The following is a 55,598-nucleotide window of genomic DNA, read 5'->3' on the forward strand; positions in this document are numbered from 1 at the left end:
GCCCCTCGCACGGCCACCCGGTCGGCCGAGGTCAGTCGGGCCACGGGGAGTCCAGGATGGTGCGGACGAAATCCCCGCGCTCGTAGTGTGCGAGCACATCGGCCTTGACGTTGCCGAACGTGGTCTGCGGCTTGGGCCGGACCCCGTCGGCGAAGGCCTCCAGGGTGCGCCTCCGGCGGCAGGTCCAGTCTCCGCGTCGCAGGATCGCCGCGCCATGGCTGTTCGGCCATCCACCCCACCGCCACATGGGCATCCGAAATGTTGACTGATGGGTGTTCTGCGAAGCTTGTGGCGTGACTAGTCGCCTCCGTCTGTCCGCCGCGCACTGGCCCGTCATCGTGCCGCCCCTGGCCGCCCTCGTCCTGGCCCTGACCTGGGGGCGGTCGCTGTCCGCCGGGGCGGTGGCCCTGGTGAGCTGCTGTCTGGCCGGTGCGGTGCTCTCCGCCGTGCACCACGCGGAGGTGATCGCGCACCGGGTCGGCGAACCGTTCGGATCGCTGGTCCTGGCCATCGCGGTGACCATCATCGAGGTGGCCCTTATCGTGACGCTGATGGCCGACGGCGGCGAGAAGAGCAGCACACTGGCCCGCGACACCGTCTTCGCCGCCGTCATGATCACCTGCAATGGCATCGTCGGCCTGTCCCTGCTGGTGGGCGCGCTCAGGCGCCGGGTGGCGGTCTTCAACGCCGAGGGCACCGGCGCGGCCTTCGCGACGGTGGCGACGCTGGCAGGGCTGAGCCTGGCCCTGCCGACGTTCACCACCAGTACCCCGGGGCCGCGGTTCTCCACGGCCCAGCTGGTCTTCGCAGCCCTCGCCGCGCTCCTCCTGTACGGGCTGTTCGTCGCGACCCAGACCATACGCCACCGCGACTACTTCCTCCCGGTGACCACCGCCGGCGAGGTCATCGACGGCGACGACCACGCCCATCCGCCCTCCACCCGGACCGCCCTGATCAGCCTCGGCCTGCTCGCCGTCGCCCTGATCTCGGTGGTCGGCCTGGCCAAGGGCGTCTCCCCGGCCATCGAGTCCGGGGTGGCCGCGGCCGGCCTGCCCGCCTCGGTCGTCGGCGTCGTCATCGCCCTGCTGGTCCTCCTGCCCGAGACGATCGCGGCCGTACGCGCCGCCCGCCGGGACCGCGTCCAGACCAGCCTCAACCTCGGCCTCGGCTCGGCCATGGCCAGCATCGGCCTGACCATCCCCGCGGTCGCGGTGGCCACGATCTGGCTGGAGGGCCCGCTCGTCCTCGGCCTCGGCGCCACCCACATGGTGCTGCTCGCCCTCACCGTCGCCGTCGGCACCCTGACCGTGATCCCGGGCCGCGCCACCCCGCTCCAGGGCGGCGTGCACCTCTCCCTCCTGGCGGCTTACATCGTGCTCGCGCTCAGCCCGTGAGCCGGGCCCGGCCGGTCGACGGTGGTGTCGGCGCGGAGCGTCAGCGTCCCTCGGTGGCGATGCGGGGAGCTCCCGTCACAGACATCACCAGCGAGTAGAGGGACGTGGTGGCCGTGATGAACAGACGGTTGTTCTTGGGCCCGCCGAAGGCGATGTTGGAGACCGTCTCGGGCACGACGAGCCGTCCGATCAGGGTGCCGTCCGGGGCGTAGCAATGGACTCCGTCGTCGCAGGCCGCGACCCAGAGGCGACCCGCGTCATCGAAGCGGATGTTGTCGAAGGCGCCGCCGCCCGGGCGGCATTCGGCGAAGACCTCGCCGTCGGAGAGGGTGCCGTCGTCGCGCACGTCGAAGACGCGAATCCGGTTGAGCCGCGTGTCGGAGACGTAGAGCTGCCGCTCGTCGGGCGAGAACACCAGGCCGTTCGGACCGCTGAAGCCGTCCGCGGCGATACGCACTTCACCCGTACCCGGGTCCACACGGTAGACATGACAAGCACCGATCTCGCTCTCGGCACGGTGTCCCTCGTAGTCACTGGTGATCCCGAAGTCCGGGTCGGAGAACCAGATCGAACCGTCGGAGCGCACGACCGCATCGTTCGGGCTGTTGAGCCGCCTGCCCTCGAAGCGGTCGGCGATGACGGTGACCTTGCCGTCGTGCCCGGTCCTGGTCACCCGTCGGTTGCCCTGCTCGCATGTGATCAACCGGCCCTGCCCGTCGAGGGTGTTGCCGTTGCTGTGACCGGCGGACGTACGGAAGACGCCGACCGTCCCGGTCATCTCGTCCCAGCGCAGCATCCGGTCGTTGGGGATGTCGCTCCAGATGACCTGCCGCCACGCCGGAAGGTAGAGCGGGCCCTCGGCCCACCGGCAGTCCCCGTACAGCCGCTCCAGGCGCATGTCGCCGTTGGCGCACCGCCCCGTACGGAACCGCTCGTCCAGGATCTCGTACAACCCGTTCACTACCTGACCGGACATTCGTCCCCCCGAGTGCTCAGAACTGAACCACATTCAGACTATTGGCGTCTTCGCCGAACACTATATGGTTCAGCCATGAAGAAGGTAGACGATGTCGATCTCGAACTGCTCGCCCTGCTCCAGCAGGACGCCGGCCGCTCCTACGCCACCCTCGGGAAAGCGGTCGGGCTCTCGGCCGGCGCCGCCCACGAGCGCGTGCGCAAGCTGCGGGAACGCGGGGTGATCCGACGTACGCAGGTGGACATCGATCCGGCGGCGGTGGGATGCGGCGTCCTGGCCTTCGTCATGGTCGAGTCGGTCACCTGGATGGGCGAATCCGCCGAAGCGTTCGCGGGCGTGCCCGAGATCCTGGAGGCGCACGTCATCGCCGGCACCGCATCCGTTCTCGTCAAGGTCCGGACCTCCACGACCGAGCAGCTCCAGGACGTGCTGCGGCGCCTGTACGCGATCGACGGGGTCAGCGGTACGCAGGCCACCGTCGTCCTGGAGACCTTCTTCGAACGGCCCGTGCTGCAGGTCCGGCCCAGCAGCTGACCGCGACCCCTCCGGAATCCGGGGTACCTCCAGGCGCCGATGAAGTGGCCCGTCACCCGTCCGTGGTGCCGCGATTCGCCACGGAGGCGGCAGGGCAGGAACCCTGACCCGTACCCGCGTTCCGCGCCTGCTCTTCGCCGGTTCCTTTGACCCGGGCGTGCCGGCAGGAGCATTATTCAACATATGACGAATAACCAGGGCTCCGAACGGAGCCAGGTGCCCCCTGACGCCGTCCCGGCCGTCCGGGCCCGGGGGCTGAGCGTCGTGCGCGGCTCCCGGACCGTGCTGGACGGGCTCGACTTCGACATCCCCCGCGGCCGGATCACCGGGCTCCTCGGGCCGTCCGGCTGCGGCAAGTCCACCCTCATGCGCTCCGTGGTCGGCACCCAGGCCAAGGTGACCGGCACGCTCGAAGTGCTCGGCCGACCGGCGGGGAGCGCCGGGCTCCGCTCACGGATCGGATACGTCACACAGGACCCGTCCGTCTACGACGACTTGACGGTCCGCCAGAATCTCGAGTACTTCGCCACGGTCCTTCTCCCCGGCCGCGCCGCCGCCCGGGACCGCCGCGACAACGTCACCCGCGCCATCGAGGACGTGGACCTCACCGGCCACGCCGACGCCCTCGCCGGGAACCTCTCCGGCGGGCAGCGCAGCCGTGTCTCCCTCGCGGTCGCCCTGCTCGGCACGCCCGAGCTCCTCGTCCTCGACGAGCCGACCGTCGGCCTGGACCCCGTCCTGCGCCGCGACCTGTGGGCCCTCTTCGGCCGCATCGCGGCGGAGCGCGGCGCGGCCCTCCTCGTCTCCTCCCACGTCATGGACGAGGCCGAGCGGTGCTCGCGGCTGCTGCTCATGCGGGAGGGGCGGATCCTCGCCGACGACTCGCCGGACGCGCTCCGGGCCCGTACGGGCTCCGCGACCGTCGAGGACGCCTTCCTCCGCCTCGTCGACGACGCCAGGGCCCATGCCGCCACGCGGTCCGACTCCCGTGAGGAAACCGCCTGATGAACGCCTCCCGCACCCTCGCCACCGCCACCCGCGTACTGCGGCAACTGCGGCACGACCCCCGCACCATCGCGCTGATGCTCGTCGTCCCGTGCGTGCTGATCGCCCTGCTGCGGTACGTCTTCGACGCCACCCCCAGGACCTTCGACGCGACCGGCGCCTCACTGCTCGGCATCTTCCCGCTGGTCACGATGTTCCTGGTGACCTCGATCGCCACCCTGCGCGAGCGCACCTCCGGCACGCTGGAGCGCCTGCTCGCCATGCCGCTGGGCAAGGGCGACCTCATCGGCGGCTACGCCCTCGCCTTCGGTCTCCTCGCCGTCCTGCAGTCCGCGCTCGCCACCGCCCTCTCGGTGTGGGTGCTCGGCCTCGACGTCACCGGGTCCCCCTGGCTGCTGCTCCTGGTCGCCCTGCTCGACGCGCTGCTCGGCACGGCCCTCGGCCTCTTCGTCTCGGCCTTCGCCGCCTCCGAGTTCCAGGCGGTGCAGTTCATGCCGGCCGTGATCGTGCCCCAGCTGCTGCTGTGCGGGCTCTTCGCCCCGCGCGACACGATGCAGCCGGCCCTGAAAGCGGTCTCCGACGTCCTGCCCATGTCCTACGCGGTCGACGGCATGAACCAGGTCCTCCGGCACACCTCCGTCACCGGCGACTTCGTCCGCGACGTCATCGTCGTCTGCGGCTGCGCCCTCCTCGTCCTCGCGCTCGGAGCCGCCACCCTCCGCCGCCGCACGGCCTGACCGGCGGGCCGGGTCACCGGTTGTGGAAGGTGCCGGGCACCGGCAGCGTGGCCCACCGGGAGACCGGCCAGGTCACGGTGAAGGCGCGGCCGATGACGTTCTTCACGGGCACGAAGCCGCCGCCCGGTTCCTGGACGTGGAAGCGCGAGTCCCGGGAGTCGTTGCGGTGGTCGCCCATCACCCACAGGTGGTCCTTGGGGACCTTGACCGTTCCCACCGCGCTGTCGTCGCACGGGGTGGACCCGGGATAGATGTACGGCTCGTCGAGCGCCTTGCCGTTGACCTTGACCGGCTCGCCGCGGTTGCACTCCACCGTGTCGCCGCCGACGGCGATGACCCGTTTGATCAGGTCCTGCTCCTCGCCGGACGGCATCAGCCCGATGAAGCTGAGGGCCTTCTGCACGGCGTTCGGGCGATGGATCGGGGTGCCGTCCATCCAGCCGCCCGGGTCACGGAAGACGACGACCTCGCCGCGCTCGGGCTCGGAGCCGAACCAGGGGGTCAGCTTGTCCACCAGAACCCGGTCACCCGGCTGCAAGGTGTTCTCCATGGATCCGGAGGGGATCGAGAACGCCTGCACCAGGAACGTCTTGACCAGCAGGGCGAGCACCAGCGCGCATCCGATGAGGATCGGGAGCTCCTTCCACAACGGACGCCTCGCACCCTCGCCCCGTCGGCGTCTGCGCCATCGGCGCCCCGTCGGTGCCGTCGCGGTGCCGTCGGCGGCGCCGGGGGCGTCCTGCGGAGATCGCCCGAGCGTCGCGGCTTCTCCGCCTCCGGCCCGCCCGTCCGGTGCGCTCTCCTTCTCGTCGGTCATCGCCGACTCCTCCCATGGTCGTGTCGAGTGCCTCGATCAGCACTCCCAGTCCATGAACGAACAGGAGTTCCCAACGGATCATGCACCGGAACGACGAAACGGCCCGGCCCAGTGGTCAGCGCGGCGACCTGGCGGCGTCGAAGAGCCGGTCGATGTCGTGGGCGGCCAGGGCCAGGCTGGCGCAGCAGACCACCATCAGCGCGGCGAACGCGAAGGCGAGGTTGCGGCGCAGGGGCGTGGGCGGCGCGAGCAGCGCCTGGACGCGCTGGGGCACGGGGCCGCCGACGGCGGCCATCGCGGCGGCCGGGACCCGTTTGGCGGCGAGCGCCGCGCGGGCGACGGCACGGGCCACCAGGCGCCGGTCGGCGACGGCTGCGCCAGCCTGCTCGTCGGCCCAGCGTTCCAGGGCGAACGCGCCCGCTCGGGCGAGGGGGCGCAGCAGCGGGTTCACCACGGAGGCGAGCTGCAGGGCGAGCAGGAACAGGTGGTGGCGGTGGCGCAGGTGGGTGCGTTCGTGGGCCAGCAGCGCGTTGCGTTCATCGGCGCTGAGGGCCCGCAGCATGCCGGAGGAGACCACGATCCTGCCGGGGGCGCCGGGCAGGGCGAAGGCCGTGGGGACGGGGTCGTCGATGACGGCCAGGTCCCCAGCGGTGGGCAGGTCCCTGCATTCGCGCCAGGCGTCGACCATGGCCCGTCCCCGGCGCCAGGCCGCCACCGTCAGGGCCACCGCGCAGGCGGGTACGGCCAGTGCGCAGGCGGCGGCCACGGGCCAGTCGACGGGGGTGTCGGCGGCCAGCAACTGCGGTGACCAGCGTCCTTCGGCGGCCACCTGCGGTATCTGCCCGACGAAGGTGAGGCCGATCATGGCCAGGGCCGTCACCCAGGCGCCCGCGGCGACGACGGCGGCCACGGTGAGCATCCAGGCGGCGGTGCGGGGTGGCAGCCTGCGGCCCGCCGCCGGTGCCGTCAGCGCGAGGGCCGCACTGACCAGCAGCGGCAGGCACAGAATGATCCACCTGATCCACACGTTCTAGCCCTCCGTGTGTCCGCGCAGCAGCTGCTCCAGCAGCTTCTCGTCCTCTTCGGGGAGTTCGGAGACGAAGCGGGCCAGCACCGCGGCCCGGTCCCCGCCGTTCTCCAGCAGGTCGCGCATCCCGGCCGCCGCATGCCCGGCCTCGTCGCGCACGGGGGCGTAGCGGTAGCCGCGCCCGGCGCGCTCGCGGGTCACGAGCCCCTTGTCGTGCAGCCGGGACAGGATCGTCAGCACGGTGGTGTAGGCCGGGTCGCCGGTCACGTGCTCGCGCACCGTGCCCGCGCCCACCGGCGCACCGGCCGCCCACAGGGCCGCCAGTACTTCGCTCTCCAGCTCGCCCGGCGCCCGCCGTCCCGCCGTCGGGCTTTCCTGCTCGCTCACGCTCCCCGCTCCTTCGTCGCCGGTCCGTCCTCGGCACCGGCACGGCCGTGGTCCCACCGGCCTTCAAACTACTACGTCGTGTAGATGGCGGGGACCGGTCAGCGCCCGTCGCGTGAGGGAACGCCGTGCTCGCGCAGCGGGCCGACCGCCAGGCCCCGTTCCCGGCAGGTGTCCAGGATCCGGGGGAGCGCGCCGAGAGTGCTGCGCCACGATCCGGTGGCGGACGTGCAGTCGGAGTCGTGCAGCAGGATGGTTCCGCCGCCGCGCAGGTCCCGCGTCACGGTGCGGTGGACGGTGGCGGGGGTGGCGCGGGCCCGCCAGTCCTCGCCCCAGGCGGTCCACAGGACGGGGGTCAGGCCCATGCGGCGGCAGGCCAGATGGGCACCGCCCGTCATGACGCCGTACGGCGGCCGGAACAGCGTGGGCGCCTGCCCGGTGATGTCGCTCACGAGGTCGAGCGTGCGGGCGAGGTCGTCGCGCGTGGCGCGGGGGCCGCGCAGCAGCAGCGGGCGGTGTTCCCAGCCGTGGAGGGCGATCTCGTGTCCGGCCGCGGTCATCTCCTTCACCAGGCCGGGCGAGCGGACCGCCATGGAGCCGAGCAGGAAGAAGGTCGCGTGGATCCCGCGGCGGCCGAGCAGGCGCAGGAAGTGCGGGGTGGACAGGTGGTCGGGGCCGTCGTCGAAGGTGAGCGCGACGTGGCCGGGGTGGCCCCGGCCCGCGAGGCGGGGCAGGAGGCGGTTGCGCAGCGGCCCGAAGGTGGACAGGACGGGTGCGGCGTGGGCGGCGGCGAGTGCGGGCAGCGCCACGGCACCGGCGCGCAGGGCGGTGCGGGCCGGCCCGGCGGGGATCATCGCCGGTCTCCGTCCAGGAGGCGGGTGAGTGCGGCGAAGTGTGCCGGGGAGTCGCTGTACGCCTCGGCGAGCGGGGCGCCGATGCCGAACGCGACCGTGGCGGCCACGGCCGCGGCCATGGCGGGGATGCCGAGCCTGAGCGGACGGCGGGCCGTGGTGCGTACCGGACGGCGGACCTCGGCGGCTCGGGGGAGGACGGCGGTGCGGCCCGCGGCCGCGGCGACGGCCCGCGCCGGACCGTCGCCCTGCCGGAACAACTCCAGCCCCTGGGCGCGCTGTTGGCGCCCGAGCGGCCCGTGGAGCAGGTCGGTGAGTACGGGCCGGAGGTCGGCGGGCTCGCGTATCCAGGCGGCGAGACCGGCTTCCTGGAGCGCGGCGGCGTTGGTCCGGCCGTGGCCCGGTATGCAGCGGTAGCTGGCGACGGGCAGACCGGCGGCGAACGCCTCCAGCGAGGTGAGGCCGCCCGCGTTCTGGACCAGGACATCGGCCGCGGACATCAGGGCGGGCATGTCCTCCACCCAGCCGTACACGTGCTCGACCCCGGCCTCGCGCAGTCGCTGGGCCAGCGCCTGGTTGTGTCCGCACACCACCACCGGCACGGCGGCGCCGCTCCCCCGGATCTCCGCGGCCACCTGCTCCACGGGGCCCACGCCCCATGATCCCGCGACGAGGAGGGCCAGCGCGGATTGCTCGGGCAGTCCGAACCGGGCCCGCGCCGCGCGCCGCTGGGGCCCGGTGGCGGGCGTGAAGCGCGCGGCGACCGTCGGGCCGGTCACCGTGACGGCCTTCGCGCCCTGCGCGTGGGCCTGTGCGGCGGGTACCGGGTGGGCGGCGAGGTGGATGTCGACACCGGGCGCGACCCACAGGGGGTGGACCGAGAAGTCGGTCAGGTACGTGATCGCCGGCACGGTCAGCCGGCCGCGCAGGCGCAGCGCGCCGAGCACCTGGCCGGCTCCGGGGTAGGTCGAGACGACCGCGCGGGTGCCGGGGGTGATCGTCCGCAGGGTGCGGCGCTCGGCACAGCGGAACAGAGCGCGCACCACGAGCCCGGGGCGCCCGGCGCGTTCGGTGGTGGCGTAGATCCGCTGGTAGCTCGCGGGGGCCGAGGTCAGCAGGCGGTGGTAGGCGGCGGACAGCAGCCTTCCCAGCCGGGCCGGGAGCAGGTCCAGGAAGTCGTGCCGGTCCACCTGGAATCCGTCGGACTCCAGGCGCCGGGCGAGCTCGGCCGCGGCGCCGTCGTGGCCCGCGCCCACGCTCGCGGAGATGATGACGACCCGCTGCGCGGCGGCGCCGGACCGCGTCGCGCCGGGCGGCGGACACGCGCGTCCGTCCGCCGAGTTGCCACTGTGGAGCACAGCCGATCAGCCTCCTGAAGGACAAAGAACGCGACGGGTGTTTCGCCTGCGGCCTGAGCGCCGGGGCGTGACGGGGTCCCGTCCGGCGAAGCCCGTGGCCGGAAGGGTGAGCCACCAGGAAGCTACTACATGATGTAGAAATACGGCGATGGCAACACGTTCACCACGGACGGGGATCGCGGGCGACAGGGAATCGATCGAGTTTCTACAACGTGTAGTAGTTTGACCGACGGCTCCGGCTCCCGTCACCCGACCCCCCGGCCCCCGGGAGCCGGAGCCGTCGCCCAACAGCCCATCCGCCCCGCAGAACCCGCCGCCCACAGGAGCACCCACCGTGACCACCCTCGCCCTCGGGCCGCAGTGGCTCGATCCGAACCACCTGATCTCGGTCTTCGGCCTGGTCGGCATCCTGGCGATCGTCTTCGCCGAATCCGGGCTGCTGATCGGCTTCTTCCTGCCCGGCGACTCGCTGCTGTTCACCACCGGACTGCTGGTCGCCGGGGGCAAGTACATCCACCAGCCGCTGTGGCTGGTGTGCCTGCTCGTGGTGGTGGCGGCCGTCCTCGGGGACCAGGCGGGCTATCTGTTCGGCCGCAAGGCGGGCCCCGCGCTCTTCCGCCGCCCCGACTCCCGCCTGTTCAAACAGGAGAACGTCGAGAAGGCCCACGAGTTCTTCGAGACCTACGGCCCGCGGTCGATCGTGCTGGCCCGGTTCGTGCCCATCGTCCGCACCTTCACCCCGATCGTGGCCGGCGTGAGCCGCATGAACTACAAGAGCTTCGCGCTCTACAACCTCATCGGCGGCGCGCTGTGGGGCGCCGGGGTCACCGTGCTCGGCTACTTCCTCGGGCAGGTCGCCTTCGTCGGGGCCCACATCGAGCTCATCCTGATCGGCATCGTCGCGCTCTCGGTGCTCCCGGTGGCGATCGAGGTACTGCGCGCCCGGCGCACCGCCCGCAAGAACGGCACGGCCCCGGCAGAACAGGACGGCCACGCATCCCGCTCCGGCCACCGGCGCCGCTGATCGCGCTTTGGCGCCCTCCACCCACCCAAGGGCCTCAGCGGACGGTGAGGACCATCCGGAACCGGGCGGCGCCGGAGAGCATCTTGTCGTACGCCTCGCCGGCCCGCTCCAGCGGCACGGTCTCGGTCATCGGGCGGATCCCGTGCCGCGCGCTGAACTCCATGGTGTCCTCGACGTCCTGCGCGGTGCCGGAGGGGTGGCCGCGGACGACCCTGGCCGCCATGAGCAGCTGGGCCGGGTTGATTCCGAGCGGTTCGGTGTCGGCGCCGATGACGATCAGCTCGCCGCGGGGCGAGAGCCCGTCCACGGTCGACGTGATGGCCTCGGAGCTGGCGGCGGTGGCCAGGACGGCCTTGGCCCCGCCGAGGGCCTGGAGCGCCTCGGCGACGGGGGTGTCCGCCGTGCTGTCGATGTAGTGGTGCGCGCCGAGCTCCCTCGCGAAGTCGGCCTTGCCGGCCCCGCGGGCGATGGCCACGGTCTCGAAGCCCATCGCGACGGCGTACCGCACCCCCAGGTGGCCGAGGCCGCCGATGCCGAGCACGGCGACCCGGTCGCCCGGCCGGGCGGAGCTGCGCCGCAGCCCGTTGTACGTGGTCACGCCCGCGCAGGCCATGGGCGCCGCGTCGGCCGCCGCCAGCGCGTCGGGGATCCGGGCAAGGGCGTTCACGGGCGCGATCACCGACTCGGCGTATCCACCGTCGTACGCCCATCCGGGTACCCGCAGGTTCTCGCACACGATGAAGTCGCCCTGCCTGCACGGCGTGCAGTGGCCACAGTGGCCGCCGAACCAGCCCACCGCCACCCGGTCGCCCACCTGCCAGCGGCCCGGCACCCCCTCGCCGAGCTCCTCGATGTGCCCGGCGATCTCGTGCCCGGGGACGAGCGGAAACCGTACGCCCGGCACCATGGCGTCGACGAAGAGGGCGTCGCTGTGGCAGATCCCGCAGGCGTCCACGGCCACCCGCACATGACCGGGGCCCGGTCTCGGCACCTCACGCTCGACGATCTCGAACGGATCACCGGCGGCAGCGACCTGCGCGACTCGATAGGTGCTCATCTGGATCTCTCCGGCGTGCGCGTACGGACGGCCCCCAGGAACCAGCAGACCAGCTCCGGGCCGATCGCGCGCGCCGGGCGGGGCGGGTGAGTGGCCGCTCGGAAGGTTGGACCGGTCGCGGTCCGCGGTCGTCACGCACCGGGGTCGAATCCATGCGTTCACCGAACATAAGGGGCGTTTCTTCCGGGCGACCGGGCTCGTTGGGCAAGGGCGAGCCCGGTTCCGCGACCGGCCTCGGCGGGCCGCGGGAAGGCTCGCAGGCGTCCGGAGCACTCCGCTCCGGAGCGGAGACGAGGAGAGTGTCGTGCGACGACTGAGCATCGCCCTGGCCGCGGCCGTGATCTGCGGAACGGGAGCACTGGCGGGGACGGCCCAGGCCGCCCCCGCACCGCACTCCCAGGCGCGCGTGCTCGGACCGCCCTTCCCGTACGCGGACTGCATCAAGGCCGCGAAGGACAACAAGGAGAGCCCCTCCTACGCCAAGTGGCACTGCGACCAGCTGGTGCAGAAGGGCTGGGTCAAGCGGCCGAAGGCCGAACCCACCCACCGGCCCAAGGCCGAACCCACCCACCGCCCGAAAACCGATCCCGCCCACCGCCCGAAGGCCAATGCCGCCCACCGACCGAAGGCCGATCCCACCCCCCACCGGCCGGAGCGGCCCCGGCGGTAGCCCGCCCGTGCCCTCGCACCCTTGCGCGTGCGAGGGCATCGCGCGTCCAGGGCCCCTTCACGAGCCTTGTCCGGCTTGATGACCATTTCATGAGCGTTCTGCAAACTCGGCCTCGGCGCGGGTCCGGGCTGCGATTCCGCTCATAGTGTGGGGAGCATGCTCTGCACCCCGGCCCACGAGCGATCTCGTGAGGAGATCAACACCGAGATCCGCGACTTCCTGGCGACTCGGCAGGACCACGCCCTGACCAGGAACGAACGCCGCGTGTACGAGCAGCTGCTGACCGAATGGCTCGCGGCACCCCAGCCGCGCCGCCCGCACCGCTCGATGACCTGAGCGCCCTGATTCACCGCGGCTGGATGCGGAAGTCGAACGCCGTGGTCCCGGGGTCGATGGCCGTCACCCCGCCGTCGACGGTCAGTGCCGCGCCGTTGACGAGGGAAGCGGCCGGGGAGAGCAGCCAGGTGATCGCCTCGGCGACCTCCTCCGGCCGGCCCGGCCGGCGTACGGGGCTGAGCCGGGTCGCCTCCTCGTACGCCGCCTCGGCGCCGCCCTCCCCCAGCCCCGCCTCCTCGGCGAACCGCGCCATCCGCCGGTCCGCCATCTCGCTGCGCACCCAGCCGGGGCACACGGTGTTGGCGCGCACCCCACGCGGCCCGTAGTCGACGGCGACCGACGTGCAGAGCTGGAGGAGAGCCGCCTTGGAGGCCGCGTACGCCCCGTTGGCCACTCCGTTGCGCAGCGCGGCGACCGAGGCGACGGCGACCACGGAGCCACGCGACTCCAACAGGTGCGGGAGCGCCGCGCGCAGCATCAGGAACGGGCCGGTGAGGTTGGTGCGCATGACCAGGTCCCAGTCCTCCGGCGACATGTCGCCGACCGCTCCGCCGCGCCCGACACCGGCGTTGAGAACGAGCCCGTCGAGCCGACCGTAGGCGGTCAGGGCCGCGTCGACGAGACCGCGGACGCCGTCCGGGTCGGTGGTGTCGGAAGGGTGCGCCAACGCGCCGGTCTCCTCGGCGATGCGCCGCAACGGTTCGGGCCGCCGCCCGGAGACCACCACCCGGTGTCCGGCCGTACGCAGGAGCCGGGCGGTGGCGGCACCGATGCCCGTCCCGCCGCCGGTCACGATGACAACTCTCTGATCCGCCATGGCCGTACCTCCGGTGAGTGACTGCGTGCAGGGTGTATCGATCGTACGTACCCGTACTGACCCGCCGTCAGAGCCAGCCGCGCCGTGCTGCCTGGACCCCGGCCTGGAAGCGGGTGGTGGCGCCCAGCCCGGCCAGGAGGACGGAGACTCGGCGCACGACCGTGCGGCGGCCCAGGCCCAGGCGTCTGGCGATGACGTCGTCGGTGGCGCCGCTGGCCATGAGGGTGAGGATCTGGCGGTCCCGGGCGTCGATCTGTGTGCCCGCGCCCGCCGCCGACGCCGGAACGGCGAGCCTCCACAGGGACTCGAACACATTGGACAGCGCCCGGAACAGGCCGGACGGACGTATCAGGAGGGAGACGACACCGGGGTGGTCGTCGGCGGCCAGGGTGACCACCGCCAGGTCGCTGTCGCCGATGGCGAGCTTCATGGGCGGATCGTCCAGGGTCCGCGCCTGTTCCCCGGCCTCGATCATGCGCGCCATGTTGGGCCCCGCGACCGGGTCGTCGAAGGCGGAGCCGTGGTAGATGGTGCGGTAGACGACCCCGGCGGCCATGCGCTCGCGCTGCAGCACTTCCTGTTCGAGGTAGTGGTCCGACGTCCCCGAGTACGGCGGCATGTCGATGACCCGGATCTGACGGCGCGCCGACTGCTGAAGCCGCCGACTGACCGTCAGGATGCGTGCGGCGTCCTCGACGACTTCCAGCGCGCCATAGTGACCGGCATCTCTCCTGGCGAAACGGTAGAGCCGTTCCAGTTCCGTCCCGGCCCGGCGCAGGGCCGTCCGCCGGACGGCGTCGCGCTGCAGCAGCGTCTCGACGACCTGCGTGGGCGGCAGCGCTTCCCAAGAAGCTTCCCCCGCCCCGTGATCCGTCGTCACGACGATGTCCTCGGCGACGAGTTCCTTCAGCACCACCCGGACGACGGACTCGCTCAGTCCGGCCCGCGCCGCCAACAGGCCGACGGGCTCACGTGGATGACCGACCAGGGCCCGGTAGACCCGTCCGCGGTCGGAGTCCGGGTCCAGCACGTCGTACACGACACTCCCCTCGCCGCACCGGAACCGGTCGGCCCGGCGGCCGAAGCCTACTTCGCGGGTGGCGTACCTGCGCCAATGGCCCAAGTGCGCCACCGGCCCGTATGGCGCCCGTGCGAGCGCTGCGATGGGATTTCCGGTGTCCCGCGGCCCTCGCGTCCGCCTGACCCCTCCGTCAAGGACCCCGAGGGCTCGCAGACGGGTCATGTGACCAAGGACTACATGGTCATCGAGCTGGTCCCGCAGGTGACGCTCTCCTCGCAGGGGCCGTACCTGAAGCAGACGGGCGAGGTGAAGGTCCCCGGCGGGACCGTCAGCCCCAATGCCCTCAACCCCGCGCTCGACAACGAGCGACTGCTCGCCACCGGCGCCAACGAGATCATCACGTCGGGCCAGACGGGCGTCTGGTACGGGACCGTCATGGACAACGCCAACGGCGTCTACCGATCGCCGGCCGTGAACATGAAGGGCGACTCGGGCGGTCCCGCGATCTGGCACGTACCGGGCAGCGATCTCCCCTCCCAGGCCAACGGCTTCCAGGCCTCGGGCCCTTGGGCCGGCATCACCAAGGGGATCACCCTGGCACTGCCGCCCTTCCTGTACACCAGCTCGGCGAATATCCTCGCCGACCTGCGCGCCCGGGATGCCGCCACCCCCGCAGGCGTCTACGGCGCCGGTTTCGAGGTGACCGCCAACCCGTAAGGCCACAGCCAGGTCGGGGCCTTCTCCCGCTGCGAGGACCCCGCCGGATCATCGGCGTCCTCGGTCGGCAAGAAGGCCCCGACATGAGTCCGCCGGATCAGACCGCCGGGACCGGGTACGTCGGGTACTCCACCCCGGATACGTGCTGGACGACGCGGATGACCTGGCAGGAGTAGCCGAACTCGTTGTCGTACCAGAGGTAGAGGATCGCGTCGTCGCCCTCGACCTTGGTGGCACCGGCGTCGACGATCGAGGCGTGGCGCGAGCCGATGAAGTCGCTGGAGACCGCGTCGGGGGCGCTGATGAAGTCGATCTGGCGCTTGAGCGGCGAGTGCAGCGACACGTTGCGGAGGTAGTCGAGGACCTCCTCGCGGGTGGTCTCGCGCGCGAGCCGCAGGTTGAGGATCGCGATCGAGACGTCCGGCACCGGGACGCGGATCGAGCTGCCGGTGATCCTCGCGTCGAGGTCGGGCAGCGCCTTGGCGACGGCGGAGGCCGCACCGGTCTCGGTGATGACCATGTTGAGCGGCGCCGAGCGGCCACGGCGGTCGGAGTCGTGGTAGTTGTCCAGCAGGTTCTGGTCGTTGGTGAACGAGTGGACGGTCTCCACGTGGCCGCGCAGGACGCCGTACTCGTCCGCCATCGCCTTCAGCGGCGGGACGATCGCGTTGGTGGTGCAGGACGCGCAGGACAGGATCTGCTCGTCCGGCTTGATCGTGTCGTGGTTGACGCCGTGGACGATGTTGGGAACGTCACCCTTGCCCGGCGCGGTCAGCACGACCTTGGCGATGCCCGGCCGGAGGTGCTGCGACAGGCCCTCGCGGTCGCGCCACTTTCCGGTGTTGTCGATGAGGATGGCGTCCTTGATCCCGTACGCCGTGTAGTCGACCGCCGTCGGGTCGCTGGAGTAGATCACCTTGATCTCGTGACCGTTGGCGATGATCGTGCTGTTCGCCTCGTCGACGGTGATCGTGCCCTGGAACTGGCCGTGGATGGAGTCGCGGCGCAGCAGGGAGGCGCGCTTGACGATGTCCTGGCCCGCACCCTTGCGGACGACGATGGCGCGCAGCCGCAGGCCGTTGCCGGAGCCGGCCTTCTCGATGAGCAGGCGGGCGAGGAGGCGGCCGATGCGGCCGAAGCCGTAGAGGACGACGTCGCGCGGCTCACGGCACTCGATCTTGTTGGCACCCGTGGCGCCGGCGACGGCCTCGGCGGTGAAGCCCTCCACCGAGAGACCGCGGTCGTCGGCCTTGTACGTCGCGGCGAGCATGCCTATGTCGATCTGGGAGGGGCCGAGATCGAGCGTGGTGAGAGCCTGCAGGAACGGCAGCGTCTCGGTGACCGAGAGCTCCTCGCCGTCGATCTGCCGGGCGAACCGGTGCGTCTTGAGGATGCTGACCACCGACTTGTTCACCAAGGAGCGGCTGTGGAGCAGGACGGTGACGTCCCGCTCCCGGTGCAGCTTCCCGATGAGGGGGATCATCGACTCCGCGATCTCCTCGCGGGTCTTCCAGTTTGTGAACGAGTCGTCGTTGACAGTCACAGGATTCTCTTTCGAGCTAGGTGGCGCTCACATGCTAACCCCATGCCATTTTGATCGTTCAAGCGGTGCCATGGAGTCCGCTATGCCCCATATGCCCGACTCCTCGTGGGGCCCGCAGCGCCACGGCTCAGTAGTAGCCCTTCCGGCCGTCGAGCAGCTCCCGGACGATGTCCAGGTGACCCGCGTGCCGCCCGGTCTCCTCGATCATGTGCAGCAGGATCCAGCGCAGGGTCGCCGCCCCGGCCCGGAAGTCCTTCTGCCGCCCGGCGTCGTCCAGTTCGTGGGCCGCGATGATCTCGTCCGAGACGGCGCACTGCTGCTGGTACTCCTGCAGCAACTGCTCCAGCGGGACGCCCTCCACCCGCATGTCCGCGTCCTCGACGCTTTCGTCGAACTGCGGACCGACCGCGGGCCGCCCCATCAGCATGACCTCGAACCAGCAGTGCTCGACCCACCGCATATGGGAGACCAGACCCGCCGCCGTCATCAGGGGCGAGCTCGGTATCACGACGCGGTGGGCGTCCTCGCCGGACAGCCCCTCGCACTTGTAGTGGATGAGCGCCCGCTGCATGTCGAGCCAGGCGAGCAACTGCGTTCGCTCGTCCGCGTCGTAGGCGGGGCGAGTACGTGAGGGAGACGTCATGGACGATCACGGTACGCGGACCGGCCTCGCGGCGCCCGGCATTTTCCTGGTGCCCCTGGAGGAGCCCGTCAGCGGGCCGGGCGAGGAGACATGGAGGCCGGCGCACACGCGCCGCGCGGGACACGGAGGTGGGCGAGCAGGCGGTCGAGCACGGCGCGGTTGCCCGGCAGTGAGAAGTGGTCCACGCCGGGGTTGTCGGTCAGGTCGAAGCGGTGACAGGGCATCGCCCGCCAGACACCCACCGCCTCATTGGTGAGGTCCTCCTGGTTGCTGTCGCCGTCCCGGTACAGAAACCGGCTGTCGTCGGTCAGTTGGCCCGGCGCGAGGCGGGCCAGCCGCGCCCCCACGATCGTCCGCAGGCCGGAGCCCCTCTCCGCGTGGACGTCGACGTAGGGGAAGGAGCGGCGGTCGGTGAACTTCACAAAGCCGATGTAGTGGTCGGCGATCTCCTTGGCCACCGGCAGACCCGCGTCGGCGAACAGCTTCGGGTAGTCGCGCGGCGTGTAGCCGCGCCCGGTCGAGTCGTCCCGCACGACGACCTCGCGGTCACCGAACACCGCGGGGTCGGACGCGCTCATGTAGCTCGAGGGGGCACTCAGGTACATACGGGCGCTGCTCTCCGCGTTCTCCCTGGTCGTCGGGTAGCCGAAGTCCTGGACGTTGAGGCCGGTGAACAACGTCGAATAGAGCAGGCCCTGCCCCGGCATGTTGCCCGCGACGGAGGTGAACCCGTGGATGTACTTGTCGCGCCAGGCGCGTGTGGTGTGGGTGAGCAAGTACTGCGCGTAGAGCGGGCCGTTCGAGTGGCCGATCAGATGAACGGGCCGGTTCCCGCTGTCCCGGTAGGCGGTCTCGACGAGCCTGCGCGTGCGCTCCAGGAAGCCGCCCATGTCGGGGGTGAGCCGGGAGTCGTAGCCCGCGACCCGGATGTCGGCGTTCCGTACGTATCCGTGGGCCTCCAGGGCCCGGTACAGCGGCTCGTAGAACGGCGCGCTGCTCGTCCTCCCGTAGTCGAGGAGGCGGACGTGGACGCCGGGGACGTCGGAGAAGCGCGTGGCCATCGGCCGCGAGGACCTCGCGTCGTAGCGCAGCGTGAGAAGGCGGTCCCGGCAGACCTGGCTGAAGGCCGTGCCCGGGCGGTCGTTGAGGTACCAGTCCTCGAAGGTGCCGGAGCGGGGGCAGCCGGGTACCGCCGCCCGGTGGTCGACGGTCACCGCCAGCTTGGACAGGTGGAACGCGGGGAAGAGCACGACCGGCGTTCTCCCCGGCCGCTGCGCCACCGCGCCCGCCGGGTCGGGGAACACGGCCAGGACGAACAGTGCGGCGACGACGAACCGCAGCCAGAACTTGCCGAGCATCTCGCGGACCACCTCATTCGGCAAAGGGGCACAGCCGGTCGACGCAGGCTACTTAAAGTTCCGACCGGCAGAACAGGGCGCCGCGTGCGGCTGGACGAGAATGGACGGCATGGGAAAGACATACGACCGAATAGACGGCAGGCTCCGCGCCTTCATCGAATCCCAGCCCGTCTTCTTCACCGCGACGTCACCGCTGTCCGGCGACGGCACGATCAACCTCTCCCCCAAGGGCGTCACCGGCTCGTTCGCGGTACTCGACGAACAGACGGTCGCCTACCTCGACTTCGCCGGCAGCAATGCCGAAACCATCGCGCATCTGCGCGAGAACGGCCGCATCACCCTGATGTGGTGCGCGTTCCAGGGCCCACCGAACATCGTGCGCGTACACGGCCACGGCGAGCCGGTCTTCCGCGACGACCCGCGCTTCGAGGAACTCCTCGCGCACTTCCCGGACGTCGACCCGACCCCGCACGGACTGCGCGCCATCATCGTCGTCAGCGCCGGACTCATCCGCGACACCTGCGGCTACGCCGTGCCGTTCATGGCGTACGAATCCGACCGCGACCTGCACCGCAGGCGCTTCGAGCGCGAGGACGACGAGTCCCTGACCCGCTACTTCGAAAAGAAGGACCACATAGCGGCAAGCATCGACGGCCTGCCCGGCCTGCCACTGCCTCTGCCGCCGCGCACCCCCTGAAGCTCACTCATGGCCGGGGCGCGACGCCGGCGGTGGGCTGAAGCCACTGAAGCATCTGTCTCAGCCCTCGTAGTCCTCGGTCCGGGACGTGAACGGCACCTCGCGAGCGCGCAGCCACTCCACGAACCGGGCCTCGATCTTGGCCGACTCGTTCGTGCCGGGGTTTCCGTCGTCGGCCACCACCACGTCCCGGACCGCTTCCAGCGCGGTCGTGGGGTCGTCCACGAGCCAGGGTACGTCGTCAGCCGCGACCGTGCACCAGCGCCGGTACTCCCTGACGTCCTCGCCGATCATCATCATGACGGCATAGCCGCTGGTGGTGCAGTACAGCACCAGGTCGCCGTCACGGGACTGCCGCACCGTCGCGATGTCCGTACCCGACGAGTCCCGGCTCTCGCTCAGCACGAGCGACCGCTCGATCCCGACCATCTGCCCGCTTGTCTCGGACATTCCACGCCCCCAGGTGTTCCGCGCTGCTCAACCACCGGCAGCACGGGAAATTCTACGGTGCTGCTCACGCGCCCCTGCCAAGGTCCGTTCGAAGAGGCCGACAGCAATCACAGCAGGCGGGCGCCGTAATCTCGGCGCCATGTACCACGATCCATTCGAGTGTCGCTGCGTCATCTGCCACGACTACGGCGACCGCGCCGAAGCGGACCAGGTGGACCTGAGGGTCATCGGAGACGTGCAGCGGTACGGCTGGCATGTCGTCATGGTTCCCGAGGACGACATCGGCCCGGGGTTCGCTTACACGATTGGCCTGGCACACACCCACGGTGCACCTGAGCTCGCCATGTTCGGCCTCGATGTCCGCGACATGCACCGGATGCTCAATACGCTCGGAGAACGGGCCGCCGCGGGCGCGGTGCTGGAGAGCGGGCAGAAGCATCACGACGTCACCGAGCACCCCGCGGGGATCTGGACCGCCGAACTGTGAGAGCCGGAGTGATTGGGCCGAACGACGGAGTCGTTGGGCGTGGTCGACGGCCGGGTGCCGGGGGTGGGTGCGACTCTGCCCTTATCTCTTTGGTCGTTTTATCTCTCTGGCAATGTGATCAGCCGTGCCGTACGGTCCGATGCCGCTCCGCAGGACACGGCGGGTGACTCAGCGCGCTCCGGCCGGCACCGTGGAGGCGAGTGGGTCATGGTGGGATGCGGACGGCTCGGGTGGCCGCGGCGCAGGGGGCGGTTGGCCGGGGCGGTGGTCTCGGGGCTGTTGCTGGTGCCGTTGAACGCGCTGGGGGCGGGGTCGGCGTCCGCCGTCCCCGGGCTGGTGGAGGACCCGGCGTCGCTGGTGAATCCGCTGATCGGCACGGCGGGGTCGGTCAATACCTTTCCCGGTCCCGACATGCCGTTCGGCATGCTGCAGTGGGGCCCGGACACCAGTCCGCACCGTGCGTACGGCGGGGGCTACGAGTACCGGGACAGCAGGATCTCCGGTTTCAGCCTCACCCATCTGTCGGGGCCCGGCTGCCGGGCCGCCGGGGACGTGCCCATCCTCCCGGTCACCGGGCGGCTGCCCGGGAATCCGGGCGAGGCAACGTCAGGTTTCAGCCACGCGCACGAGCACACCGGCATCGGCTACTACGGCGTGACGGACACGGCGGGGATCACCACGGAGCTGACCTCCGCGACCCGGGCGGGGCTCGGCCGCTTCACGTTCCCCCGCGGCGCCGACTCCCGGCTGCTGCTCAAGCTCGGCGGCGGGGCGACGCAGGTCGACGGCACCCGCGCGCGGGCGGTCGGCAATCACGAGGTCGTGGGCGCGGTCGACAGCGGCCACTTCTGCGGTGCCAAGAATCGCTACACCCTGCACTTCGACATCCGCTTCGACCACCCGTTCACCGGCAGCGGCACATGGGCGGGCGGCGCCGGCCGGCCGAAGGGCAGAGCTCCCGGCGCGGGCGGGATGTATCTGACCTTCGACACGAGGGCCGCGCGGACGGTCACGGCGGCGGTGGGCATCTCGTACACCAGCGACGCCAACGCCGTACAGAACCTCCAGCATGAGGTGAGGGGCCACGGCTTCGACGGCCTCAGGCAGCGCAGTCACGACGCGTGGAACCGCGTGCTGGGACGGGTGCGGATCGGCGGCGGCAGCCACGACCAGCAGGTGCAGTTCTACACCGCGCTCTATCACGCGCTGCTGCATCCCAACGTCTTCTCCGACGTCAACGGCCAGTACGCGGGCATGGACGGACGGACGCACACGCTCGCCGCCGGGCAGCGGGCGCAGTACGCGAACTACTCGGGCTGGGACACCTACCGCTCCCAGGCCCAGCTGATGGCCATGGTCGCGCCGCGGACCGCCGGTGACGCCGTCACCTCGATGCTCAACGGCTACGACCAGACGGGGCTGCTGCCCAAGTGGGCGCAGAACAACGGCGAGAGCTATGTCATGGCCGGGGATCCGGCCGCAGCGATCATCGCCGGCACCTACGCCTTCGGTGCGCGCGGCTTCGACACCGCGCACGCGCTGGAGGTGATGGTCCGCCAGGCGACCGAGCCCAACGCCGACCGGCCGGGCGAGGCGGTCCGCGCCGCGAAGGGGTATCTCCCGGCCGACCACACCACGTGGGGGTGCTGCAACTTCTACGGGCCGGTCTCCACCCAGCTGGAGTACGACACGGCGGACTACGCGCTCGCCACGATGGCCAAATCCCTGGGCAGGCACGGCACGTACACGCGCTTCGCGGCCCGGGCCCAGGACTGGCGGAACCTCTTCAACCCGGGGACCGGCTACCTCCAGGCCAGGCTCGCCGACGGCAGGTTCGCCCCAGGGTTCACCCCGGCCACCGCCTACGGCTTCATCGAGGGCACCTCCGCGCAGTACACCCCGATGGTCCCCTTCAACCTCAGGGCGCTGATCGCGGCGCGTGGTGGCCCCCGGGCGTACGGCGGCTACCTCGACAGCCTCTTCACCGACCTCAGGAAACCGAGCGGCACCAACGCCGACCTCGGCAACGAGCCGAGCCTGGGAATCCCCTGGCAGTACGACTACCTGGCACAGCCCTGGAAGACGCAGGCGCTGATCCGCCGGATCCAGCAGACGCTGTACTCCAACACCCCCGCCGGGACCTTCGGCAACGACGACCTCGGCGCCATGAGCTCGTGGTACGTCTTCTCCGCGCTCGGCATGTACCCCGAGACGCCGGGGACGGACATCCTGGTGCTCGGCAGCCCGCTCTTCCCCCGGGCGGAGCTGAGCCTGGGTACCGGTCCCGGCCGTACGCTGCGCGTCAACGCCCCGCAGGCCCGGGCCGACGCACCGTACGTGCGGGCGCTGGAGGTCGACGGCCGGGCGTGGGACAGGTCCTGGATCAGCTTCGGCGCGCTCCGTCGCGGCGGCAGCCTGGACTACGCGCTGGACACCCGCCCGCACACCGACTGGGCCTCCTCGCCTGACTCCGTGCCGCCGTCGGACGCGACCGGGCAGCGTGAGACCCACGCCATCGGCCGCACCGCCCGGCACCACCGGTAAGGGCGCCGTCAGGTCTTGCGCACGAACCACCGGTCCAGGTAGGTGGTGAGCGCCCGGTCGTCGGTCGCCCGGGCGCTCAGGCCGATGTGGCCGTCGGGGCGTACGAGCAGCAGGGTGCCTTCGGGCCGGGTGCGGTGCCCTGGCGGCTCCGTCCGGATCGTGAAGAGCGCGACCGGCATCACGTACCGGTCCGTCAGTTTCCGGAGCTCGGAGGTGCCGCTGCCGTCGCCGGTGACGAGCAGCGACCAGCGCTGGTACGAGAGCAGGTCGTGGAGGCGGCCGGAACCGGTCTCGCTGGTCACCCGCAGGTCGGGCAGCCTGTCGCCCGGGCGGAGCGGGCCGGGGCCGGCCCGGCCTGTGGACAGCGCGCTCTTGCGGTGGTTCCTGGCGAAGTCGCTGAGGATCAGGGCTCCTTGGCGTGCGAAGCGTTCGCTGCGGAGGAGCTGCGGGAGGAGCAGTTGGATCGCGGTGAGGGTGGGGAGGTTCGGCGGGATCTCCAGGATGTTCCGGCGCATGTTCCGCATGACTTCCTGCGCCGTGTGCCGCTGTTCGGTGTTGTAGGTGTCGAGCAGTGCGTCGGTGGCCCAGCCGTGGTGCACGGCGGCGAGCTTCCAGCCGAGGTTGTGCGCGCCGAGCAGACCGGTGTTGAGTCCGTGGCCGCCGATCGGCGCCCACAGATGGCCGCTGTCGCCGGCGAGCAGGGCGTGGCCCTGGCGCAGGGTGGCCGCGAGGCGGTCGTGGAAGCGGGACCGGTTCGCCCAGTAGGGGTCGGTCGGTACGAGGCGGACGCCGGGTTCGCCGGTCGCCCGGGCGACCAGGGACTCCATCTCCCGTGGGGTCGGCGGCTCTTGGGAATGTGGGGCGGGATCCGGGCAGAAGGCGAAGAACCGCGTTCCGCGGCCGGGGACGGGGTCGGTGATCAGCGTGACGCCGTGGTTGATGAAGATGCGGGTGGCCCCGGGGTCGTAGGGGTGGCTCCAGTCGGGTTCGGCGTTGAGCTGCATGCACTGGAGGTTGTGGCGTTGTTCGCCCTCGAAGGGGATGCCCAGGGACTTGCGCACGATGCTGTGGGAGCCCTCGCAGCCGATCACCCACCGGCAGTCGACCGTGCGGGTGTTCCCGTCGGCGCCGCGCAGGTCGACCTCGGCGCTCCCCCCGTCGAGCCGTACGGCCACGGCTTCGGTGGACCACTGGACGTCGGGGCCCAGTTGCCGGAGGCGGTCGCGCAGCAGGCGCTCGACGACGTCCTGCTCGATGGAGAGCGGGCCGGGGTAGGCGGTGTCCGGCAGTTGCACCTGCTGGACGCCCGCCCGGCGTCCGCGCACATGGAACTCGCCCCTGTTCAGGGGCAGCCCCTGGCTCATGACCAGGTCCGCGCACCCGAGGTCGCGCAGGGCTTCCAGGGCGCGCTGCCAGATGACGCTGGCGCGGGGTTCGCGTTTCGTGCTCGGCCCCTTGTCGACGACGATGGTGTCCATGCCGTACCGGCGCAGGGCGATGGCCAGCGTCAGCCCGGTCGGTCCCGCGCCGATGACCACGGCGTCCCGTACGTTCCGGGGGGCGCTCATGCCGGGCCGCCCTTGCGCATGAACTCGATCAGCCGCGCGAAGCTGTCGTCGCCGTGTCCCGCGTCGACCGCCCGCCCGGTCAGCTCCTGGAACAGCTCGGGGAGGCCGGAGGACACTCCCCGCAGCTCGCTCGCGTGGGCGAGGATGTCCATGGTCATGAGGTGGAGCCGCAGAGGGAAGTCGGCGCCCGGGCAGTGTCCGGAGTCGATGTCCGGCGCGTGGGCGTTCATGAAGGTGCGGACGGTCCTCGTCCAGCGGTCGGCCACTTCGGTGTAGTCCGTCGCCGTCGCGTTGCCGCCGGGTCCGTCGGCGCCGACGAGCGCCGCTCCGTGGAGCCAGCCGGTCAGGGTGCCCCACATCAGGGCCAGGAGCGCGGTGTCGTACACGGAGGGCCGCGCGGTGTCGGTGCCCACGTGCACCGGGTCGCCGAGGGCGGCGAGCGTCCCGCGGCAGTCCTCGAAGACGGACTGCGGGCCGCCGTGGAGGAGCAGGGCGTCCGGGGTGCCGATGCCCGACGGGGTCGTCATGATCACGCCGTCGAGGTAGCGGACACCGTGCCGTTCGGCCCAGGCAGTCGTCTCCCGTGCGTGCTCCGGGGAGCCGGAGGTGAAGTTGACGACGGTGCGTCCGGCGAGTTCGCCGGCCATGGGGGCCAGGACCTCGTGGACGGCGTCGTACGTCGCCAGGCAGACCACGGTCAGCGGGCTCGCGGTGACGGCCGCGGTGGCCGTGACCGCCTCGGCGGCGCCCTGCGCGGCGAGGGCGTCCGCCTTGCCGGGCGTTCGGTTCCAGACGGTGGTCCGGTGGCCCGCGGCCAGGAACGCGGCCGCCAGCGCCGCCCCCATCGGCCCCAGGCCGAGGACGGTCACATCGGCACACATATTTCCCCCCTGCCTCATCAATTAACACGGGAAACCAGTGAATTGCCCGCGCGTCACGGCATTCATCTCTTTCTTCCCCGGCGGCACCTCGCTACGCGTCGGGAATTCCCGGGAAGGGCGCGCGAGGGGCGCACAAGCGGGGCTCGCAAAAGGGAAAGCGGCGCGCAGGCGCCGATGACCCGCCGGGCCGTGCGACCTTTGTCCGCCACCGATCCGCGTACCCCGGCCTACGCAATTCGTCGGCGAACCCGTCAATTCCAGTTGTCAAATACAAGATGCCCTGAAACCCTCTTACTTCCGGCCGGAAGCATGTGAAATCCCTATAGGGCTCCACGGGGGAGATTTTCGCGTATTGTCAGGAGCGGGGGGAATGCACGACACATTGCGTAATTGGCATGCTCACAGCCTGGGAAAGGCCTGGCCCGCCGGGCCTCGGGTCCTCGTGCTGGGAGCGGGAATGGCCGGGCTCGTGGCGGCATACGAGCTGGAGCGGCGCGGCTACCGCGTCGAAGTACTCGAAGGCGGTCCGCGCATCGGCGGCCGCGTACACACCCACCGTTTCGGCCCGGGGCCGGGCGCACCCGCCGTGGAACTGGGCGCGATGCGCATTCCCACCCACCACCGGCACACGCTGGAATACGTCCGGCTGCTGGGCCTCGAAGGAGAACTCCGCCCGTTCACCACACTCCTGTCGGAGGAGAACGCCTATCTGCGGACCGCGAACGGCTTCGTGCGGATCCGCGACGCGGCCCGGCCGCTGTGCGAGGACTTCCGGCGCGAACTGGCAGTGCACCGGCCCGGATTGCACCACACCCACGAGGTCACGGTCTTCGGGGCGTGGCTGACCGCCGTCGTTGACGCCATCGCGCCGCCCGACCTGCGCGAGGCGCTCCGCGACGATCTGCGCCGCCAGCTCCTCGACCTGGTCGCGGGCGTCGATCTGCTGCCGCACCTGCGGGGCGCGGCCGGGGACCGGGTGGACCTGCACTCGCTCTTCGCCGCGCACCCGGGCCTGCGCGCGGGGTGCAGCGGGCGGCTCGGCACCTTCCTGGACGACATCCTCACCGAGACCAGTCCGGCGCTGCTGCGGCTGCACGGCGGCATGGACCGGCTCCCGTACGGGCTGGCCGGGCGGCTCACGGGCCCGGTGCGGCTCGGGCACCGCGTCGTGGGCCTGCGGGTGCGGCAGCACGGCGTGCTGGTCCGGGTGCGCGCGGGCGGCCGGACGACGGTGCGGCACGCGGACTTCGTCGTCTGCGCGCTGCCGTTCCCGGCACTGCGGCGCATACGGGTGAGCGGACTGGACGCCGACAAGCTGGCGGTGCTGGACTCCGTGCAGTACTGCCCGGCCACCAAGGTGGCGTTCCACTGCCGGGAGCCGTTCTGGCGGGCGTACGGCATCGAGGGCGGGGCCTCGTACACCGGCGGGAGCATCCGTCAGACCTACTATCCGGCCGTGGACGGCATACCGGGGCGCGGTGCCGCCCTGCTGGCCAGCTACACCATTGGGGAGGAGGCCGCGCGGCTCGGTCGGATGTCGCCGCGCCGCCGGCACCGTCTCGTCCTGGAGGAGCTCGGCGCGGTCCACCCCGAGCTGCTGCGGCCCGGCATGGTGCTGGGCGCCGTGAGCACGGCCTGGGGGGACGGCTCGCCCTGGAGCGCCGGGTGCACCACGCGCTGGGGCAAGAGCCCCGAGGAGTGCGAGGTCGAACGGGCGCGTGCGGCCCGGCCGGTGAACCGGCTGTTCTTCGCGGGCGAGCACTGCTCCACGGCTCCGGCGTGGATCGAGGGAGCGATCGAATCCGCCCTGGAGGCCGTCGACGGACTCGTCGCCCGCGGCGCGGGCAGCCGGGCGGGCGTATCCGGCCACCACGACCCGGCGGGAGCCCTGTGATGAGCGTGTTCGACCTGCCGCGGCTGCACTTCGGCGGAACCGCGACGACCCGGCTGCCGACCGGCCCGCGCTGCGGGCTGATCGACCTCGCCACCCACCGGGCGCTGACCGATGACGGCCCGTTCCCCACGGACCGGCCCGCCGCCGAGTACCACGCCTTCCTGCAGCGCCGCGGCCCCCGCTTCGGCAGCGACGGACGGCCGGACGCGGAAGGGGAGTTCAGCGGCGCGAAGGGCTGGAACTTCGACGGCAACGGCCACTTCTGGCTGGACGCCCGCGTCACCCGCGTCGAGACCCCGGCGGGGCCGGCCGGCCCCGCCGACCCCGTCATCGGCGGCAGCGTCGACGTCTGGGGCCACTACAACCCCTATCTGCGCACCACCGTCAACCGTGCGCGCATCCTCGACGTCGACCCGGCCTCCCGCTGGACGACGGCGCTGATGGTCGGCCGGTTCGGGCTGGGCCGGCGCGGCCGTTCGCACGACGACGGCTACCTCTTCACCGGCGGCGTCGGCGGCCTCCACCCGCCGCGCTGGGCCGACTTCGGACATATCCGGGACGTCGGCGACCACTTCCTGGCCCCGCAGCTGCGCTACTGCGCGGTCCACCAGTTCGTGGTGCCCGGGGACGAGCTCGACTGGCTCCCGGACGCGGGGCGCTCCCCCGCCGTGAGCGCCCTGCACGCCGCGCTGGAGGCCGGTGCGGACGGCGTGGTGGTGCAGCTCGCGCTGGACGACATGGCCTCGCCCCAAGTCCCGGACGCCCCGAGCCTGTGGCGGGTACGGGGCACGGTCGCGCCCTGGCACGCCCACGAGCTGCGCACCTACCCCGCGGGGCGGCTGCTCGTCCCCCGCCCGCACGCCCCCCTGCACCACCTGACCGTCGAGGTGGCACAGGACCGCGCCGTCCTCAACATGCTCTCGGCCGTGCCCCTCGCCTCGCGGGCACCGGAGCCGGGCCCGGGCCCGCTGCACCGGCTCGGCCCGCCGCTGGACGCCGGTGAACTGGAGCTGCGCACGGCCGGTTCTGGCCGGCTGATCGCCCGGGTCCCGTCGGAGGCGTACCTCTCGGACGCGACGTGCGGGATCGTCACCGTGCCCGCCGAGCCCGGCTGGCGGGAGGCGGAGGAGCAGGCGCTGTATCTGACCGGCATCGGGGCGTCGGGCAGGCGCGAGACGCTGCTGACCGAGCGGGAGATCAACATCCAGACGGACGAGGCACTGCTGGTCCTGCACCACCGCGACCTGGTGCGCGGGCACGACCACGCCGTGCGGGTGCCGCTGCGCGCCTATGTGCGCGGCCGCCCGGCGAGCGCGGGCAAAGTGCACGTACGGCAGTACTTCAACCCCCGCGCCCTGCCCGGTGACAGCACGGCGGGCACGTCCACGGCGCTCTGCGGGGACGCGATCGTCCTCGGGGCGCGCGGGTCGGACGCGTACGCCCCCGAGTGCGTGGTGGAGACCGACGAGCAGGGGCACGGGCTGCTCACCCTGCGCGGCGAACGGGCGGGCACCTGCCGCGTGCTGCTCGCCGCAGGACCGGCCGATGTGCCGCCCGTCGACCCGAACATGCCGGGCTCGGCCTGGAGGACGTACGACGACGAGGACGCGCTCGGCTACTGGGCGGGTGCCGGCTCGCTGGCCGTACGCGTCCTGCCGGACGACTGGCACCTGGACGACGTGCCGCGCGAGGAGGTCGGCTTCGAGCTGCTGCACCGGGAGGTCTTCGCCTATTACGAGCACATCTCCTCCTTCATGCGCTCGGAGGTCTTCAGCCTCGCCGACCGCTGCAAGGTCGAGACCTACGCCGAGCTGGTCTGGCAGATGTGCGATCCGGCGAACAAGCCGAAGACGTACTACATGCCGCCGACCCGCGACCTCTCCGACCCCAAGGCCCGGCTGCTGCTGGCGTATCTGCGCAACCTCCAGGCGCGCGCCCGCCCGCCCCTGACCGCCCCGGCCCCCCTGTCCACGGAACCCGCGATCACCACGCGGGGCGAGCTGTGGGCGGTGCTGAAGCAGGCGGCCGCACTGGAACTGGCGGTGATGCTCCAGTACTTGTACGCGGCGTTCTCCGTACCGACGCACGGGGCGGGGCTCGCGTACGTACGCCGCGGCCGGTGGACGGCGGAGCAGCTGGAACTCGCGTGCGGCGGGGGCGGGACGACGCTGGACGACGGGATGCGCGGCAGCCTGCTGACCGTGGCCCGCGAGGAAATGATCCACTTCCTGCTGGTGAACAACATCATCATGGCGATGGGCGAGCCGTTCCACGTCCCGCTGATCGACTTCGCGACGGTGGGCGGCGAGCTGCCGGTCCCGCTCGACTTCGCCCTGGAGCCGTTGAGCGTCGGCAGCGTGCAGCGCTACATCGCCATCGAGCAGCCCGCGGCGCTCGTCCCCGAGATCCGCCGGGACCTCGGTCCCGGCGCCCCGGGGCGGGCCGGGGGCTTCACGTGGACGTCGGTCAGCGAGCTGTACGCGGGGGCGCGCGAGGGGCTGCGGCGCGTCCCGGACCTGTTCCTGGTGGAGAAGGGGCGCGGCGGCGGCGAGCACCACCTGTTCCTGCGGGAGTCGCTCAACACCGCTCATCCGGACTACCAGTTGGAGGTGGACGACCTCTCCAGCGCACTGTTCGCGGTGGATCTCATCACCGAACAGGGCGAGGGCGGGACGGGCCCCGTCGGCGGAGGACCGTCGGAGATGTCGCACTTCCGGACCTTCCTGCGCATGGGCGAGCTGCTGACGACCGAGCGGGTGCCCGGCCCGTACGGGCACCCGGTGCCGTGGTCCCCCGCGTACCCGGTGCTGCGCAACCCGACGCTCAAGGCGGGCGACGGGGCGACGAGCGCGATCACCGATCCCGAGGCGCGGGCGGTGGCGGGGCTGTTCAACCGCTCGTACCACCTGATGCTCCAGCTGATGGCGCAGCACTTCGGCGCGAGCCCGGACGCGAGCCTGCGGCGGTCGAAGCTGATGAACGCCTCGATCGACGTGATGACCGGCATGATGCGCCCGCTCGCCGAACTGCTCGTCACCATGGACTCGGGGCGGCGCGGCAGGACGGCGGGCCCGACGTTCGAACTGGACGCGGTGCCCGCCGCGTACCCCCGCCCCGACGTCGCGCACCGCTCCCTCGCGCTGCGCTTCGCCCATCTCGCGGCGGCGGCGCGCAAGTGCGGCCCCGTGCCTGGGCAGGTCCCCGAAATGATGGCGTTCTACGCCGAGTTCTTCGGCCGGGCGGGGACCCCGTGACGGCCCGGTGGTGTGTGATCCCAAGGCGAGGTGCGCGGTGACCACTCCGGCGCCGGGGCCGTTCCGCACGGCGGACGTCCCGCTCACGGACCCCTATCCCCACTACCGCCGTTACCGCGAGAGCGACCCGGTGCACCTCGGGCCGGACGGCAGCTGGTACGTCTTCCGCCACCGCGACGTGGCCCGCGTCCTGGCCGACCGCCGCTACGTCCGCGGACCGCAGCCGGCCCGGATCCCCGCCGACTGCCCGCACCTGAGGCGGACCGCGGCCAACTGGATGGTCTTCATGGACCCGCCGCACCACACGCAGGTGCGCGCCCTGGTGGCCAGGAGCTTCACGCCGCGCATCGTCGAGGCGCTGCGCCCGCGCATCCGGCGGCTGGCGGCCGAGCTCGTCACCGCGCTCGCCGAGGAGCGCGAGGCCGATCTCGTGGACCGGCTGGCCGCCCCCTTCCCGCTGCTCGTCATCAGCGAACTGCTGGGCGTGCCGCGGGAGGACCGCGCCTGGTTCCGCGACCGCGCGCTGGGCCTTCAGCAGGCGACCGGCTCACGCGTCGCCCGCAGGGCCGACGGCTTCGCCGTCGCGGACGCCGCCGCCCGCGACCTGGACGCGTATTTCCGCGCGGAGCTGGCCCGGCGCAGGGCGCGGCCCGCGTACGGCGCGGATCTGATCGGAGCCATGCTGGAGCACGCTGGTGCGACCCTCGCCGACGACGACACCCTGGTGGGCACCTGCATCCACCTCCTGACAGCGGGGCACGAGACGACGACCAATCTGCTCTCCAAGGGGCTGCTCGCCCTGTTCGCCCACCCCGAGGAGCTCGCGGCGCTGCGGGCGCGGCCGGAGCTGACGGCCGGCGCCGTGGAGGAACTGGTCCGCTACGACTCCCCGGTACAGATGATCACCAGGCACGCCGGGGAGCCCGACTGGCTGGGCGGGCACACCGTCCCCGCCGGCAGCCGCGTCGTCCTCGTCCTGGGCTCGGCCAACCGCGACCCCGAGCGCTTCCCCGACCCCGACCGCCTGGACCTCACGCGCGACGCGCGACGCCACAGCGGCTTCGGCATGGGCATCCACTACTGCGTGGGCGCCCCGCTCGCCCGCGCCGAGGCGGAGATCGGCCTCACGGAGCTCCTGCGCGGCCTGCCCCGCCTCGCCCCGGCCGACGAGCCGGTCCGCTACGCGAAGGACCTGGTCTTCCACGGACCGGAGCGGATGGTAGTGCGGACACGGTGATCCACGCTCCGGCCCACACGGCCGGAGCAACAGCGGTCGCGCCGCTCCCCCGTCAGGAGTAACAAGGAGAGGACGGTGGCGCGGAGGAGTGGGCCCGGATGCAGATCGTTGTCGACCTCAATCGCTGTCAGGGCTACGCGCAGTGCGCGTTCCTCGCCCCGCAGGTGTTCGAGCTGCACGGCGAGGAGGCCCTGATGTTCACCCCCGCCGTCCCCGACGACCAGCGCGAACGCGTCCGCAGGGCGGCCGCGGCCTGCCCGGTGCAGGCCATCGTCGTCGGTGAGCGGGCGGGCCCCGGTGTCCGGTGAGCGGCACGACGGCCGGATCGTCGTCGTCGGCGCCTCACTGGCCGGGCTGCGCGCCGCCGAGACGCTCCGCGACGAGGGGTTCACCGGGTCGCTGACCATGGTCGGGGAGGAACCCCATCCCCCGTACGACAGGCCGCCGTTGTCCAAAGGGGTGCTGCTCGGCCGGGTGAGCGCCCAGGACGCCGGGCTGCCGTCCCGCCGCGACATCGACGCGCAGTGGAAGCTCGGCGTACGCGCCCGCGGGATCGACCCGGTCGCCAAGCAGGTGCTGCTCGACGACGGCGAGCAGTTGCCGTTCGACCGGCTGCTGATCGCCACCGGAACCCGGGCCCGCGCCTGGCCGGAATCCGCCGAGGCCGCTCTGGACGGGGTGCTGACGCTGCGCACCCGTGACGACGCGGACCGGCTCGCCGAGCGGCTCGACGCCGGGCCCCGCCGGGTGCTGGTGATCGGGGCCGGGTTCACCGGTTCGGAGATCGCCTCCGCCTGCCGGGAACGCGGCCTGGAGGTGACGGTCGCCGAACGCGGACCCGCGCCCCTGGTCGGCGCCCTCGGCGGGACGCTCGGCGCCTTCGCCGCGAGGTTGCAGCGCGCCCATGGGGTGGACCTGCGCTGCGGGGTGACGGTCACCGCGCTCAACGGCGACAACGGCCGGCTCACCGGCGCCGAGTTCTCCGACGGCAGCCGGATCGACGCCGACGTCGCCGTGGTCGCCCTCGGCGCCGTCCGCAACACCGAGTGGCTCGCCGGGTCCGGGCTGGCCGCCGGGCCCCGGGGCCTGGCCTGCGACGCGGGGTGCCGCGCCTTCGACATGTACGGGATCGTCACCGACGACGTCTTCGTCGCCGGTGACGTGGCCCGCTTCCCGCACCCGCTCTTCGAATACCAGATGCTCTCCCTCGAACACTGGGGAAACGCCGTCGCGCAGGCCGAGGTGGCGGCCCACAACATGGTCAGCCCGGGGCCGCTCCGGCGCCCGCACCTGACGGTGCCCGCCTTCTGGTCCAGCCAGTTCGGCCTCAACATCAAGTCCGTCGGCGTGCCGACCTTCTCCGACCAGGTCGTCATCGCGCAGGGCTCGCTGCGGGAGGGCCGCCTGATCGCCGTCTACGGCTACCGGGGACGGGTCACCGCCGCCGTCAGCGTGAACCGGGCCAAGTGGCTGGAGCACTACCAGCACCTCATCGAGACCGCGGCACCCTTCCCCCCTGGGCCCGGCGCCGCCGACCTGCTCGACACGGGCCCGCCCGTCTCCTCCGACGTACCGGACCCGCATCACCTCTCGCACGGCCCGACCGTGGCCCTCACCGGCCACCTCCCGGACCGGCGCCTGACCCTGGTGCGACAGGGCGACTGAAGACCACCCACCGTCCGACACCGACGAGGAGCGCGCCCATGCAGCCCGACACCCTGTTCCAGCGGATCACCGACTACGCGAACCGCGCCGACCCCTATCCGCTGTACGCCGAACTCCGCGAGAACGGGGTGACGCGCCAGGAGAACGGCGCCTACCTCGTGGGCACTTACCACGAGATAGCCGCGCTGCTCCACGACCCGCGGATCAGCTCGGACTACCGCAACCGCACCGACCCCGACGAGGCCATGCTTCGGAGAAGCGAACGACCACCGGCCTTCATCGGCCTCGACGACCCCGAACACGACCGGCTTCGCCGCATCGCGATGCGGCCCTTCGGCCCTCCGCACTCCCCGGGCAGGATCGACGAGCTGCACGGTGACATCACCCGGATCGCCGAGGAACTCATCGACGCGTTCCGGGGCGCCGACCGGATCGACATCGTCGACGAATTCGCCTACCCGCTCCCCGTCACCGTGATCTGCCGGCTGCTGGGCGTGCCCCACGAGGACGTACCGCGCATCCGCGCGTGGACCAACGCGATCATCGACAGCTTCGACTTCACACCCGGGGCGGACCAGAAGGAACGCCAGCAGGCAGGCTTGGACGCCCGGGACGCCATGGCGCAGTACCTGGGCGAACTCGCCGGCGGACGGCGCGGCCACCCGTCGGACGACATGCTCTCCGCCCTCGTCAACGACGCCGGTCCCGAGGGACGGCTCACCGACGTGGAACTGATGGCCACGGCCACCCTGCTGCTCATCGCGGGACACGAGACGACGGTCAACCTCATCACCAACGGCGTGCTCACGCTGCTGCGCCACCCGGACGCCCACAAGCGGCTGCGCGACGAGCCCGGGCTGATGCCGAAGGCCGTCGAGGAACTGCTGCGCTTCGAACCCCCTGTGCACATGCTCCCGCAGCGCACCCCGCTCGCCGACATCGAGGTCGCGGGCGTCACCGTCCCCAAGGGCGCGCCCTTGATCCTCATGCTCGCCTCCGGCAACCGGGACCCCCTGCGGTTCGACGACCCCGACCGCTTCGACCCCGAGCGCGAGGACAACCAGCACTTCGGCTTCGGCAGCGGCATCCACAACTGCTTCGGCGCCCCGCTCGCCCGCCTGGAAACACAACTCGCGCTCGGCGCGCTCCTCCCCTACCTCGACGACTTCCACCTGGTGGACGACCCACCCCCCTACCGCCGCAGCCCCCTCCTGCGCGGCCCCCGCCATCTGCTGATCGCACGCGGGTAGCCCGGGGCGGCGCCGCCCTTGTGGCCGACGGCACCTCTACGATCCGGGGCCTGCACCATTTCCGGCGCGGCTACGGCCATCTGCTCGCCAACCTGGGTGAGCTGGGCGCCGGGATCACCGTCGGACCGGAGGAATAGATGCCCGTACCGTTCAGCGCCGATGACACCGCCCGCCTCCACGAAACGCTGCGCGAGGTCGTCGCCGACGGCGCGAGTCCCGGCGGTGTCGTCGTCGCCGGGACCATCGACGGCCACCAGACGGTCATGGCGGCCGGCGTGGTGGCTCCCGAGTGCGGACCGCAGTCGCCGACCGCGCACACCCTCTACGACATCGCGTCCCTGACGAAGGTCGTCGCCACCTGGCCGCTCATCGGCCGCTCCGTCCGGGACGGTCTGATCGACCTGGACACCCCCGTTCGCGACAGCCTTCCCGCAATGAACGGCGAGGCCCCCAGCGGCGAGGCGACCGTACGACAGCTGATCGCGCACACCTCCGGGCTCCGGGCCTCGACCCGCCTGGACCACTACCGGGGTGCGGACCTGCCGCTGCACGAACTCCTGTGCCGTGAACCGCTGGAGGACACCCCGGGCACCCATCGGTACATCAACCGCGGCTACATCCTTCTCGGCCTCGCCCTCACCCATCTTCGCCGTCGGCCCCTCGACCGGTTCGCCGCCGACATGTGGGACGAGCTCGGCATGCACAGCACGTTCTACGGCCCGGTCACCCGCACACCTGACGTCGCACCCACCGAACAACGACTCCTCGGCGCCCCGCGAACCTGGGGAACCGCACACGACGACAACGCCGCGCTCATGGGCGGCGTGGCCGGACACGCCGGGGTGTTCTCCACCCCGGCCGACCTCGCCACCTACGCCCAAGCCCTTCTCTCCGCCGACGAGACCCACCCGCTGGGCGACTGGCTCGCCTCCAGCCTCGTCCCGCAGGCCGCGATCGAACCGGGTCTCGACCGCGGCCTGTCGTGGATCCTCGCCCACGGCGGATCCGTCGCCTATCACCACGGGTTCACCGGCACCAGCCTCTACCTCGCCCCGTCGACCGGCCGCTACCTGGTGATCTGCACGAACGCCGTCTACAACGGCCCGGCCCGCACGCGGCTGGCACCGCTCAGGGCACTCGCCCTCAAAACGATCTCCTCCACCTGACAGAGCATCCGCCCGCGGCGGAGAACCCCGCCCGGCCTAGAGATGCGTCGGCGCGAACATCCGCAGTACGGCCGGGAGGACGACCACGGACGGGCCCGGGGTGGTGAGGGCCGTGGTCAGGTCGTCGTGGAGGTGGTCGGGGGTGGTACGTACGGCGGGGACGCCGAAGGAGGCTGCCAGGGCGGCGAAGTCGGGGCGGGTCAGTTCCGTCGCCGTGGCCTCGCCGAAGGTGTCGGTCATGTATTCCCGCAGGATGCCGTAACCGCCGTCGTCGACGATCAGCCAGGTGACCGGCAGGCCGTACTGCGCGGCGGTGGCCAGTTCGGCGATCGAGTACATCGCCCCGCCGTCGCCGGAGACGGCCAGCACCGGGCGGGCGGGGTCCGCCACCGCGGCTCCCAGGGCGGCGGGGAAGGCGTAGCCCAGGCCGCCGGCGCCCTGCGCCGAGTGGAAGGGCGCCTCGCGGGGGTCGAAGGCGGACCAGGCCCAGTAGCCGAGGATCGTCATGTCCCAGAAGCTCGGGGCGTCGTCGGGCAGCGCGTCGCGCACGGCGGCCAGCACGTGCTGCTCGGTCTTGAGGTCCTGGCCGTCGATGCGGGCGTGGACCCGTTCCAGCAGGGCGCGGGCCTCGTCGGCGGCCGTGCCGCGGGGGCGGCCGGTGACGGTGTCGGCGAGCGCGTCCAGGGCGAGGGCCGCGTCGGCGTGCACGCCCAGGGCGTGGTGGTTGGACTCCAGTTTGCCGAGGTCCGCCTCGATCTGGATCAGATGGCCGCGCGGGTGGAACGTGTGGTAGTTGGAGGAGAGTTCGCCCAGGCCGGAGCCGACGACGAGCAGGACGTCGGCCTGCTCCAGGAAGTCGGTGGTGTGCCGGTCCTCCAGCCACGACCGGAGCGACAGGGGATGCTCCCAGGGGAAGGCGCCCTTGCCTCCGAAGGTGCAGGCGACCGGGGCGTCCAGCTTCTCCGCCAGCCGCCGCAGGGCCGCGTGGGCGCGGGCCCGTACGACTCCGCCGCCCGCGAGGATCACCGGCCGCTCGGCCGCGTCGAGGGCCGCCGCCGCTGCCTCGATCAGCTCCGGCCGGGGCGGCAGGGGCCGGGGGTCGGCGGGGAGCGCGCGGACGGGCGGGACGCCCGCGGGGGCGAGCAGGACGTCCTGCGGGATCTCCACCCAGACCGGTCCGGCGGGGGCCTCCAGCGCGGAGCGCCAGGCGTCGGCGAGCGCGGAGGGTATCTGCGAGGCGTGCCGTACGGTGTGCACGCTCTTGACGACGTCGCGGAACGACGCCTGCTGGTCGCGGAGTTCGTGCAGGTATCCCTTGCGGCCGCCGCCGAGCCCGGCCGCCGGGATCTGGCTGGAGATGCCGAGTACGGGCGCCGACGCCGCGGCCGACTCCTGGAGGGCGGCGAGCGTCATCAGGGCGCCGGGGCCGGTGGAGACGAGCAAGGGGGTGACGCCGCCGGTGACACGGGCGTGGGCGTCGGCCGCGAAGCCCGCGTTGTTCTCGACGCGCAGGCCCACGTAGCGCAGCGCGGAGCGGCGGAGCGCGTCGAAGAGACCGAGGGCGTGCTGGCCGGGCAGCCCGAAGACAGTGGTGGCACCGAGCGCCGCGAGCGATTCGAGGACCAGGTCTCCGCCGGTGCGGGTGGGGTGCGCGGTGCTCATGGGGCTGCCTTCCGGGGTGCGGTTGCGGTCCTGGCTGAAGGGGCTGAAGGGGCTGAAGGGGCTGAAGGGATTGTGCCAGTGGACCGTGCGGGGCCGTCTCAAAGATCCGTGCGGGACCTGCCCAGCTGGCTCGTGCCGGAGCGTACGGCCCAGAAGAAGACGGCCAGCGCGAAGATCGCGACCGTGAAGGAGTCGTACGGCGCGGGCAGCCGGCCCGAGCCCTTGAAGGTGCCGAGCCAGGACAGGGCGGTCAGGACCGTCAGATAGACGACCAGCCAGGCGCCCGTGCGCAGTTCGGTCAGGAGCGGGGCGTCGTCGGGGACGGACCGCCGCATCGCCAGGAAGATCAGCAGGCCCGCCAGGACGAGGGGCAGGGCGAGGCGCAGGTCGTGCCAGCCGGACCAGTACACGAACTCGCTGGACACCACGAAGCTGACGGGCGCGATCCAGCGCAGGCCGGGCACCCAGCCCGCCATGCCGCCGCCGTCCGGGTCGGCCCGGAAGACAGCGGCGGCGACCGCGGAGGCAGCGTAGATCAGGAGGTACATGTCGCCCATGACGCTGACGATGTGCTGCCAGCCGCCGAAGGGCAGCAGGAAGACGACGATCACGGCGAGGTTCAGGAGGAGGGCCCGGTGCGGGATGCCGTAGCGGGGGCTGACGTGCATGAAGGCCCGGGGGATCGTGCGGTTCTTGGCGAGGGCGTAGGTGTGGCGGGCGTCGAGCGCCACGCCCACGTACGCCGAGCCGCCGGGTGAGACCACCGCGTCCGCGTACAGCAGGCTGGAGAGCCAGTGCAGGTTGAGGATCAGGGCCAGCTGGCCGAACGGCGACTCGAAGCTGACGCCCTGCCAGCCATGGCCGAGGAGGTGTTCGGGGACGGTGAAGAGGAAGGCCAGCTGGAGGGCGAGGTACATCAGGACGGCCAGGCCGATGCCGGTGAGCACGGAGGCGGGGATGGTGCGGCGGGGGTTGCGGGTCTCGCCGGAGAAGTCCAGCGGCGCCTGGAAGCCGTTGACGGAGTAGACGATGCCTCCCCCGGCGAGCGCGGACAGGCAGGCGGCGTAGCCGTACGGGGCGAATCCGCCGTGGTCGGTCAGGCGTCCGGAGTGCCAGCCGGAGGCGAACAGGGCGATCACGGTGATCACCGGCACGACGATCTTGAAGATCGAGACGAGGTTGTTCAGCCGGGCGAACGCCCGGACCGTGAACCAGTTCAGGGCGGTCAGCACCACGCTCAGCGCCACGGCGATGCCCAGGCCGAAGGCGCTGAGCGAGTGGCCGTGGTAGATGTCCGGCAGGTAGTGGTCGGCGTACTGCATGATCGCGCTGATCTCGGCCGCGGTGCCGCCCACGGACAGCAGGACCGACCAGCCGACGAGCGTGCCGACCAGTCTGCCGCTCGCGTAGAGCGGCCAGCGGACCGTACCGCCGCCCTCCGGCCGTGACGCGCCGAGCTCGATCATGACGAGGGCGACCAGGCCGCAGAGCAGGCCCGCGCCGACCCAGGAGAGCAGCGCCGCGGGTCCGGCCGTCTGGGCGGCGTACATGGCGGCGAAGAGCCAGCCGGAGCCGACGATGTTGGAGAACCCGATCGCGGTCAGCCCCCAGAACCCGAGGTCCCGGCGCAAGCGGCGCTCCTGTACGAGCACGGGCGGCGCGACGGCCTCACCCGTCACCTGACGATCCGACACGACGGCCTCCTCGATCACTGATCCGGCAACGATTACTGATCCGGCAACAGAAACGGATTCTCCCCTGTCGCTCGCGCGCACCACCGAGGCGCTCACGCTCCGGTCAAAAGATGGCAACGGTTTTCACTTACGATTGATGTGAAAATCATTTTCATCTAGCGTGGACTGTCGCCGCACCCGGAACACCGCGGCCCTGCACGTCGGCACCACCTCGAGGAGCGCCATATGTCCGCCGCCCCAGTCCCCCGCTTTCCCCGGCCGTCCGTACGGACCGTGCTCGCCGCCGCCCTGGCGACCCTGACGGCCGTGACCGCGACCGCCTGCTCGACCTCCTCCCCGAACTCCTCCTCGAAGACGGCGGACACCGCATCGACAGGAGACGGCTCCGGCAAGGTGATCCAGGTGGTGGCCGCGGAGAACTTCTGGGGAAGCATCGCCACCCAGCTCGGCGGCAGCCACGCCCACGTGAGCAGCATCATCACCAACCCCGACACCGATCCCCACGACTACGAGCCGACCTCCGCCGACGCCCGTACGGTGGCCGGCGCCCAGTACGCGATCGTCAACGGCGTCGGCTACGACGCCTGGGCCGACAAGCTGCTCGCCGCCAACGCGGCCGGAGGGCGCGCCGAGTTGAAGGTCGGCGACCTGGTCGGGGTCCGGCCGGGCGGCAACCCGCACCGCTGGTACGCGCCCGGCGACGTCCACAAGGTGATCGAGAAGATCAGCGCGGACTACAAGAAGGCCGACCCGGCCGACGCCGCGTACTTCGACCAGCGGAGGACCGCCTTCGAGACCAAGGACCTGGCCTCGTACGACAAGCTCATATCGGACATCAACAGCAAGTACCGGGGGACGCCCATCGGTGCCTCGGAATCCATCGTCACGCCGCTCGCCGAGGGACTGGGCCTGAAGATGCTCACCCCCGGGAGCTTCCTCGACGCGATGAGCGAGGGCACCGACCCCACGGCCAAGGACAAGGCCGCCATCGACGAGCAGATCAAGAACAAGCAGATCAAGATCTACGTCTACAACAGGCAGAACTCCACGCCGGACGTGCAGGCGCAGGTCAAGGCGGCCAAGGACGCGGGCATCCCCGTGGCCACCGTGACCGAGACCCTGGCCCCCGCCGACGCCACGTTCCAGCAGTGGCAGACCACCCAGCTCCAGGGCATCGAGCAGGCCCTGGCCAAGGCCACCGGGCGGTGAACCGCGCGATGCCCACGACAGCGAAGTTCCACGACACCGGGGCCGGAAGCGGGGCTCGGCGGCCCGGGACGGCGGGCCGGGACGAGGCGCCGGGGGCCGGGAGCGAGCCGGTGCTCGACCTGCGCGACGTGGCCGTCCGCGTGGGCGGCCGCACCCTGTGGTCCGGTGTGAACGTCCGCGTCGGCGCCGGGGAGTTCACGGCCGTCCTCGGCCCGAACGGGGTCGGCAAGTCCACCATGATCAAGGTCCTGCTCGGCGCGCTGCCCGCCGCGCGGGGCGAGGTCCGGGTCCTCGGGGCCCGTCCCGGGCAGGCCAACGACCGCATCGGCTATCTGCCGCAGCGGCGCAGCTTCGACGCCTCGATGCGCATCCGCGGCATCGACGTGGTCCGCATGGGCCTGGACGGCGACCGCTGGGGCCTGCCGCTGCCGCTCCCGACCGCCCGGCGCCGGGCCGCCCGCGAGCGTGTCGCCGAAGTCGTCGAGCTGGTGGGGGCGTCGGCGTACGCGCACCGGCCCGTCGGGCAGTGCTCGGGCGGCGAGCAGCAGCGGCTGCTGATCGCCCAGGCCCTCGTCCGCCGCCCCCGGCTGGTGCTGCTGGACGAGCCCTTGGACAGCCTCGACCTGTCCCATCAGAGCGCGGTCGCCGCGCTCATAGGGCGGATCTGTCATCACGAGGGCGTGGCCGTGGTGATGGTCGCCCACGACGTGAACCCGATACTCCACCACCTCGACCGCGTGGTGTACCTGGCCGCGGGCGGGAGCGCCACCGGGACCCCGCGGGAGGTGATCACCTCCGAGACCCTGACGGGGCTCTACGGCACGCCGGTCGAGGTGCTGACCGCCTCCGACGGCAGGCTGGTGGTCGTCGGCCAGCCGGAGATACCGGCACCGCACACCGACCGGCCCGCGTCGGCAGGTGATGGCCGTGCTGTCGGCTGACATCGCTTCCCCGGCCTGGTCCTGGGACCTCGTCGGCGACTTCCGGCTGATGTGGTCGTACCCGTTCATGGTCAACGCCTTCCGCGCGGGCGCGATCGTGGCCGTGGTCTCCGCGGCCGTCGGATGGTTCGTGGTCCTGCGGCGGCAGACCTTCGCCGCCCACACCGTCTCCACCGTCGCGTTCCCCGGCGCCGCCGGGGCCGTCCTGCTCGGTGTCGGCGCGGTCTACGGCTACTTCACCCTCTGCGTCGCCGCCGCCCTGGTCATCGCCGCGCTCCGGGGCGGCGGCGACCGCGAGGAATCCGCGCTGACCGGTACAGTGCAGGCCTTCCTGCTCGCCTGCGGCTTCCTGTTCATCGCCCTGTACAAGGGGCTGTTGGGCGGACCGCAGGCGATCCTGTTCGGCACCTTCCTGGGCATCACCGCACACCAGGTGACCGTGCTGCTCGGCGTGAGCGTCGTCGTGCTCGCGGTGCTGGCGCTGATCGGGCGGCCGTTGCTGTTCGCCTCCGTCGACCCGCAGGTCGCCGCCGGACGCGGCGTCCCGGTGCGGGCGCTGTCCGTGGTCTTCCTGGTGCTGCTCGGGGCGGCGACGGCGGAGGCAGGTCAGATCACCGGCACTCTGCTGGTCTTCGCCCTGATGGTGATCCCCGCCGCCACCGCCCAGGCCGTCACCGCCCGCCCGGCCGCGAGCCTCGCCCTGGCCGTGCTGCTGGCCTGCGCCGCGACCTGGCTCGGGCTGATCGCCGCCTACTACTCGCCCTACCCGCTGGGCTTCTTCGTGACCTCGTTCGCCTTCGCCGGATATCTCCTCGCGCTGGGTCTGCGCGCGCTGCGCGGCCTGCTCGGAAGGGTCCGCGTTCCCCTGCCGGCCGAGGAGGCCGCCCGATGACCTTCCTGTCGGCGGGCTCACCGCTGTCCCAGCCGTTCTTCCAGCACGCCCTGCTCGCCGGGACATCGATCGCGGCCGCGTGCGGTCTGGTCGGCTGCTTCCTCGTGCTGCGCGCCCAGGTCTTCAGCGCCGACGCGCTCAGCCACGTCGCCTTCACCGGCGCCATGGCCGCCCTCGCCCTCGGCTACGACCTGCGCCTCGGGCTGTTCGCCGCGACGATCGCCATCGCGCTGCTCTTCGGCACCCTCGGGCGCGGGGCCCGCCCGGACGACGTCGTCATAGGCAGCGTCTTCTCCTGGATCCTCGGCCTGGGCGCCTTCCTCATCACCCTCTACACCACCTCCCGAAGCACCACCGACGGCAGTGCCGGAGTCAGTGTCCTGTTCGGGTCGATCCTCGGTATCTCCTCCGCCCACGCCGTCACCGCCGCTCTCCTCGCGGCCGGCATCTGCCTGGTGATGCTGCTCATCGCCCGGCCGCTGCTGTTTGCCACCGTCGACGAGGCCGTGGCCGCCGCCCGCGGGGTTCCCGTCCGGCTGCTCGGCCACGGCTTCCTCGCCGTGGCCGGAGCAGCCGCCGCCGAGGCCACCCAGGCGGTCGGCTCCCTGCTGCTGCTCGGCCTGCTCGCCGCGCCCGCCGGGGCCGCGATCCGCCTGACCGACCGGCCGTACCGGGCGCTCGCCCTGTCCGCCGGCCTGGCGGTGCTGGAGGTGTGGGCGGGGCTGTTCGCCTCGTACGCCATACCGGAAATGCCGCCCAGCTTCGCCATCATGGCCGCCGCGACCGCGGTCTACGCGGCCACGTTCCTGGTACGGCGGCCCACCACCCACCCGGCCACGGAAACGGTCTAGCCCAATTCGAGGCTCGTGACGCCGTAGACGCGGTCCTCGCGGGTCGGGGGTACGGGGCCCGTGTACATGCGGACCGTGTGGGAGCTGGGGGTCAGGCCGCGGGACGCGGCGAGGGCCATGGCCGCGCGGTGGGGTTCGGGGACGTCCATCAAGACCTCGTCGTGGGGGCCGAGTTGGGCGGTGAGGGCGTCGAACAGCGCTTCCGCGCCCTCGGGCGTGTCGGCGAACAGCGGGCCTATCCGGCGGCCGTCGCGCGCGGGCCGGATCACTCCGTAGCCGGTGACCCGCCCGCCGTCCAGGTGGACGCAGGCGGTGTGGCCGGGCGCGGTCAGCCAGCGGGCGAGGAAGGCGCGCCGCTCGGCGGGGAAGCACTGCCGGTCGTACGCGGCGACGGCGTCGAGGTGGGCCGCGGTGGCGGGGACGACGGCCACCGTCGCCGGGGCGGTGGCGCCGCCGGGGCGGCCCGCGTAGCGGATGGTGGTGTAGGCGGTGGCGAACCCGGCGCGCGCGTAGGTGGCTTGCTGGGCGGGGACCGCGTCCAGGCCGACCGTACGGGTTCCGGCGTGCGGGAACGCGGCGCGCCAGGTGGCCAGGCCGCGCCCCTGCCCGCGGTGGTCGGGGTGGACGAGGTAGTAGCCGAGGAAGGCGTAGTCCGGGGAGTAGGTGACGACCGAGACCGCGGAGACGATCCGGTCGCCGAGGCGACCGACGAAGAAGCCGGCCGGGTCGGTGGGGTGGAAGCAGGCGAGGTCGCCGGTGCCGGGGTTCCATCCTTCCGCGGCGGCCCACTCCGCGACGAGGTGCCAGTCGTCGAGCGTCGCCCGGGTGACGGTGAAGGTGTCGGGGGCGCCGGGCGCGGGGGTCTCGTCGGAGGTGCGCGGGTGCGGGAGTCGGCCGAGGGGGTTCATGCGGGTTGTTCGTTCCTTCCCGAAAAGGTGACGGAGGGGGCGGAGAGGTCAGATGAGGTCCATCGCGGCGACCTCGTCGGGCCGTCCGTAGCTGACGGGCCCTTGGAAGCGGCGGCGGGCGCTGGCGAACCACCAGACGGTGGCGATCAGCAGGACGGCACCGAGCGCGATCGGCGCGTAGTTGAAGGAGGTGACGGTGAGCGGGGAGGCCTGGGGCAGCATGAACAGCACGTTGCTGATCACGATCCAGGCCACAGCGACGCGCGCGATGGGCTTGCCGTAGCGCCCGAGGTTCCAGGGGCCGGGCTCGAAGCCGTCGCCCAGCCGCAGGCGCAGGAAGATGGGGACGCCGTAGGCGAGGAAGAGGCCGACGACGTTGACGCTGACGACGGCGGTGAACGCGGTGTGGGACCACCAGCCGGGCAGGACCAGCACCAGGGGGCAGACGGCGGCGAGCCACACGGCCTTGACGGGGGTGCGGGTGCGCGAGGAGACCGAGTGCCACCAGCGGGAGCCGGGCATCGCCCCGTCCCGGGAGAAGGCGAAGATCTGGCGGGTGTTGCTGGTCATGTTGGCGAGGCCGCAGAAGAGCATGGCGCCGATCACGATCAACAGGAGCAGTCTGGCGGTGCCCATGCCGAGCGCGTCGACGAGGATCTGCACCGGGGGCGCCGACGCGCTCGCTTCACCGTCGTAGTCGCGGATCGCGTAGACCAGGGCCAGCATCAGGATCAGTCCGGTGAGCGCGGAGCAGACGATGGCGCGCATGATGCCGCGGGGCGCGTTGACGGTCGCTTTGACGGTCTCCTCGGACATATGGAAACTGCCGTCGAATCCGGTGAAGGTCCAGCTGGTGACGAGCAGCCCGAGCATTCCGCCGTAGATCGCGCTGTCGAATCCGGTGTTGTTGACGAAATGGGTCGCGTACGAGAGCGGTTGGTGCTGGTCGGGGGTCACCGTGAGCGTCACGACGATCACGACCATGCCGATCAGCAGCCACCATACGGAGATCCGGTTCACCACGGCGACGAGCTGGACCGTATAGGTGTTGGCGAGCGCCTGGAGCAGCAGGATCACGGCGGTGATGCCGACGGTGTGCCGGGGGTCGGGGTCGTAGGAGGGCCACTGCATGGCGATGAAGGCCTGGATGAAGGTGGCGGCCGCGTAGTTGGTGGCGGCCGTGCCGCCCACCTGTCCCACGAAATTGAGCCAGCCCGTGTACCAGGACCAGGCGCCGCGGTGCCGCTTGGCGAGTTTGCCCGCGGAGAAATACAGGGCGCCGCTGGTCGGGTAGGCGGAGGCGATTTCCCCCATGGCGGCGCCGACGAAGAGCACCATGACGGACACGCCGATCCAGCCGAACACGAGAATCCGCGGGCCGCCGGCCGTCATTCCGAATCCGAAGGAGGAGAAGATTCCGGAAATGATATTGATGATCGTGAAGGATATCGCGAAATTGTCGAAGGCCCGGAACCGGCGGGTCAGTTTCCGCGGGTAGCCCATGGCGTGCAGCGTCGCGTCGTCGTCCAGGGCGAGGGGCGCCGTTTGACGGCGGGCTCTCATGCGGACGAGGAATGCGGGTTCGGGCACAGCCACAGCCTTTCTGATGGATTGACGGTACAGCCGCCGGGGTCGCACCGGACGGCTCGATCCGGGGCGCCGGGACGGTCAGGCGGCGGGGACGGGAAGTCCGCAGAGGCGTCTGACGCGGGTCAGTTGCTCCTCGGGATCGCCGAACGCACTCCAGGGCATCCGGGAAGCGTACGGGCCCATGGCCGTGAGGACGGCACGCGCCTCGTCCTCACGGTGCGACATGAACAGCGCGTGCGCCAGATAGGCGAGGTCCAGCACCGGGGTGAAGCGATAGCCCGCCACGTGCGGGAACCAGTTCTCGTAGACCCCCATGGCCGTTGTCCGCCACTGGTGTTGCTCCCAGGTGCGGTGCGCCAGCGGAGCGGCCGGGTCGTGGTCCTGGACCAGGGTCACCAGCGGGAGCAGGCGCAACGGTGAGGAAGCGGGTGCCCGTTGACCGAGGAACGCGGCCACGTCCCACGCCGCGTTCGCCGAACCGCCGTGCCGGCTGAAGAAGAACGCCAGAAAGCGGTGGTGCGCCTCGCGGTGCCAGGGATCGAGACGGAGAATGCGCGCCAGCAGTGCCCACGGACCCGGCGGCGCGGTGAGAAGGCCGCGCGGGGCGGGGTCGCGGGTCCGGTGATAGCGGGCCAGCGTCAGCTTCGCGACCAGGGGCGTGGGATCCGCCGGTGACATTTCCGCGGCGCGTTCGCATGCCGCCAGCGCGATACGCCCGAGGACGACGGCGCGCCGGTCGCGCCCGTCGGCGGCGCGCAGCGCCCTCAGCACCGCCACGCGCGCCCAGAGCAACGCGGCCTCCGCGCCCGGCTCTTCGGCGAGCCAGCGCTCCGCCAGATCGGAATCCGCCGCTTCCGACGCGAGTACCGACGACCGGTGGGCCCGCAATCCGAAATCCTCCCGCGCTTCTTCCAGTACGTCGTGTGCGCTCAGGTATCGCCCTGCCCGTACGTCCACGCAGGCGCGCGCCAGTCGATGGTCCCCGGCCGCCGGATGCCAGACGTACTGCCCCTCGAATAATCCAGCGGTCATGCTCTCCTGCCGATCCTGCCGACGACACCGCCCATGCCGAACTCGGCCCGCAACTCTCCCCCGGCCCCTCGGCAGCACGCCACACCCTACTCAGCATCAAGTCGAAACGGAACGGGTCATCCGAATTACCTGGTTCAGCGGCATTTTCCAGGCTCTTCGGAGTTGCGCTCGGGCTCTCGCCTTTCATCGATTTCGAGTAGACCGCTGGCATATGCCACTCGAATCGCCGCGAACACCCGGGATCTGACATCCGGTGAGAGCACTCAGGCTTCGCTGCGAGTGGCCGCGTCGGCGGTGGGGTCGGGGGTGCTGTTCCGGGTGAACGCCCACAGCACGAGCCCGAGGCAGCTGAACGTGGCGCCCAGTGCGCATACGGCGCCCCAGCCGGCCACCGTGTAGAGGGAGGTCGCGGCGATGGCGCCGGTGGCGCTGCCGATCGAGTAGAACACCATGTATCCGCCGATCAGCCGGCTGCCCGCCTCCGGGTGCAGTGCGTAGATCAGGGTCTGGTTGGTGACATGGACCGCCTGCACGGCGAGGTCGAGCAGGATCACACCGGCGACCAGGGCCCAGAGCGAGCTGCGGGTGAAGGCCAGGGGCAGCCACGAGACGGCGAGCAGCACCAGGGCGATGCCGGTGGTCCGGCGGGAGAGTCCGCGGTCGTTCAGGCGGCCCGCGACGGTCGCGGCCAGGGCTCCGGCGGCGCCGATCAGGCCCAGCGCTCCGATCGCGCTGTGGGACAGGAAGTACGGGGCCTCGCTGAGCGGCAGCGCGATGCTGCTCCACAGGGTGCTGAAGGCGGCGAAGATCAGCAGACCGAACAGGGCCCGGATCCGCAGCAGTCGCTCCTGCGCGAACAGGGTGACCGTGGAGCGCAGGAGCTGTCCGTAGCGCAGGGTCGTCGACGGAGCGTCAGCGTGACGGGGCAGCACCCGGTACAGGACCAGCGCGAGCAGAGCGGTGAGCGATGCCGAGGCGAGGTAGACGGAGCGCCAGCCCGCGAGATCGGCCATGAGGCCGGATGCGGTGCGGGCGAGCAGGATTCCGATGACCACGCCGCTGGTGACCAGACCGACGACCCGTCCGCGCCCGGCGGGAGGGGCCAGTGACGCCGCGAAGGCCACCAGCGTCTGCGTGACGACCGCGAGGAGTCCCGTCGCGGCCATGCCCGCGAGCAGAACCGCCGCCGTGCGGGCGGTGGCCACCACGGCCAGGGCCACCACCAGGAGCAGCAACTGGGCCACGATGAGCCGTCTGCGGTCGGCCACGTCGCCCAGCGGCACGAGGAAGAAGAGTCCCAGTCCGTATCCGATGTGCGTGAGGGTGACCACGCTGCCGACCAGTGCCGGGCTCATGGCGAGGTCGTGGCCCATGGTCACCAGGAGCGGCTGGGAGAAATAGACGTTGGCCACGGCGGCCCCGCAGGCGACGGCGAACAGGATGACGACGCCACGGGATGGGACGACCGCCGAGCCCTCCCCCCTTCGGGCCTCGGTTCGTCGTGACACAGCCTCACTGTTGCCGGGCATCGGCACCCCTCCGCACATCTGGTTTCATCTTGCTACCAGTGGTGACGGTAACTTTCTTGGTAGCATGTTGCAACCGTTGTGAGAGTGAGGGACGCCATGGTGACCAGAACGCGCTTCGACGACAGCGAATGCCCCGTCGCCCGGTCGGTGGACGCGATCGGCGACTGGTGGTCCCTGCTGATCGTGCGGGACGCCTTCGACGGAAGCCGGCGCTTCGGGGAGTTCCAGCGCAGCCTCGGCGTGGCGAAGAACATCCTCACCACGCGTCTGCGCACCCTGGTCGCCGGCGGTGTCCTCGAATCCGTCCCCGCCTCGGACGGCAGCGCCTACCGGGAGTACGTACTGACTCCGAAGGGCGAGGCGCTCTTCCCCGTCATCGTGGCACTGCGGCAGTGGGGCGAACAGAACTTCTTCGCCCCCGGCGAACCGCACTCGGAGCTGGTCGACCGCCGGCAGGGGCATCGTCTGCGCGCACTGGAAGTGCTGTCCGCGGACGGGCGACGGCTGCACCCCGACGACACCACCGTCCACAAGATCTCCACCCCGTGACGCGAGCCGGTCGGCAGGGTGCCCTCAGCGGCACCGGGCAACTCACCCACGGACCGGCCCCGTCCGACAGGGCCGAGCACATCACCCGTCAAGAGACATCGCGTTCTTCGCCCGGTCCAAGGCCCCCTCAGGAGCCGCCCCGCCGGAGTTCTCGGCGGCGAGTGCCTGGTTGAGGTCGGCGAAGGGGCGCATGCGTTCCTCGTAGCGCGCGAAGGCGGTGTGGTGGTCGCCGTCCGCCTCGGCGAGCTCGTCGGCCAGTACGTACGCGCCGACCAGGGCCAGGCTGGTGCCCTGGCCGGAGAGTGGGGACGGGCAGTGGGCCGCGTCGCCGATCAGTGTCGCGCGGCCGGTGGACCAGCGGTCCATGTGGATCTGTGCCATCGCGTCGAAGTAGAAGTCGGGGGCCGTCCACATGGCCTCGAGCAGCTTCGGGGTGTCGCCGCCAAGGCCGGCCATCCGGTCGGCGAGGAGCGACTTCTGCTGCTCGGTGTCGCGGTGGTCGTAGTCGATCCGGTCGGACATGAAGCCCAGGGTGGCCCTGAGCTCGGTGTTGTCGCGCGCCGGATAGACGCAGCAGGTCCCGGCAGCGCCCTGGAGCCACACCTGCCAGTCGTCCAGGCCAAGGAAGTTGTCGGTGGTGAAGACCGCCAGGTGGGAGCCGAGGTGGCGGATGAACTGCCCCTCCTCACCGAAGGCCAGGTGCCGCACCTTGGAGTGCAGGCCGTCGGCGCCGACGACGAGGTCGAAGGTCCGGGGCCGGCCATGCTCGAAGCGGGCGTGGATGCCGTCCCGGTCCTGCTCCAGGGCGGTCAGGGAGTCGCCGAAGAGGAACTCGACGTCGTCGCCCAGGCGCCGGTGGAGCAGGTGCGTGAGGTCCTCGCGCAGCAGCTCGATGTCGTCGCTGTCGAGGCGGCCGCTGCTGTACGTCATCTCGGTGGAGCGCCAGAGTTCGTTGCCGTCGCCGTCGAGCATCGACATCCCGCGCATCGTGGTGCGGGCCTTCCGCGCCTCCGCCAGGAGGCCCATCCGGTCGAGGACGTCGAGCGCGACGCCGCGGACGTCGATCGCCTGGCCGCCCGGGCGGACCCCGGGGGCGCGTTCGAGCACGGTCGGCGCGAAGCCGTGGTGCCGCAGCCGGTGGGCGAGGGTGAGCCCGGCGACGCCGGCGCCGGAGATGAGAACGGTCTTCACGGGGACTCCTCAGTACGGTGTACGCCCTGAATGTACGCCGTACGCGCAGACTGGAACAAGGGCCATTTTTCCTCCTGCACTAGGTCAGATACAGCTGGTCCGGCCATCCTTCCTGCTAGCCTCTGCGCTAGTACAGCCCCGGAAGCAGGGAGAAAGAGGCAGATGACCGCGCACACCACCCCGCCCTATCTGCGCATCGCCGCCGAGATCCGGCGCCGCATCGTCGACGGCGAGCTGGCCCCCGGCGACCGGGTTCCCTCGACGCGCCGGATCGCCGAGGAATGGGGCGTCGCGCTGGCCACCGCCACGAAGGCGCTGACCGCGCTGCGCCAGGAGGGGCTGGTGCGGGCACAGGAGCGCGTGGGCACCGTGGTGGCGGGCCCGCCGCGTCGCGCCGCACCGGCCCGCCCTCGTACGGCCGCCGCACCGGAGCGCGAGCTGACGCGTGAGCGCATCGTGCGCACCGCCATCGAGATCGCCGACGCGGAAGGGCTGGCCGCGCTGTCCATGCGGGGGGTGGCGGCGCGTCTGGGCGCGGCAACCATGTCGCCTTACCGCTATGTGAACAGCAAGGACGACCTCGTGCTGCTGATGGCCGACACGGTGCTCGGCCAACTGCCGCGCCCTTCCCGGGCCCCCGCCGCCTGGAGGGCCCGGCTGGAGCTGGGCGCCCGGTCGCTCTGGGCGGTGCACCGCGCGCATCCCTGGCTGGCGCAGATCGGGCCGCTCACCCGCCCGTTGATGCTGCCCAACCTGATGACCTATTCGGAGCTGATGCTGAGCGGGCTCGACGGGCACGGTCTCGACCCGACCACCATGCTCAATCTGAACGTCCTCCTCTACAGCCACGTCCAGGGGCTCGCCGTGCAGTTGGAGCGCGAGGCCCAGGCCCAGAGCGTCACGGGGCTCTCGGAAGACGAGTGGATGGACACCCAGACCTCCGCTCTCGCGGCACTCACCGCGTCCGGTGACTACCCGACGTTCACCCGGGTCATCACCGCGATCACGGAGACCGGCTACGACCTGCACCTCGACGAGCTCTTCGAGATCGGCCTCACGTCGATGCTCGACGGCATGGCCGTCCTCATCGAGGGCCGCCGCGCGAAGGCTCCGTAAGACACACAGGCATGGCTGAAATTCGCTGCTTCTGCCGCAAATTGAGCATCGACGCGTGGTTGTTGTCACTGCCATCATGGGCGGCTGATCCTTACCGAGGCCCCGACAGACAGGAATCACCCATGCTCAGACGGTTGTGCACGTTCGTCGCGACCCTGGCGGTCATCTGGACCATGGCCGTGGGCACCGCCACCGCCCAGGCCGAGCCGGGGAAGCGCGTCTACAACGCCATGCAGATCGTCTTCAGCCCGTCCCAGCCGGATGCCTTCTGCACGATCGGCGCGGTGGGCGGCGACAAGTACGGGCACAAAATAGCCATATCGGCGGGCCACTGCATCAACGCCCCGACCTACGCGGACCGTGACATCCACGAGGACGTCATCCCCGTCTATCACCGGCAGGACCTCGCGTTCGGTCCGATCGGGTACGTGCGGTACTTCAAGGACCGCGAGGGATCGATGACGGGCCACCCGACCAAGGACTACATGATCATCGAGCTGGTGGCGGGGGTGACACCCTCCTCGCAGGGGCCGCTCCTGAAGCAGACCGGCGAGCTGGAGGTCCCCGGCGGGCGCGTCAGCCCGAACGCCCTCAGCCCCGCGCTCGACAACGAGCGGCTGCTCGGTGCCGACCTGTTCAACAACAACGAGCTCGTCGTGTCGGGCCAGCTGGGCATCTGGTACGGGCGCGTCACGAACAACTCCAACGGCATCTACCAGTCCCACGCACAGCACAAGGCCGGCGACTCGGGCGGGCCGGCCATCTGGCACGTGCCGGGCAGCGAGTACCCCTCCCAGGCCAACGGCTTCCACGCCTCGGGCCCTTGGGCCGGCATCACCAAGGCGATCGTCCTCGGGATTCCGCCGTACGTGTACACCAGCTCGGCGAACATCCTCGCCGACCTGCGCGCCCGGGACACCGCCACCCCCGCCGGCGTCTACGGCGCGGGCTTCAAGGTGACCGCCAACCCGTGACCACCGGCCTGTGAGCCGCCGGGTGCGTCACTCGCGTACGGGCACGGTGTTCGCCACCGCCGTGACGTGGAGTTCGCCGTTGTCGACGAGGTCACCGAGCTCGATGGTGCGGTAGGACGTGGCCGCCGGCGGGGTCACCCGCAGGTAGGCCGCCTGGCGCGCCGCGCTGCCGGAGTGGGTCCAGGCGACGACGGCCTGGGCCGTGCCACCGGGCTGGACGCGTACGACCTTGTTGCCCGGGTCGTCGGCGTACCAGGTGTTGCCCCGGATCGCGTGCGCGGACAGCTCCTCGTGCTGCGCGTTCTCCAGCCCCAGGCCCGGATATCCCCGCAGGGCGCACTCCCGGCCGCCGGTGTTCCTGAACTCCAGCGTGCCCCCTGCGTGGTTCATCCCGCCGCCGAGGCGGTTGTGGAACGAAACGCTCAGATCCGAGGCCGCGCAGGTCGCGAGCCCGGCCCCGGCCGTCGGCGCCTCCTGGGCGACGGCTCCGGTGGTGAGTCCGGCGCTCAGCACGACGGCGGCGGCTCCGGTGAGGGCGAGTTTCGCGTTCATGCGGGGTATCACGGTGCGCTCCTTCGTACGGGGTGCGATGCGACCTGATCAAGGTCACGGGCCCGTCTACCCCCAGGGCGTCCGTTCGAAAACGCGAGGATCGACAACCGGCCACGCGCGGCCGCGTCCGACGCGGTGGCTTCCGCCGCTCCCGGCAGGGCTCGCCCCCCGCGCGAGCCCTGCCGGTCGGTGCGGTCAGTCCTCCCGTACGGCCAGGGACTCCAGGCCGCCCGGCAGCGCGGTCGTGTGGACGACGCCCAGCCGCTGGGTCGGCCGGGTGAGCGCGACATAGAGGTCGCTCACCCCGAACTCCGCGGGTTCCGCCACGATCACCGTGTCGAATTCCAGGCCCTTGGCCTGCCGTGGGTCGAGCAGGACGACCGGGCTGGTCAGGTCCGGGGCGGGGCCGGTGGAGGCGGCGGGGAGGGCGGCGGACAGGGCCGCGTGGTGGGCGCGCGGGGCGATCACCGCGAGGCGGGCTCCGCCGTGGGCCTCCCGGGCGACGGCGTCGGCGACCGCGCGGGGCAGGTCCCCGGTGCGGTGCGCCCAGGGCCGTACGCCCGTGGAGCGGACCGAGCTCGGCGGCGCGAAGGAGGGGTCCGCGGACCGGATCACCGCCGCCGCGACCTCCATGATCTCGGCGGGGGTGCGGTAGTTGACGCCGAGCCTGACGTGTTCCCAGCGGTCGCCGACGAACGGCGGGAGGATCGCCTCCCACGCGCCGCAGCCGCCCGGCTCCGCGGTCTGTGCCGGGTCGCCGACCAGGGTCATCGAGCGGGTCGGGCAGCGGCGCATCAGCAGCCGCCACATCATGGCGGACAGCTCCTGCGCCTCGTCCACGATGATGTGGCCGAACGCCCAGGTGCGGTCGGCAGCGGCGCGCTCGGCGGCGCTGCGGTGGTCGACCTCCTCGTGCCGGTCGGCGAGCCGTTCGGCGTCGACCAGGTCGTGGGCGGCGAGCACCTCCGAGTCCTCGTCCTCGCGCTCCTCGAACTCCTGGGTGCGGGAGCCGTAGGAGAGGTCGAGCACGCCCTGTGCGTAGGCGATGCGCTCCTGGCGCTCGGCCTCGGCGGCGGCGCGGACGGCCGAGTCGTCCTCGCCGAGGAGTTCGGCGGCCTCGTCCAGGAGCGGGACGTCCGCGGGGGTCCAGGGGCCGCCCGCGCGGCGGATCGCGGCCGCGTCGGCGTCCGGGAGGTGGACGGGGTCGGCGAGGAAGTCGGCGACCAGCTCCTGCGGGGTGAGGAGCGGCCACAACTCGTCGATGGCGGAGCGGACTTCCGCGCTGGCCGCGACGGCCTTGCCGAGCTGGGCGATGTCGTCGGGGCCGAGGAGGTTCGGCCCGCCGTACGGATCCGCGCCGATGCGGTCGGCCAGCTGGGCCGTCAGCGCGTCGATGACGCGGAACGCGAAGTACGGGCGGGCGAGGTTGTGCGGCAGGCCGGTGGCGCGCGCCCGGCTCCGGGCCTCGTCCGCGATGGCCGCGTCCAGCCGCAGCTCGCCGTCCTCGTGGTCGATGACCCGCACGGGGTCGGGCAGAGTTTGGCGGTCCGCCACGAAGCAGGCCAGGGCGTCGGCCATCGCGGCGGCGCCCTTGACCTCGGCGGCGCGGGCGGTGTCGGTGCCGGTCGCGGTCACGCCCGGGAAGAGCTCGCCGGGCGTGGCGAGCAGGACGCCCGTCTCGCCGAGCGAGGGCAGCACCTCGCCGATGTAGCCGAGGAACGCCGGGTTGGGCCCGACGATCAGCACGGCGCGGCGGGCCAGTTGCTCCCGGTGGGCGTACAGCAGGAAGGCCGCGCGGTGCAGGGCCACCACGGTCTTCCCGGTGCCCGGGCCGCCTTCGACGACGAGGACGCCGTGGTGGGGCGCCCGGATGATCCGGTCCTGTTCGGCCTGGATGGTCTGCACGATGTCGTGCATCCGGCCGGTGCGTGCCGCGTCGAGCGCGGCGAGCAGCACGGCGTCCGCGTCGGCGCCCTCGTGTCCGGTGCGTTCGGCGTCGGCGAGGTCCAGGATCTCGTCGTGCAGGGCGGTGACCCGGGGGCCTTCGGTGGTGATGTGGCGCCTGCGGCGCAGCCCCATCGGGGTGTGGCCGGTGGCGAGGTAGAAGGGGCGTGCGACCTCGGCCCGCCAGTCGACGACCAGCGGGGTGCGGTCGGCGTCGTCGCGGCGCATGCCGATCCGGCCGATGTGGTGGTCGCGGCCGTCACGGAAGGCGAGGCGGCCGAAGCAGAGGCCGTTCTCGCCGGCGTTGAAGGCGGCGAGCAGGCCGGACCGTTCGGCCACGAGCACGTCGCGCTCCAGGCGGGCCTGGAGGGTGTTCCCCTTCGGCGACAGCGCCGCCTTCACCGCCGCTTCGGCTTCGCTGCGCAGTTCGGCGAGGCGTCCGTGGAGCAGATCGATGAATTCCTGCTCGCGGCGCATTTCCTCGTTTGACAATTCGACTCCCGCCCGGATATGATGCACTCATAAAGCTTCTCCACGCCCCGAGTTGATCGGGATGCGGAATTTTCCAATATACGCAGAGAAATACCCCGGCCGTCAATACGGTCCGGGGTATTTCTTTTTCCGAGCGGCCGGGCGGGCGCCCGGGGAGGCCGCCGTCAGCGGGCCAGCCGGCCCAGCAGGGAGGCCGCGGCGGCGATGCCGAGGAGCGCCGCGAAGGTGAGGACGGCGAAGTCGACGGCGAGATGGGCGGGCGTGCCGATGAGCAGGCCGCGCAGGGCGTCCACCTCGTAGCTGAGCGGGTTGACCATGCTGACGGCCTTGAGCCAGCCCGGCATCACCGCGACGGGGTAGAGCGCGTTGGAGCCGAAGAAGAGCGGCATGGTGATGGCCTGGCCGATGCCCATCAGGCGGTCGCGGGTCAGGACGATCCCGGCGATCGACATGGACAGGCAGGAGAAGAAGGCCGAGCCGAGCAGCACCACCACGACGACGCCCAGCAGTTTCAGCGGGTTCCAGGACAGGGCGACGCCCAGCACCGCGGCGAGCGCGATGACGACCACGGCCTGGATCAGCGCCTTCAGGCCCGCGGCGAAGGCCTTGCCGGTGACCAGGGCCGCCCGGGGCGTGGGGGTCACCAGCAGTTTGGTCAGGACCCCGGAGTCCCGCTCCCAGATGATCATGATGCCGTAGAAGATGGCGATGAACATCGCCGACTGCGCGATGATCCCGGGCGCGAGGTAGTCCAGATACGGGACGTTCCCGGTGGGGATGGCGCGGATCCGGGTGAAGGTCTCGCCGAAGATCAGCAGCCACAGGGCGGGCTGGACGGCCCGGGTGTAGAGCTCCGTGCGGTCGTGGCGGAGCTTCTGCAGCTCCACCGCGCACATGGCCCAGGTACGGGCCGGAATCACCCGCCAGCCCGCGCGCGGGCGGGGCGGCGTCAGCAGCAGGGCGAAGTGCTGGTCCGACAGGGCGGTGGCGTCAGCCGACGCGGGAGGCGGTGCGGCGGGTGCGGCGGACATCGCGGAACTCCCCTCGCTGCTCGTCGGCGCCGGGCTCCTCCAGTCCGCTCCCGGCGTGGTGCCGGAAGACGTCCTCCAG

General features: G+C 71.7%; 51 protein-coding genes and 2 pseudogenes (1 of these 53 only partly in view). 25 read left to right on the plus strand and 28 right to left on the minus strand.

Features of this window, described 5'->3' with window-relative positions; all coding sequences use genetic code 11:
- Nucleotides 1-31: 31 nt before the first annotated feature.
- Nucleotides 32-175, minus strand: a pseudogene (locus tag ABD269_RS13375) (HD domain-containing protein); the annotation flags it as partial.
- A gap of 118 nt (nt 176-293) precedes the next feature.
- Here ABD269_RS13375 and ABD269_RS13380 point away from each other — a divergent pair.
- Nucleotides 294-1,394 (plus strand): calcium:cation antiporter, encoded by a 1,101-nt coding sequence (locus tag ABD269_RS13380; RefSeq protein ID WP_344118066.1) that lies wholly within the window; start codon nt 294-296, stop codon nt 1,392-1,394.
- Nucleotides 1,395-1,434: 40 nt separating this feature from the next.
- Here ABD269_RS13380 and ABD269_RS13385 read toward each other — a convergent pair whose 3' ends face one another.
- Entirely contained in the window at nt 1,435-2,292 is an 858-nt protein-coding gene (locus tag ABD269_RS13385) for an SMP-30/gluconolactonase/LRE family protein (RefSeq protein WP_425572890.1), read from the minus strand.
- A 153-nt stretch (nt 2,293-2,445) separates the two neighbouring features.
- Between ABD269_RS13385 and ABD269_RS13390 the strand changes: the two genes are divergently transcribed.
- The 3 genes from ABD269_RS13390 to ABD269_RS13400 all read left to right on the plus strand — a co-directional run bounded on the left by ABD269_RS13390 (nt 2,446) and on the right by ABD269_RS13400 (nt 4,646).
- On the plus strand, nt 2,446-2,904 hold the full coding sequence (locus ABD269_RS13390) for an Lrp/AsnC family transcriptional regulator (protein WP_344118069.1): 459 nt from the start codon (nt 2,446-2,448) through the stop codon (nt 2,902-2,904).
- Nucleotides 2,905-3,087: 183 nt separating this feature from the next.
- Complete coding sequence (locus ABD269_RS13395; RefSeq protein WP_344118070.1) at nt 3,088-3,909, plus strand: ABC transporter ATP-binding protein; 822 nt, start codon at nt 3,088-3,090, stop codon at nt 3,907-3,909.
- Nucleotides 3,909-4,646, plus strand: coding sequence for an ABC transporter permease (locus ABD269_RS13400; protein ID WP_301890143.1), 738 nt, complete (start codon nt 3,909-3,911; stop codon nt 4,644-4,646). Before ABD269_RS13395 ends, ABD269_RS13400 begins: the two co-directional genes overlap by 1 nt.
- A 13-nt stretch (nt 4,647-4,659) precedes the next feature.
- Here the strand turns inward: ABD269_RS13400 and lepB are convergent, their stop codons facing one another.
- From lepB to ABD269_RS13425, 5 genes are all read right to left on the minus strand, one after another.
- Nucleotides 4,660-5,463, minus strand: coding sequence for a signal peptidase I (lepB, locus tag ABD269_RS13405; RefSeq protein WP_344118071.1), 804 nt, complete (start codon nt 5,461-5,463; stop codon nt 4,660-4,662).
- Between the two features lie 115 nt (nt 5,464-5,578).
- Nucleotides 5,579-6,490: a M56 family metallopeptidase gene (locus tag ABD269_RS13410; RefSeq protein ID WP_344118072.1), complete on the minus strand. Its 912-nt coding sequence runs from the start codon at nt 6,488-6,490 to the stop codon at nt 5,579-5,581.
- Nucleotides 6,491-6,493: 3 nt separating this feature from the next.
- On the minus strand, nt 6,494-6,877 hold the full coding sequence (locus tag ABD269_RS13415; RefSeq protein WP_301890140.1) for a BlaI/MecI/CopY family transcriptional regulator: 384 nt from the start codon (nt 6,875-6,877) through the stop codon (nt 6,494-6,496).
- Between the two features lie 98 nt (nt 6,878-6,975).
- Entirely contained in the window at nt 6,976-7,728 is a 753-nt protein-coding gene (locus ABD269_RS13420) for a polysaccharide deacetylase family protein (protein ID WP_344118073.1), read from the minus strand.
- A complete protein-coding gene (locus ABD269_RS13425) occupies nt 7,725-9,083 on the minus strand; it encodes an MGDG synthase family glycosyltransferase (protein WP_344118074.1) in 1,359 nt (452 codons plus the stop codon). The genes ABD269_RS13420 and ABD269_RS13425 overlap by 4 nt, the downstream gene beginning before the upstream one ends.
- A gap of 334 nt (nt 9,084-9,417) precedes the next feature.
- On the opposite strand from ABD269_RS13425, the gene ABD269_RS13430 reads away from it, so the two are divergent.
- Nucleotides 9,418-10,107 (plus strand): DedA family protein, encoded by a 690-nt coding sequence (locus ABD269_RS13430; protein WP_344118075.1) that lies wholly within the window; start codon nt 9,418-9,420, stop codon nt 10,105-10,107.
- A gap of 34 nt (nt 10,108-10,141) precedes the next feature.
- Here ABD269_RS13430 and ABD269_RS13435 read toward each other — a convergent pair whose 3' ends face one another.
- Nucleotides 10,142-11,164, minus strand: a complete 1,023-nt coding sequence (locus ABD269_RS13435) for an alcohol dehydrogenase catalytic domain-containing protein (protein WP_344118076.1) — start codon at nt 11,162-11,164, stop codon at nt 10,142-10,144.
- Between the two features lie 304 nt (nt 11,165-11,468).
- Here ABD269_RS13435 and ABD269_RS13440 point away from each other — a divergent pair, with 304 nt between their 5' ends.
- Nucleotides 11,469-11,834 carry a hypothetical protein gene (locus ABD269_RS13440; protein WP_344118077.1) on the plus strand — a complete coding sequence of 122 codons (366 nt, stop codon included), beginning with the start codon at nt 11,469-11,471 and terminating at the stop codon, nt 11,832-11,834.
- A 156-nt stretch (nt 11,835-11,990) separates the two neighbouring features.
- A complete protein-coding gene (locus tag ABD269_RS13445) occupies nt 11,991-12,170 on the plus strand; it encodes a hypothetical protein (protein ID WP_301890133.1) in 180 nt (59 codons plus the stop codon).
- A 10-nt stretch (nt 12,171-12,180) separates the two neighbouring features.
- Here ABD269_RS13445 and ABD269_RS13450 read toward each other — a convergent pair whose 3' ends face one another.
- Both ABD269_RS13450 and ABD269_RS13455 read right to left on the minus strand, forming a co-directional pair.
- Complete coding sequence (locus tag ABD269_RS13450; RefSeq protein ID WP_344118078.1) at nt 12,181-12,987, minus strand: SDR family NAD(P)-dependent oxidoreductase; 807 nt, start codon at nt 12,985-12,987, stop codon at nt 12,181-12,183.
- Nucleotides 12,988-13,054: 67 nt separating this feature from the next.
- Nucleotides 13,055-14,026: a hypothetical protein gene (locus ABD269_RS13455; RefSeq protein ID WP_344118079.1), complete on the minus strand. Its 972-nt coding sequence runs from the start codon at nt 14,024-14,026 to the stop codon at nt 13,055-13,057.
- A gap of 204 nt (nt 14,027-14,230) precedes the next feature.
- On the opposite strand from ABD269_RS13455, the gene ABD269_RS13460 reads away from it, so the two are divergent.
- The gene (locus ABD269_RS13460) at nt 14,231-14,725 is read left to right on the plus strand and encodes a hypothetical protein (RefSeq protein ID WP_344118080.1); all 495 of its coding nucleotides are present in this window, start codon (nt 14,231-14,233) and stop codon (nt 14,723-14,725) included.
- A 97-nt stretch (nt 14,726-14,822) separates the two neighbouring features.
- Here ABD269_RS13460 and ABD269_RS13465 read toward each other — a convergent pair whose 3' ends face one another.
- The 3 genes from ABD269_RS13465 to ABD269_RS13475 form a co-directional block, all read right to left on the minus strand.
- A complete protein-coding gene (locus ABD269_RS13465) occupies nt 14,823-16,268 on the minus strand; it encodes a glyceraldehyde-3-phosphate dehydrogenase (protein WP_301890129.1) in 1,446 nt (481 codons plus the stop codon).
- Nucleotides 16,269-16,395: 127 nt separating this feature from the next.
- Nucleotides 16,396-16,911 carry a DinB family protein gene (locus tag ABD269_RS13470; protein WP_344118081.1) on the minus strand — a complete coding sequence of 172 codons (516 nt, stop codon included), beginning with the start codon at nt 16,909-16,911 and terminating at the stop codon, nt 16,396-16,398.
- A gap of 68 nt (nt 16,912-16,979) precedes the next feature.
- Nucleotides 16,980-18,269 carry a lipase/acyltransferase domain-containing protein gene (locus tag ABD269_RS13475; protein ID WP_344118082.1) on the minus strand — a complete coding sequence of 430 codons (1,290 nt, stop codon included), beginning with the start codon at nt 18,267-18,269 and terminating at the stop codon, nt 16,980-16,982.
- 109 nt (nt 18,270-18,378) lie between these two features.
- On the opposite strand from ABD269_RS13475, the gene ABD269_RS13480 reads away from it, so the two are divergent.
- On the plus strand, nt 18,379-18,966 hold the full coding sequence (locus tag ABD269_RS13480; protein ID WP_344118083.1) for a pyridoxamine 5'-phosphate oxidase family protein: 588 nt from the start codon (nt 18,379-18,381) through the stop codon (nt 18,964-18,966).
- 60 nt (nt 18,967-19,026) lie between these two features.
- Here ABD269_RS13480 and ABD269_RS13485 read toward each other — a convergent pair whose 3' ends face one another.
- Nucleotides 19,027-19,416, minus strand: coding sequence for a hypothetical protein (locus tag ABD269_RS13485; protein ID WP_344118085.1), 390 nt, complete (start codon nt 19,414-19,416; stop codon nt 19,027-19,029).
- 139 nt (nt 19,417-19,555) lie between these two features.
- On the opposite strand from ABD269_RS13485, the gene ABD269_RS13490 reads away from it, so the two are divergent.
- Complete coding sequence (locus tag ABD269_RS13490) at nt 19,556-19,903, plus strand: DUF4262 domain-containing protein (protein WP_344118086.1); 348 nt, start codon at nt 19,556-19,558, stop codon at nt 19,901-19,903.
- 207 nt (nt 19,904-20,110) lie between these two features.
- Nucleotides 20,111-22,447 carry a GH92 family glycosyl hydrolase gene (locus ABD269_RS13495; protein WP_344118087.1) on the plus strand — a complete coding sequence of 779 codons (2,337 nt, stop codon included), beginning with the start codon at nt 20,111-20,113 and terminating at the stop codon, nt 22,445-22,447.
- Between the two features lie 8 nt (nt 22,448-22,455).
- On the opposite strand, the gene ABD269_RS13500 is transcribed toward ABD269_RS13495, so the two are convergent.
- From ABD269_RS13500 to ABD269_RS13510, 3 genes and pseudogenes are all read right to left on the minus strand, one after another.
- Nucleotides 22,456-22,971 carry an aromatic-ring hydroxylase C-terminal domain-containing protein gene (locus ABD269_RS13500; RefSeq protein WP_344118156.1) on the minus strand — a complete coding sequence of 172 codons (516 nt, stop codon included), beginning with the start codon at nt 22,969-22,971 and terminating at the stop codon, nt 22,456-22,458.
- A 3-nt stretch (nt 22,972-22,974) separates the two neighbouring features.
- Nucleotides 22,975-24,081, minus strand: a pseudogene (locus ABD269_RS13505) (FAD-dependent monooxygenase); the annotation flags it as partial.
- Nucleotides 24,012-24,896 carry an NAD(P)-dependent oxidoreductase gene (locus ABD269_RS13510; protein WP_344118088.1) on the minus strand — a complete coding sequence of 295 codons (885 nt, stop codon included), beginning with the start codon at nt 24,894-24,896 and terminating at the stop codon, nt 24,012-24,014. The pseudogene ABD269_RS13505 and the gene ABD269_RS13510, both read right to left, overlap by 70 nt.
- Nucleotides 24,897-25,266: 370 nt before the next feature.
- Between ABD269_RS13510 and ABD269_RS13515 the strand changes: the two genes are divergently transcribed.
- The 7 genes from ABD269_RS13515 (at nt 25,267) to ABD269_RS13545 (ending at nt 35,362) form a co-directional block, all read left to right on the plus strand.
- On the plus strand, nt 25,267-26,790 hold the full coding sequence (locus ABD269_RS13515; protein ID WP_344118089.1) for a flavin monoamine oxidase family protein: 1,524 nt from the start codon (nt 25,267-25,269) through the stop codon (nt 26,788-26,790).
- A complete protein-coding gene (locus tag ABD269_RS13520) occupies nt 26,790-30,044 on the plus strand; it encodes a ferritin-like domain-containing protein (protein WP_344118090.1) in 3,255 nt (1,084 codons plus the stop codon). Before ABD269_RS13515 ends, ABD269_RS13520 begins: the two co-directional genes overlap by 1 nt.
- Nucleotides 30,045-30,081: 37 nt before the next feature.
- Nucleotides 30,082-31,281: a cytochrome P450 gene (locus ABD269_RS13525; protein ID WP_344118091.1), complete on the plus strand. Its 1,200-nt coding sequence runs from the start codon at nt 30,082-30,084 to the stop codon at nt 31,279-31,281.
- A 98-nt stretch (nt 31,282-31,379) separates the two neighbouring features.
- Nucleotides 31,380-31,589: a ferredoxin gene (locus ABD269_RS13530; RefSeq protein WP_301890117.1), complete on the plus strand. Its 210-nt coding sequence runs from the start codon at nt 31,380-31,382 to the stop codon at nt 31,587-31,589.
- The gene (locus ABD269_RS13535; protein WP_344118157.1) at nt 31,579-32,946 is read left to right on the plus strand and encodes an NAD(P)/FAD-dependent oxidoreductase; all 1,368 of its coding nucleotides are present in this window, start codon (nt 31,579-31,581) and stop codon (nt 32,944-32,946) included. Before ABD269_RS13530 ends, ABD269_RS13535 begins: the two co-directional genes overlap by 11 nt.
- Nucleotides 32,947-32,984: 38 nt before the next feature.
- The gene (locus tag ABD269_RS13540) at nt 32,985-34,196 is read left to right on the plus strand and encodes a cytochrome P450 (protein ID WP_344118092.1); all 1,212 of its coding nucleotides are present in this window, start codon (nt 32,985-32,987) and stop codon (nt 34,194-34,196) included.
- 137 nt (nt 34,197-34,333) lie between these two features.
- On the plus strand, nt 34,334-35,362 hold the full coding sequence (locus ABD269_RS13545; RefSeq protein WP_344118093.1) for a serine hydrolase domain-containing protein: 1,029 nt from the start codon (nt 34,334-34,336) through the stop codon (nt 35,360-35,362).
- A 36-nt stretch (nt 35,363-35,398) separates the two neighbouring features.
- On the opposite strand, the gene ABD269_RS13550 is transcribed toward ABD269_RS13545, so the two are convergent.
- Together ABD269_RS13550 and ABD269_RS13555 are read right to left on the minus strand one after the other, a co-directional pair.
- Complete coding sequence (locus tag ABD269_RS13550) at nt 35,399-37,024, minus strand: thiamine pyrophosphate-binding protein (protein ID WP_344118095.1); 1,626 nt, start codon at nt 37,022-37,024, stop codon at nt 35,399-35,401.
- Between the two features lie 98 nt (nt 37,025-37,122).
- Nucleotides 37,123-38,655, minus strand: a complete 1,533-nt coding sequence (locus tag ABD269_RS13555; RefSeq protein ID WP_344118158.1) for an APC family permease — start codon at nt 38,653-38,655, stop codon at nt 37,123-37,125.
- A gap of 288 nt (nt 38,656-38,943) precedes the next feature.
- Here ABD269_RS13555 and ABD269_RS13560 point away from each other — a divergent pair, with 288 nt between their 5' ends.
- From ABD269_RS13560 to ABD269_RS13575, 4 genes are read left to right on the plus strand one after another with little or no spacing between them, the layout of a single operon-like run.
- The gene (locus ABD269_RS13560; RefSeq protein ID WP_344118096.1) at nt 38,944-39,927 is read left to right on the plus strand and encodes a metal ABC transporter solute-binding protein, Zn/Mn family; all 984 of its coding nucleotides are present in this window, start codon (nt 38,944-38,946) and stop codon (nt 39,925-39,927) included.
- A gap of 8 nt (nt 39,928-39,935) precedes the next feature.
- The gene (locus ABD269_RS13565) at nt 39,936-40,868 is read left to right on the plus strand and encodes a metal ABC transporter ATP-binding protein (protein ID WP_344118097.1); all 933 of its coding nucleotides are present in this window, start codon (nt 39,936-39,938) and stop codon (nt 40,866-40,868) included.
- Nucleotides 40,849-41,760 carry a metal ABC transporter permease gene (locus ABD269_RS13570; RefSeq protein WP_425572887.1) on the plus strand — a complete coding sequence of 304 codons (912 nt, stop codon included), beginning with the start codon at nt 40,849-40,851 and terminating at the stop codon, nt 41,758-41,760. The genes ABD269_RS13565 and ABD269_RS13570 overlap by 20 nt, the downstream gene beginning before the upstream one ends.
- Nucleotides 41,757-42,611, plus strand: coding sequence for a metal ABC transporter permease (locus ABD269_RS13575; protein WP_344118099.1), 855 nt, complete (start codon nt 41,757-41,759; stop codon nt 42,609-42,611). The genes ABD269_RS13570 and ABD269_RS13575 overlap by 4 nt, the downstream gene beginning before the upstream one ends.
- Here ABD269_RS13575 and ABD269_RS13580 read toward each other — a convergent pair.
- The 4 genes from ABD269_RS13580 to ABD269_RS13595 form a co-directional block, all read right to left on the minus strand.
- Complete coding sequence (locus ABD269_RS13580) at nt 42,608-43,519, minus strand: GNAT family N-acetyltransferase (RefSeq protein ID WP_344118100.1); 912 nt, start codon at nt 43,517-43,519, stop codon at nt 42,608-42,610. The genes ABD269_RS13575 and ABD269_RS13580 overlap by 4 nt on opposite strands.
- Before the next feature lie 48 nt (nt 43,520-43,567).
- Entirely contained in the window at nt 43,568-45,022 is a 1,455-nt protein-coding gene (locus ABD269_RS13585) for an amino acid permease (RefSeq protein WP_344118159.1), read from the minus strand.
- Nucleotides 45,023-45,187: 165 nt separating this feature from the next.
- Entirely contained in the window at nt 45,188-46,141 is a 954-nt protein-coding gene (locus ABD269_RS13590; RefSeq protein ID WP_344118101.1) for a hypothetical protein, read from the minus strand.
- Between the two features lie 263 nt (nt 46,142-46,404).
- The gene (locus ABD269_RS13595) at nt 46,405-47,670 is read right to left on the minus strand and encodes an MFS transporter (protein WP_425572888.1); all 1,266 of its coding nucleotides are present in this window, start codon (nt 47,668-47,670) and stop codon (nt 46,405-46,407) included.
- 96 nt (nt 47,671-47,766) lie between these two features.
- Between ABD269_RS13595 and ABD269_RS13600 the strand changes: the two genes are divergently transcribed.
- Nucleotides 47,767-48,219 (plus strand): winged helix-turn-helix transcriptional regulator, encoded by a 453-nt coding sequence (locus tag ABD269_RS13600; RefSeq protein ID WP_344118102.1) that lies wholly within the window; start codon nt 47,767-47,769, stop codon nt 48,217-48,219.
- Between the two features lie 81 nt (nt 48,220-48,300).
- Here ABD269_RS13600 and ABD269_RS13605 read toward each other — a convergent pair whose 3' ends face one another.
- Complete coding sequence (locus ABD269_RS13605) at nt 48,301-49,410, minus strand: FAD-dependent monooxygenase (protein WP_344118103.1); 1,110 nt, start codon at nt 49,408-49,410, stop codon at nt 48,301-48,303.
- A 162-nt stretch (nt 49,411-49,572) separates the two neighbouring features.
- Between ABD269_RS13605 and ABD269_RS13610 the strand changes: the two genes are divergently transcribed.
- Nucleotides 49,573-50,526 carry a GntR family transcriptional regulator gene (locus ABD269_RS13610; protein ID WP_344118104.1) on the plus strand — a complete coding sequence of 318 codons (954 nt, stop codon included), beginning with the start codon at nt 49,573-49,575 and terminating at the stop codon, nt 50,524-50,526.
- Nucleotides 50,527-50,648: 122 nt separating this feature from the next.
- A complete protein-coding gene (locus ABD269_RS13615; protein WP_344118105.1) occupies nt 50,649-51,500 on the plus strand; it encodes a hypothetical protein in 852 nt (283 codons plus the stop codon).
- Nucleotides 51,501-51,527: 27 nt separating this feature from the next.
- On the opposite strand, the gene ABD269_RS13620 is transcribed toward ABD269_RS13615, so the two are convergent.
- From ABD269_RS13620 to ABD269_RS13635, 4 genes are all read right to left on the minus strand, one after another.
- Nucleotides 51,528-52,064, minus strand: coding sequence for a DUF4232 domain-containing protein (locus ABD269_RS13620; protein ID WP_344118106.1), 537 nt, complete (start codon nt 52,062-52,064; stop codon nt 51,528-51,530).
- 183 nt (nt 52,065-52,247) lie between these two features.
- On the minus strand, nt 52,248-54,473 hold the full coding sequence (locus ABD269_RS13625) for a HelD family protein (protein ID WP_344118161.1): 2,226 nt from the start codon (nt 54,471-54,473) through the stop codon (nt 52,248-52,250).
- Nucleotides 54,474-54,652: 179 nt separating this feature from the next.
- Nucleotides 54,653-55,519, minus strand: coding sequence for an ABC transporter permease (locus ABD269_RS13630; RefSeq protein WP_344118108.1), 867 nt, complete (start codon nt 55,517-55,519; stop codon nt 54,653-54,655).
- A protein-coding gene (locus ABD269_RS13635; protein ID WP_344118110.1) for an ABC transporter ATP-binding protein crosses the window boundary here: on the minus strand, nt 55,479-55,598 show its final stretch. It continues 750 nt past the right edge of the window; 120 of the gene's 870 nt are visible here — the last part of the coding sequence; its start codon lies off the right edge, out of view; it ends in the stop codon at nt 55,479-55,481. The genes ABD269_RS13630 and ABD269_RS13635 overlap by 41 nt, the downstream gene beginning before the upstream one ends.

Source organism: Streptomyces blastmyceticus, assembly GCF_039521185.1.
GTDB lineage: Bacteria > Actinomycetota > Actinomycetes > Streptomycetales > Streptomycetaceae > Streptomyces > Streptomyces blastmyceticus.

What these genes read in the sequence shown, in the direction of transcription:
- ABD269_RS13500 (WP_344118156.1), bottom strand. Translation starts at nt 22,971, where the DNA reads ATGCGGAACATGCGCCGGAACATCCTGGAGATCCCGCCGAACCTCCCC.
- ABD269_RS13400 (WP_301890143.1), top strand. Translation starts at nt 3,909, where the DNA reads ATGAACGCCTCCCGCACCCTCGCCACCGCCACCCGCGTACTGCGGCAA.
- ABD269_RS13485 (WP_344118085.1), bottom strand. Translation starts at nt 19,416, where the DNA reads ATGTCCGAGACAAGCGGGCAGATGGTCGGGATCGAGCGGTCGCTCGTG.
- ABD269_RS13390 (WP_344118069.1), top strand. Translation starts at nt 2,446, where the DNA reads ATGAAGAAGGTAGACGATGTCGATCTCGAACTGCTCGCCCTGCTCCAG.
- ABD269_RS13475 (WP_344118082.1), bottom strand. Translation starts at nt 18,269, where the DNA reads ATGCTCGGCAAGTTCTGGCTGCGGTTCGTCGTCGCCGCACTGTTCGTC.
- ABD269_RS13595 (WP_425572888.1), bottom strand. Translation starts at nt 47,670, where the DNA reads ATGCCCGGCAACAGTGAGGCTGTGTCACGACGAACCGAGGCCCGAAGG.
- ABD269_RS13420 (WP_344118073.1), bottom strand. Translation starts at nt 7,728, where the DNA reads ATGATCCCCGCCGGGCCGGCCCGCACCGCCCTGCGCGCCGGTGCCGTG.
- lepB (WP_344118071.1), bottom strand. Translation starts at nt 5,463, where the DNA reads ATGACCGACGAGAAGGAGAGCGCACCGGACGGGCGGGCCGGAGGCGGA.
- ABD269_RS13630 (WP_344118108.1), bottom strand. Translation starts at nt 55,519, where the DNA reads ATGTCCGCCGCACCCGCCGCACCGCCTCCCGCGTCGGCTGACGCCACC.
- ABD269_RS13515 (WP_344118089.1), top strand. Translation starts at nt 25,267, where the DNA reads ATGCACGACACATTGCGTAATTGGCATGCTCACAGCCTGGGAAAGGCC.
- ABD269_RS13565 (WP_344118097.1), top strand. Translation starts at nt 39,936, where the DNA reads ATGCCCACGACAGCGAAGTTCCACGACACCGGGGCCGGAAGCGGGGCT.
- ABD269_RS13470 (WP_344118081.1), bottom strand. Translation starts at nt 16,911, where the DNA reads ATGACGTCTCCCTCACGTACTCGCCCCGCCTACGACGCGGACGAGCGA.
- ABD269_RS13540 (WP_344118092.1), top strand. Translation starts at nt 32,985, where the DNA reads ATGCAGCCCGACACCCTGTTCCAGCGGATCACCGACTACGCGAACCGC.
- ABD269_RS13590 (WP_344118101.1), bottom strand. Translation starts at nt 46,141, where the DNA reads ATGACCGCTGGATTATTCGAGGGGCAGTACGTCTGGCATCCGGCGGCC.
- ABD269_RS13570 (WP_425572887.1), top strand. Translation starts at nt 40,849, where the DNA reads ATGGCCGTGCTGTCGGCTGACATCGCTTCCCCGGCCTGGTCCTGGGAC.
- ABD269_RS13385 (WP_425572890.1), bottom strand. Translation starts at nt 2,292, where the DNA reads ATGCGCCTGGAGCGGCTGTACGGGGACTGCCGGTGGGCCGAGGGCCCG.
- ABD269_RS13395 (WP_344118070.1), top strand. Translation starts at nt 3,088, where the DNA reads ATGACGAATAACCAGGGCTCCGAACGGAGCCAGGTGCCCCCTGACGCC.
- ABD269_RS13625 (WP_344118161.1), bottom strand. Translation starts at nt 54,473, where the DNA reads ATGCGCCGCGAGCAGGAATTCATCGATCTGCTCCACGGACGCCTCGCC.
- ABD269_RS13445 (WP_301890133.1), top strand. Translation starts at nt 11,991, where the DNA reads ATGCTCTGCACCCCGGCCCACGAGCGATCTCGTGAGGAGATCAACACC.
- ABD269_RS13545 (WP_344118093.1), top strand. Translation starts at nt 34,334, where the DNA reads ATGCCCGTACCGTTCAGCGCCGATGACACCGCCCGCCTCCACGAAACG.
- ABD269_RS13610 (WP_344118104.1), top strand. Translation starts at nt 49,573, where the DNA reads ATGACCGCGCACACCACCCCGCCCTATCTGCGCATCGCCGCCGAGATC.
- ABD269_RS13510 (WP_344118088.1), bottom strand. Translation starts at nt 24,896, where the DNA reads ATGTGTGCCGATGTGACCGTCCTCGGCCTGGGGCCGATGGGGGCGGCG.
- ABD269_RS13480 (WP_344118083.1), top strand. Translation starts at nt 18,379, where the DNA reads ATGGGAAAGACATACGACCGAATAGACGGCAGGCTCCGCGCCTTCATC.
- ABD269_RS13585 (WP_344118159.1), bottom strand. Translation starts at nt 45,022, where the DNA reads ATGGGCTACCCGCGGAAACTGACCCGCCGGTTCCGGGCCTTCGACAAT.
- ABD269_RS13530 (WP_301890117.1), top strand. Translation starts at nt 31,380, where the DNA reads ATGCAGATCGTTGTCGACCTCAATCGCTGTCAGGGCTACGCGCAGTGC.
- ABD269_RS13560 (WP_344118096.1), top strand. Translation starts at nt 38,944, where the DNA reads ATGTCCGCCGCCCCAGTCCCCCGCTTTCCCCGGCCGTCCGTACGGACC.
- ABD269_RS13450 (WP_344118078.1), bottom strand. Translation starts at nt 12,987, where the DNA reads ATGGCGGATCAGAGAGTTGTCATCGTGACCGGCGGCGGGACGGGCATC.
- ABD269_RS13495 (WP_344118087.1), top strand. Translation starts at nt 20,111, where the DNA reads ATGGTGGGATGCGGACGGCTCGGGTGGCCGCGGCGCAGGGGGCGGTTG.
- ABD269_RS13580 (WP_344118100.1), bottom strand. Translation starts at nt 43,519, where the DNA reads ATGAACCCCCTCGGCCGACTCCCGCACCCGCGCACCTCCGACGAGACC.
- ABD269_RS13600 (WP_344118102.1), top strand. Translation starts at nt 47,767, where the DNA reads ATGGTGACCAGAACGCGCTTCGACGACAGCGAATGCCCCGTCGCCCGG.
- ABD269_RS13490 (WP_344118086.1), top strand. Translation starts at nt 19,556, where the DNA reads ATGTACCACGATCCATTCGAGTGTCGCTGCGTCATCTGCCACGACTAC.
- ABD269_RS13575 (WP_344118099.1), top strand. Translation starts at nt 41,757, where the DNA reads ATGACCTTCCTGTCGGCGGGCTCACCGCTGTCCCAGCCGTTCTTCCAG.
- ABD269_RS13435 (WP_344118076.1), bottom strand. Translation starts at nt 11,164, where the DNA reads ATGAGCACCTATCGAGTCGCGCAGGTCGCTGCCGCCGGTGATCCGTTC.
- ABD269_RS13550 (WP_344118095.1), bottom strand. Translation starts at nt 37,024, where the DNA reads ATGAGCACCGCGCACCCCACCCGCACCGGCGGAGACCTGGTCCTCGAA.
- ABD269_RS13615 (WP_344118105.1), top strand. Translation starts at nt 50,649, where the DNA reads ATGCTCAGACGGTTGTGCACGTTCGTCGCGACCCTGGCGGTCATCTGG.
- ABD269_RS13520 (WP_344118090.1), top strand. Translation starts at nt 26,790, where the DNA reads ATGAGCGTGTTCGACCTGCCGCGGCTGCACTTCGGCGGAACCGCGACG.